The organism is Flavobacterium sp. A45 (assembly GCF_002001005.1).
Taxonomy (GTDB): Bacteria; Bacteroidota; Bacteroidia; order Flavobacteriales; family Flavobacteriaceae; genus Flavobacterium.
In genome coordinates this window covers 1-57,671 of record NZ_MUNX01000144.1, presented here as the reverse complement: position 1 = coordinate 57,671, position 57,671 = coordinate 1, and the positions used below count along the sequence as shown (strand labels likewise).

Below are 57,671 nucleotides of genomic sequence, written 5' to 3'. Positions count from 1 at the left end.
CTATCATCGAAGCATTATCTAATGCGATGTTCCGTGTAGAGTTAGAAAATGGACATATTGTAATTGCTCATATTTCTGGAAAAATGCGTATGCATTACATCAAATTATTACCTGGTGATAAAGTGAAACTAGAAATGAGTCCTTATGATTTGTCAAAAGCAAGAATTACTTATAGATATTAAAGATATTCACAATGAAAGTAAGAGCATCAGTAAAAAAGAGAAGTGCCGAGTGCAAGATTGTACGAAGAAAAGGCAGATTATACGTAATCAACAAAAAGAATCCTAGATTTAAACAAAGACAAGGATAATTATGGCAAGAATAGCAGGGGTAGATATCCCAAAAAACAAGAGAGGTGTTATTGCACTTACCTACATCTTCGGATTAGGAAAAAGTAGAGCTATTGAGATTTTAGAAAAAGCTCAAGTTAGCCAAGATAAAAAAGTTCAAGATTGGAATGATGACGAAATCGGAGCAATTCGTGAAGCCGTATCAGCATTTAAAATTGAAGGTGAATTACGTTCTGAAGTTTCTTTGAACATCAAACGTTTAATGGATATTGGATGTTATAGAGGTATTCGTCACAGATCTGGTCTTCCATTAAGAGGGCAAAGAACTAAAAACAACTCTAGAACAAGAAAAGGTAAAAGAAAAACTGTTGCGAACAAGAAAAAAGCAACTAAATAATAAGTAATATGGCTAAAGCAACTGCAAAAAAACGTAAAGTTATCGTTGAATCAACGGGTGAAGCTCATATTTCTGCTACCTTCAATAACATCATCATTTCTTTGACAAACAAAAAAGGTGAAGTTATTTCTTGGTCTTCAGCTGGTAAAATGGGTTTCAGAGGTTCTAAAAAGAACACTCCATACGCAGCTCAAATGGCAGCAGAAGATTGTAGTAAAGTAGCTCTTGAGGCTGGACTTAAAAAAGTAAAAGTTTATGTTAAAGGACCAGGAAACGGACGTGAGTCTGCAATCCGTTCTTTGCATAATGGTGGAATTGAAGTTACAGAGATTATCGATGTTACTCCAATGCCTCACAATGGATGTCGTCCTCCAAAAAGACGTAGAGTTTAATACTCAAATATTAATTATAGTATAACCTAGATTGAAAATAGATTATCGAAGGATAAGACCTGAATTCATAATCTCAATCTTAAACAATTTAAAATGGCAAGATATACTGGTCCAAGTACAAGAATCGCTCGTAAATTTGGCGAGGCAATTTTCGGAGACGATAAAGCTTTCGAAAAAAGAAATTATCCACCTGGTCAACACGGGATGGCTAAAAAAAGAGGAAAAAAATCTGAATATGCTGTCCAATTGATGGAAAAGCAAAAAGCTAAATATTCTTATGGAATTTTAGAAAAACAATTCAGAAATTTATTCGAAAAAGCATCAGCTACCAAAGGTGTAACTGGTGAAGTATTGTTACAATTATGTGAAGCAAGATTAGACAATGTTGTTTTTAGAATGGGTATTGCTCCTTCTAGAAGAGGTGCACGTCAAATCGTTTCTCATCGTCACATTACTGTTAATGGCGAAGTTGTTAATATTCCTTCTTACCACTTAAAAGCTGGTGATGTAGTTGGAGTTCGTGAAAAATCTAAATCTTTAGAGGCTATCGAACGTTCTTTGTCAAATTCAAGTCATGTTTATGAGTGGATTACTTGGAATAATGAAACGAAACAAGGTACATTTGTAAGCGTTCCTGCAAGACTTCAAATTCCAGAAAACATTAAAGAACAATTAATCGTAGAGTTGTACAACAAATAATAATTGACTTAGTCGAAATTTATGGCAATATTTAATTTTCAGAAGCCCGATAAAGTTATCATGATCGATTCAACCGATTTTGAAGGTAAATTTGAATTTAGACCTTTAGAACCTGGATATGGATTGACCGTTGGTAATGCACTTAGAAGAGTTTTGCTTTCAGCATTAGAAGGTTATGCAATTACATCTGTTCGTATAGAAGGTGTAGATCATGAGTTTTCTACTATTTCAGGAGTTGTTGAAGACGTTACCGAAATTATTCTTAATCTTAAACAAGTACGTTTCAAACGTCAAATTGAAGATATAGATAATGAATCAGTTACTATTTCTGTTTCTGGTAAAGACCAATTAACAGCTGGTGATTTTCAAAAATTTATTTCAGGTTTCCAAGTTTTGAATCCAGAGCTTGTTATCTGTAATTTAGATAGCAAAATCAAACTGAATTTCGATTTAACTATTGAAAAAGGTAGAGGATATGTTCCTGCTGAAGAGAACAAAAAACAGAATGCTGCAATAGGAACTATTTTTACTGACTCAATTTTTACTCCTGTAAAAAATGTTAAGTATGCAATTGAAAACTTCCGTGTAGAGCAAAAAACAGATTATGAAAAATTAGTTTTTGAAATAAAAACTGATGGATCAATCAATCCTAAAGATGCTCTTACTGAAGCTGCAAAAGTTTTAATTCACCATTTCATGTTGTTTTCTGATGAAAGAATTACACTTGAGGCTGACGAAATTGCACAAACAGAATCTTATGATGAAGAGTCATTGCACATGAGACAATTGCTTAAAACTAAGCTTGTTGATATGGATCTTTCTGTTAGAGCATTAAATTGCTTGAAAGCGGCTGAAGTTGATACACTTGGTGATTTAGTATCGTTCAATAAAAATGACCTAATGAAATTCCGTAATTTTGGTAAAAAATCTTTAACTGAACTTGATGAGCTTGTTGCAGTTAAAAATTTGAACTTCGGTATGGATTTAGCAAAATACAAACTAGATAAAGAATAATCTAATCCCGATTCTATCGGGGTTAAATTTCATAAAGCAATGAGACACGGAAAAAAATTCAATCACTTAAGCAGACAGACTGCACATAGAAGTTCTATGTTGGCAAATATGGCTTGTTCTCTTATTGAGCACAAACGTATAAACACTACTGTTGCAAAAGCTAAAGCGCTTAAACAATTCGTTGAGCCGCTTATAACAAAATCAAAATCAGATACTACTCATAATCGTCGTATCGTTTTTGCTTACTTACGTAGTAAATATGCAGTTACTGACTTGTTCAGAGATGTTGCAGCGAAAGTAGGAGACCGTCCAGGTGGATACACTCGTATCATTAAAGTTGGAAATCGTTTAGGAGATAATGCTGATATGGCAATGATCGAACTAGTTGATTTCAATGAACTTTACAACGGAGGTAAAAAAGAAGTTAAGAAAGCTAAAAGCCGTCGTGGTGGAAAAGCTAAAAAAGCAGACGAAGCTACTGAAGCTCCAGCTGCCGAGGCTGAATCAACTGATGCAGCTGAATAATTATGAAAATAATCATTCGATAATAATCAAGGATAAACTATTTATAGTTTATCCTTTTTTTTTGATTTTTTATAATGATCAATCATTGTTGCTTCAGTTATTGATTAGAAATCGAAATGGTGTTTTTGCATGTTAGTTTTTTTGAATATAGTATCCTGTCATTTTTGAACATTTTACTGTCATTTTGTTACTCTCTATCATTGAGTTTCAAATAGTATGAATTATTCAAAAAAAACGTTGCGTCCACTGTTTTAAAAATTTAAATTTGCACAATATTAAATTACACATGAAATATACAACACGAAAAAGCGCTATTCTTTTATTAAGTGACGGAACCATATTCCACGGTAAATCAATTGGAATAAGCGGAAAAACTTTTGGGGAAGTTTGTTTTAATACAGGTATGACTGGGTATCAAGAGATTTTTACAGATCCTTCTTATTTTGGTCAGTTAATGGTTGCTACAAATGCTCATATTGGTAATTATGGGGTAAATGACAAAGAAGTCGAATCTACTAGTATAAAAATTGCTGGTTTGGTATGTAAAAATTTTAGTTTTAATTATTCTAGAGTTGATTCATCAGGGAGCTTGGAAAATTATTTTACTAAGCAGAATTTGATTTGTATCTCAGATGTGGATACTCGCGCATTGGTAAGTTATATACGCGAAAATGGTGCGATGAACGCGGTTATTTGTACCGATGATACACCTATTGAAGAACTGAAAAAGCTATTAGCAGATGTGCCTGACATGAAAGGCTTAGAACTAGCCTCTAAAGTGTCTACTCTTGAGCCTTACTTTTATGGTGATGAAAATGCCACATATAAAATTTCAGCTTTAGATTTAGGTATTAAAGAAAATATTCTACGCAACTTAGCCAAAAGAGATTGTTATATTAAGGTTTTTCCATATAATGCTACTTACGCAGAATTGGCTTCTTTTAATCCAGATGGTTTCTTTTTATCTAACGGTCCCGGAGATCCTGACCCATTGGATAGTGCTATACAAGTGGCAAAAGAAATTATTCAAAACAACAAGCCTTTATTTGGTATTTGTTTAGGTCATCAAGTTATCGCTTTGGCAAATGGTGTTTCTACATACAAAATGTTTAATGGACATAGAGGTATTAATCATCCTGTAAAAAATATAATTACTGGTAAAGGCGAGATTACTTCTCAAAATCATGGTTTTGCAGTAAATAAAGAGGAACTTGATAATCACCCTGATTTGGAGATTACACATTTACATTTGAATGATGGAACTGTTGCTGGTATGCGAATGAAAAATAAAAATTGTTTTTCTGTACAATATCATCCAGAAGCAAGTCCAGGACCGCACGATTCTTCTTATCTTTTTGATCTGTTTGTTGAAAATATGAAATCTGTATAAGACTAAAACGTTATCGTTAATAAATAAAAAGATATTAACGATTTTAGAATAAAGACTTCTGATTTTTTTTATTTAATTTTGAGGAAAATACAAATTAATAACATAAAAAATAGGAATAATGAGTATTATTATTAAAATTCACGCAAGACAAATTTTTGATTCAAGAGGTAATCCTACAGTAGAGGTTGATGTAATTACTGAGAATGGAGTATTAGGAAGAGCCGCAGTTCCATCAGGGGCTTCAACAGGAGCGCATGAAGCACATGAGTTACGTGATGGTGGAAAAGCTTTCTTGGGAAAAGGAGTTTTGAAAGCGGTTGAAAATGTAAATACAAAAATTGCTGAGGAATTAGTTGGGACTTCTGTTTTTGAACAAAATCTTATAGATCAAATGATGATTGATTTGGATGGTACTCCAACTAAATCAAACTTAGGAGCAAATGCTATTTTAGGTGTTTCTTTAGCTGTTGCTAAAGCTGCTGCAGAAGAATTAGGATTGCCATTGTATAGATATGTTGGAGGCGTTTCTGCAAATACTTTGCCTTTGCCAATGATGAATATCATCAATGGAGGATCACACTCTGATGCGCCTATTGCTTTTCAGGAATTTATGATTATGCCGGTTAAGGCGACGTCTTTTGCTCATGCTTTGCAAATGGGTACTGAGATTTTTCATAATCTTAAAAAAGTATTGCACGATAGAAATCTTTCTACAGCAGTTGGTGATGAAGGTGGTTTTGCACCAACATTGGCAGGTGGAACAGAAGATGCTTTAGATACAATCAAAAAAGCTGTTGAGGCTGCAGGTTACACTTTTGGAGATGATATAATGGTGGCTTTAGATTGTGCTGCCTCTGAATTTTACAAAGATGGTAAATATGATTATTCTAAATTTGAAGGTCCTACAGGTAAAATCAGAACATCTGCTGAACAAGTAGATTACTTAACTGAATTAGCTACAAAGTATCCAATTATATCTATTGAAGATGGAATGGATGAAAATGACTGGGATGGATGGAAATTATTGACTGAGAAAATTGGTGATAGAGTTCAATTGGTTGGAGATGATTTATTTGTAACTAATGTTGATCGTTTGTCAACTGGAATTGAGAAAGGAATTGCAAATTCTATTTTGATAAAAGTAAATCAAATTGGTACTTTGACAGAAACAATTGCAGCAGTTAATATGGCTAAAAATGCGGGTTATACTTCTGTTATGTCGCATCGTTCTGGAGAAACTGAGGATTATACTATTGCTGATTTAGCTGTTGCATTAAACTGTGGTCAAATTAAAACCGGATCCGCTTCTCGCTCTGATCGTATGGCAAAATACAATCAATTATTAAGAATTGAAGAGGAATTAGGGAATTCTGCATATTTTCCTGGGAAAAAGGCGTTCAAAATAAAGTAATTGTAATGAATTTATAGTAATTGAGCCATTCATCTATGATGAATGGCTTTTTTATTGAATTTTTAACAAATTCAATGTTCAATTAGTTTTTAATTTAATGTGGAATTCCTTAGATTTGGTAAATTATAAATTAAATTTTATTTCATAAAAAAATATGTCAAAAATAGCAATATTAGAAATTGACGGTGAAAAATTTGAACTTCCCGTAATTGTTGGGAGTGAGAATGAAGCTGCCGTAGATATAAGTAAATTACGAGATATGTCTGGCGTGATTACTCTTGATCCAGGTTATAAAAATTCTGGTTCTTGTAAAAGTGAAATTACCTTTTTGGATGGAGAACTTGGGATTTTACGTTATAGAGGGTATTCAATTGAAGAATTAGCTGAGAAATCTCATTTTTTAGAAGTTTCTTATTTAATAATTTTTGGAGAATTGCCTTCTGTTGAAAGATTAGAGCAATTTGAAAATGACATCCGAAAATTCACTTTAGTAAGTGAAGAAATGAAGATTATTTTGGATGGTTTTCCAAGAACGGCTCACCCAATGGGAGTGTTGTCTTCTTTGACAAGTGCTTTGACTGCTTTTAATCCTAAGTCGGTAGATGCGGATAATGAAAAGGAAATGTATGATGCTGTTTGTAAAACTATTGCTAAATTTTTAGTTATTGCTACTTGGACTTATAGAAAAAGTATGGGGTATCCTTTGAATTATTATGATAATACAATAGGTTATGTTGAGAACTTTATGAATTTGATGTTTAAGTTGCCTACTGGGCCTTACAGTGCAAATCCTATTGTTATTGATGCGTTGGATAAATTATTTATTCTTCATGCTGATCATGAGCAAAACTGTTCTACTTCAACAGTGAGAATGGTAGGTTCATCACATGCTGGACTTTTTGCTTCTATTTCTGCTGGAGTTTCTGCTTTATGGGGACCATTACACGGTGGTGCAAACCAGGCTGTTCTAGAAATGTTAGAAGAAATTCATGCTACAGGTGGAGATGCTGATAAGTATTTAGCGAAAGCGAAAGATAAAAATGATCCTTTCAGATTAATGGGATTTGGTCATAGAGTTTATAAAAACTTTGATCCAAGAGCAAAAATAATCAAGAAAGCAGCGGATGAAGTACTTGCAACTTTGGGAGTTAATGATCCTATTCTTGAAATTGCAAAAAAATTGGAAATGTCTGCTTTAGAAGATGAATATTTCAAATCAAGAAATCTATACCCTAATGTTGATTTTTATTCAGGAATCATTTATAGAGCTTTAGGAATTCCAACTGATATGTTTACCGTATTATTTGCAATAGGTAGATTACCAGGTTGGATTGCTCAATGGAAAGAAATGAGAGAAAATAAAGAGCCAATAGGAAGACCAAGACAGATTTATACAGGTTATCCTTTGAGAGAATATGTTAAATCATAAATCTTAAATAGTTTATTAAAGCTTCACTTTACGGTGGAGCTTTTTTTTTTATCTTTGGCAAAAGTTATAAAAATGCTGGAATTAAACATAAAAAATGAAACCTCAAAATTGAGGGTAGTGGTGTTAGGTTCTGCTGTTAATAATGGTCCGACTCCAAAAGCGGAAGAAGCTTATGATCCTAAATCCTTAGAACATATTTTAGCCAATACCTACCCAATAGAGGCTGATATGGTGATTGAAATGGAAGCCTTTAATTCGGTTTTTCAAAAATATGGAGTAACTGTTTTACGCCCGGAAATGATAGAAAATTACAATCAGATATTTGCAAGAGATATAGGTTTTGTGATTGATGATACTTTTGTTAAATCAAATATTTTGCCGGATCGTGAACGAGAATTGGACGCTATTCAATACATAATTGACCAAATTAATCCGTCAAAAGTAGTTCGCCCTCCAGAAGAAGTTCATATAGAAGGAGGAGATGTTATGCTTTGGAATGATTATATTTTTGTTGGGACTTACAAAGGGAGTGACTATGCTAGTTATATAACTGCAAGAACCAATAAGCATGGTGTGAAATTTTTAAAAGATTTATTTCCGAATAAAATTGTAAAAGATTTTGATTTGGTTAAATCAAGAATTGAAGCTCGTGATAATGCTTTGCATCTTGATTGTTGTTTTCAGCCAGTAGGAAAAGACAAAGGGATTATATACAAAAGAGGATTTAGAGAAGAAGCAGATTATATGTTTCTTGTAAATCTTTTTGGAAAAGAAAACTTGTTTCATATTACTCGGGATGAAATGTATAATATGAATTCCAATGTGTTTTCGATAGATACAAATGTTGTTGTTTCTGAAAAGAATTTCACGAGATTAAATAATTGGCTTCGGGCTAATGGATTTATAGTTGAAGAAATTCCTTATGCCGAAATTGCAAAGCAAGAAGGATTGTTACGATGTTCGACTTTGCCATTAATTAGAGATTAATAATTCGTTTTGGGTTTTATTGTTTAACTTTAAGCAATAGATTCTTTTAATGATAATACCATAAAAAATATGAAACAAACAACAAACTCCATTTTGATGATTCGGCCAGTTGCATTCCGTATGAATGAACAAACGGCAGTGAATAATTACTATCAAAAAGTTTTAGACGGTCTTTTGCCAGCCACAGTTAATGCAAAAGCACAACAGGAATTTGATGTTTTTGTTGAAAAGCTTCGTGCGGTTGGGGTAGATGTGACTGTAGTAGATGACAAAGAGAATGCTGATACGCCAGACAGTATTTTTCCTAACAATTGGATATCATTTCATGAGAACGGGGATGTAGCATTATATCCTATGTTTGCAGAGAATCGTCGACTGGAACGTCGCGAAGATATTCTAGATACTTTGGAAGAGAAAGGATTTATAATCGATAATATTATGGATTATACATCTGCTGAAGAAGATGGTTTTTTCTTAGAGGGAACAGGAAGTTTGCTGTTGGATAGAGCTAATGGAAAGGCTTATTGTGCTCTTTCTCCAAGAGCAGATGAAGAGTTGTTTATTGAGTTTTGTGAAGACTTTGAATTTACGCCAGTAATTTTTGAAGCTTTTCAAACCGTTAACGGAGAGCGTAAACTGATTTACCACACTAATGTAATGATGTGTCTTGGTGAAACTTTTGCTGTTATTTGTGCCGATTGTATCGATGACAAAAAAGAACGAAAAATGGTACTTGACAGTCTGAAAGGGGATGAAAAAGAAATCATTTTGATTACTGAAGAGCAGGTAAATAATTTTGCGGGAAATATGCTCGAAGTAAAAGGAACTGACGACAGAAGATATTTGATAATGAGTGCTTCAGCTCATCAAAGTTTGACTAAAAAACAAATTGCTCAATTAGAAGAACATGTAACAATTTTGAGTTCAAGTTTAGATACTATCGAAGCTTGTGGCGGTGGAAGTGCTCGTTGTATGATGGCAGAGATTTTCTTGCCAAGAGAATAAAATTATAATTTTTAAAATAAAAAAATCCAAATTCGAACAGCTAGTGCTAATTAGAATTTGGATTTTTTTATTGATAATTTTTTGAATTACATCAAATTGCCCTTGATAATGTTGATAAGGGCGCTTACAATGTATTGAATACCAATTGCAATTACTATGAATCCAACAATTCTTGAAATTGCTACTATACCAGAGGCGCCAAGTAATTGTGCTAAATAATGTGCGCTTCTCAAAATAATGAAAATAGCAATAGCGATAGCTAATATTGCAAGTGAGGCTATTATAAGTTCGTTGGTAGAATTATGTTCTTGGTAAAATGCAATTAATAGGGAAATAGACCCTGGGCCAGCAAGCATCGGTATGGCCAATGGAGTCAAAGCAATGTCATTTCGTTTTTGAGCATCGGTTTCAATCTTTTTGTTAATACCTCTTTTTTTATTGAATTTGCCTGAAAGCAAGGAAAAACCTGAACTTACAATGATTAGACCCCCAGCAATTCTAAGGGAATCGATGCTAATGCCAAAAAAGATCAAAACATATTTTCCAGCAAAAAATGAAATGATAAGGATTAAAAATACATTTATCGATGTCCATAGTGAAATTCTGGAACATTCTTGTTTGGAATCTCCTTGTGTAAGACCGACAAATATTGGAACAGTTCCTATGGGGTTTAAAACAGAAAATAAAGCAACAAATAAGTAAATAAATAAATCCATTCAGTTTTGATTTTTGATTGTAAAATTACGAATTTATGTATAAATAAGTTTAAACAAGAGTTATGTAATTGTTTATTTCATTAAATGGTGGAAACAATTGCAGAATCAATTAGGAGGATTGATGGTTAATGGCTTTTTATAGGTTTGTATCAACTATTTGGTTAGTGCTTAATCCTTTTTGATTACTTTTGTAGCTTATATTGATTTAAAATGACAAAAAATAAAAAAACCTTAGTTCTTGGAGCAACTGTAAAATCAGAAAAAGCAGCTTATAAAGCGATTGAAATGCTTGTAGCCAAAGGACATTCAGTTCTTGCTTTGGGGCAAAATACGGGGGAAGTGGCAGGAGTTAAAATAAACACAAAAGCGATACCCGTTAAAAATATTGACACCATTTCGCTATACCTAAATCCAACACGTCAAAGGGATTATTATAATTATATCGTTGATGCTAAGCCAAAAAGGGTTTTATTTAACCCAGGAACCGAAAATCCAGAGTTTTATCAATTATTGGATTTGAATAATATAAAGTATGAGGCTGCTTGTACATTGGTATTGTTAACTTTGAATAAATATTAGTTTTTTCAGGACCTATTCCAGCTGTCCGCTATATCTTTTTTTGTCTCTTAGAAAAAAGAGACAAAAAAAGGATGCCGCTTCCATCTGGGGTAAGTCAAAACAATCAACAGGTTTGATTGAAATATTTTTTTTGGGAAACATTAGGCATTGATTTTGTACAGAAAAGTTATTTCTTCATTTGTTTCAAGATTAAGTATTGTCTTTTAAAATAGATTTAATTTTCTAAATGGCAGTTTGTCAAATTGCTTACTTTTGTATCCATGGAATTTTCTTCAAAACTAATAGAAAAAGCAGTTAATGAAATGGCTCAATTGCCTGGTATTGGCAAAAGAACCGCTTTGCGTTTGGTTCTGCATATTTTAAAACAACCCAAAGAGCAAGCTACCTTTTTGGCTCAAGCATTGGTCACAATGCGAGAGGAAATCAAATATTGCAATAGCTGTCATAACATTTCAGATAGTGAAGTTTGTGAAATCTGTGCCAATTCAAGTAGAAACCATCAAATTATTTGTGTTGTCGAGGATATTCGAGATGTCATGGCAATTGAAAATACAGGTCAATTTCGAGGAATTTATCATGTTTTAGGAGGTAAAATTTCGCCTATTGACGGAGTAGGCCCTAGTCAGCTTACTATTTCTAAGTTGATAGAGAAAGCCAAGTTAGGGCAAGTCAAAGAAATTATATTTGCATTGAGTTCTACAATGGAAGGAGATACAACGAATTTTTATATCTATAAACAAATAGCCGATTTGCCTATAGTAGTTTCAACAATTGCCAGAGGAATTGCTGTTGGAGATGAATTAGAATATGCTGATGAAGTTACGCTTGGTCGAAGTATATTGCAAAGAGTTCCTTTTGAAAAATCATTAAAAACCAATTAAGTGGTTTAATAAGCGTGATGCTTTTTTTATACTAATTGAAAAACTATATTTGTTACTAAATTAAAACGAATGAACAAACGTTTAGTCCTTATTTTTTTATTTATCAGTGTGTTATTTACATCCTGTATTCCAGTAAAGGATTTGGTTTACCTTCAAAAAAAGGATAATGCTTCCAATGAAGGGCCAGTCGTAATGGTGGAATCAAAGCCGTATCGTTTGCAAACCCATGATGTATTAAGTATCACCATCAAAGCTTCTGATCCAAAATTAGTGACTATTTTTAATCCAACTGCTAATAATGCTGAAGCAGATCAATCGGAATCTGGTTTGTATTTTGACGGTTTTACTGTAGATGACCATGGCAATATCCGAATTCCGGTTTTGGGGGAGATGAATGTTATGGGGTTTACTTTGGAGGAAGTGCGCGTTAAAATTGAAAAGCAACTGTTGGCTGATTATTTTAAAGATAATGCCAGTATTTTTGTGGTGGTAAAATTAGCAGGTTTTCGATATACCATAAATGGAGAAGTAGGGAGTACGGGTACCAAAACTTTGTTTCAGGAAAAAGTAAATATAATGGAAGCTATCGCCAATGCTGGGGATATAACCACAACCGGTGACAGAAAGGCAGTGACTATTATTAGACAAACTCCAAACGGCACCGAGATGAAGGATTTGGATTTGACTAACATCAATGTGATGAATTCTCCCTATTATTTTTTGCAGCCCAATGATTATATTTATGTAAAACCACTCAAGCAAAAAACGTGGGGAACAGGCAGTACCGGAATTCAATCTTTGACAACCCTTATTACATTGTTGTCTTTGGTTAGTACCACTTATTTGTTGCTTAAAAATTAAAATCAATTGATCAAATGTTAGATATAAAAGATTTTACGGTTTTTGAAAATCAGTCCAGTTTTGATTTTAAGGGTTTTTTGATAAAGATATTAAGTTATTGGAAGTGGTTTTTGATATCTGTAGTTATCGCCTTAATGATAGCTTATCAGGTTAATATACGGAAAGAGAAAATTTACGGTATCGAAACCTTAATTTCGGTTAAGGAAGAAACAAATCCACTTTTTACATCCAGTACCAACTTAGTATTTAATTGGGGAGGCGCTTCAGATCAAATGCAGACTATTTCAACCACTTTACAATCCCGTTCACACAATGAGTTGGTGGTAGATAAATTGCAGTTTTATATTGATTATTTGGTACAGGGAAAATACAATCTAATAGATGCTTATGGAGCCATTCCGTTTCATCTGGATATTGATAAAAAACAAGGACAATTAGCAGGGAATCTTATCGGGATTAAATTTATTACCGAAAATGAATACGAATTAAGAATCCCTTTTGAAGGAACGTCAGTTTCACTAATTCACTATTCTGATAATAGTCATAGCAATACATCGGTTGTAGAAGGTGAATTTGTAAAAAAATACAAAGTTGGTCAAAAAGTCTCTTTACCTTTTTTGAATTGGAATTTGCAAATAAACGACAATCCAGGTTTATATAAAGGCAATGAATACTTTGTTAGATTCAATGACTTTGATGGTACTGTTTCTAATTACAGAAACATAAATGTCAAAACTGATGATAAAGGAAGTTCCATAATCACGTTGGGGATGCAAGGTACTAATAAAGCCCGCATGGTTGATTATCTGAATTCAACTGTTAATATGTTGATTAAAAGGCAGCTTGATAGTAAAAATCAATTTGCGACAAACACTATTAATTTTATTGATAGTACACTTGTTGCTATGGAATCTCAACTAAAGCAAACGGGCGATGAGTTAAAATCTTTTAGAAAAGATAAAAATATCTATGATGTAGAAGAAGGAGGGGCAGCTAAATTTTCTGATAAAATCCTCGATTTTGATGTAGAGAAAGATGCTGTAAAACGAAAAGTAGCCTATTATAATTCTTTAAAATCTTATTTGCGTAACAGTGTTGACTATTCGAAATTGCCAGCGCCTTCTGTGGCTGGAATTGATGATCCTAACATTGCTGTCAATGTGTCTAAATTAATAGCGCTTTCTACCCAACGATCGGAGATGGCTTATGCCGTAAAAAGCGAAAAAATATTTAGGGATTTTGACAATCAAATGGAAGCGATTAAAAATGTTTTGTTGGAAAACATTGCCACTGCAAAAACTTCTTTGGATTATGATTTGGCAATGGTGGAGAGTAAAATCAATGAAGCGGAAAGTAAGATTAAGCGTCTTCCGGATGATCAGCAGGAATTAATAAAAATCAAAAGAAAGTACGACTTAAACGATAACATATATAGTACTTTTCTTCAAAAAAGAAGCGAGGCTGATATTGTAAAAGCAGCAAATCTATCGGATATTCATTTTATAGATTCGGCTAAAGATATTGGAGGAGGTCTTATAGGGCCTAAGACAGGAGTGAATTATGTACTGGCTTTATTTTTAGGGTTGTTAATTCCTTTATTAGTAATCGTAGTCATTTTCTTTATTAATAATGCCATTCAGAACCCAGATGATATCAGTAAACTAACAAGTATTCCGATAATAGGAATAGTAGGTATAAATACTGAGAATAATGATTTAGCTGTTTTTGAGAAGCCAAAATCCGCTTTGTCGGAATCCTTTAGAGCGATTCGTTCTTCGCTCCAATTTTTGTACAAGAAGAGCAATGTTGCCGGGGCAAAAACATTGATGATAACATCTTCTGTAAGTGGTGAAGGAAAAACATTTTGTTCCATAAACATTGCTACGGTTTTTGCTTTAAGCGAAAAAAAGACCGTAATTGTTGGATTAGATTTAAGAAAACCCAAGTTGTCTGATGAATTTAATTTGGACAACAAAGTAGGGGTTGTAAATTATTTAATCAAAGACAAAAAATTGGACGAGGTTGTAAATCATACCTCGATACCTTTTCTAGATGTAATACTTTCGGGGCCAATACCTCCTAATCCTTCTGAATTGATTCTTAGTGATGGAATGAAAGAATTGATAGAAGAATTGAAAACGAAATACGATTACATTATTTTGGATACACCACCCGTAGGTTTGGTCGCTGACTCACTTGAGTTGGCACAATATTGTGATGTCACGTTGTATATTGTTAGACAAAATTTCACCAAAAGAGAAATGATTACTTTGTTAAATAATAGGGTGAATCGAGGCGAACTCCATAATGCCAGTATTGTTTTGAACGGTTTTGAAAATAAAGCTAAGTATGGTGGAGGTTATGGTTATGGTTATGGATATGGAAACGGAAATTATTCAAATGGTTACCATGAGGCTGAAAAGAAAAAAAGTTTGATCGAGAAAATAGTTGGAAAGAAAAAATAGCAAGAGTTTTTTAAAATTAAAAAGATAATGACAGAAAATAGCAAAAAGAAGATACTAATTACGGGTGGAGCAGGATTTATTGGATCTAATCTATGTGAGTATTTTTTGTCCAAAGAATATAAAGTAGTTTGTTTGGATAATTTCGCTACGGGTCATCGTCATAATTTAAAAGATTTTATCGAAAACAATAATTTTAGTTTGATAGAGGGAGACATACGTAATGTTGAGACCTGTCAATTGGCTGTGCGAGGAGTTGATTATGTATTGCATCAAGCTGCATTGGGTTCTGTGCCAAGGTCAATTAATGACCCTATTACCACAAATGATGTCAATGTTTCTGGATTTTTAAATATGCTGGTTGCAGCAAGAGATGCCAACGTAAAGCGTTTTGTTTACGCGGCCAGCTCTTCGACTTATGGTGACTCGGAGGGATTACCAAAAATAGAAGAGGTTATAGGGAAGCCACTTTCTCCTTATGCCATTACGAAATATGTAAATGAATTGTATGCTGAAATTTTCAGCAGGACTTATGGATTGGAGACTATTGGATTGCGTTATTTTAATGTGTTTGGAAGGAAGCAGGATCCAAATGGAGCTTACGCCGCAGTTATTCCAAAGTTTGTTATGCAATTAATGCAACATGAGAGTCCCAAAATAAATGGAGATGGAAATTATTCACGTGATTTCACCTATATTGACAATGTTATACAGATGAATGAGTTGGCGATGACTACAGAAAAGCCAGAAGCAGTGAATACGGTTTACAATACCGCTTATGGTGATCGGAATACCTTAAATGATTTGATAGGATACTTAAAAAAATATTTGGCAGCATACGATCCAAAAATTGCAGATGTTGCTATTGAATATGGTCCTAATAGAGCGGGAGATATTCCTCATTCTTTAGCCAGTATTGATAAGGCCAAAACAATTTTAGGGTACAATCCTAAATATTCCTTACAGGAAGGACTGAAGGAAGCTGTAGGCTGGTATTGGGGGAATCTTGGCAGGTAGTAGAAAGCAGATTTCAGTACGCAGATAATAGACAGATTTTTAGAATAGAGAATACAGTGAACAGAATAGAGAAAAACAACAATATGAAAATTACAAAAATTTGTTGCATAGGCGCAGGATATGTTGGAGGACCTACGATGGCCGTTATAGCACAAAAATGTCCCCACATTCAAGTTACGGTTGTTGATTTGAATGCAGAAAGAATTTTAGCATGGAATGATGAAAATACCGACAATATTCCCATTTATGAACCGGGGTTAGATAGTATTGTAGCAGAAGCAAGAGGAAGAAACTTGTTTTTTTCTACAGCGGTAGATAAAGCAATAGAGGAAGCCCAAATCATCTTTATATCGGTAAATACGCCTACGAAAACCTATGGAAAAGGAAAAGGGATGGCAGCCGATTTGAAATACATTGAATTGTGTGCCAGACAAATTGCAAAAGTCGCCAAAAGTGATAAGATTGTTGTTGAGAAATCAACTTTGCCGGTACGTACTGCCGAAGCCATCAAGAGTATTCTTGATTCTACCGGAAATGGGGTGCAGTTTCAGATTTTATCCAATCCAGAATTTTTGGCAGAGGGTACAGCAGTACAGGATTTGTTGAACCCTGATCGAATATTAATCGGAGGAGATACTTCTGCTGAAGGGCAGAAAGCGATTCAAGCTTTGGTAGATGTTTATTCCAATTGGGTGAGTCCAGAGAAAATATTGACCACTAATGTTTGGTCGTCAGAGTTGTCAAAGCTAACTGCGAATGCCTTTTTGGCTCAAAGAATTTCGTCCATCAATGCGATGTCTGAGCTATGTGAAAAAACAGGTGCTGATGTTAATGAGGTAGCCAAAGCTATAGGAATGGACAGCCGAATTGGTTCTAAATTCCTGAAATCTTCAGTAGGATTTGGCGGTTCTTGTTTCCAAAAAGATATTTTGAATTTGGTTTATATAGCAAAATCATACGGATTGAACGAAGTAGCGGATTACTGGGAGCAGGTAATTATCATGAACGACCATCAAAAACGCCGTTTTTCCAATAATATAGTACAAACGCTTTACAATACCGTTGCCGATAAAAAGATTGCTTTTTTGGGTTGGGCTTTCAAGAAGGATACCAATGATACAAGAGAATCAGCAGCGATATATGTGGCAAATGATTTGATTAACGAACAAGCCAAAATCGCGGTATTTGACCCGAAAGTGTCTCGTAAAAAAATTCTTTCTGACTTAGATTATTTAGAAACCAGATCAGCTGAGGAGAACGCAAATTGTATACTTACTTTTGACAATCCTTATTTATCCTGTGAAAAAGCACATGCCATTGCAGTACTTACGGAGTGGGATGAATTTGTAACTTATGATTGGCAAAAGATATATGACGGTATGCAAAAACCTGCTTTTGTTTTTGATGGAAGAAATATTTTGAATAAATCAGAATTGGAAGCTATTGGATTTGTATATCAGGCTATTGGCTCTTAAGAGTTTAGAATTACTGTTTTAAACCGCTTAAGATAGGCCTTTTTAGGCTCTTTAGGCATCACCAAAAACAGTGATTTTTTACTTATAAATAAAATTTTAGAAAGAAGATTTTTATTGACTATGAGTTGTTTACAATTGTAGTTTGTAGAAATCTTTTTTTGTTTAGTTGGGGACTTTTTTTTGACTCCGTTGGATTCTTATTTTTTGTATCTTTGTGGGCTTAATTTGGAGGAAGTCTGTGCTTCATTTTTGGAAGTACATTTCTAATTTCTCTATTTTTTATAATAAGACTTTTAAAACCAACAATAGTTTAAGAAATTGAATAAAGACATAAAGATTGCAGTAATAGGTTTGGGTTATGTTGGTTTGCCTTTGGCTCGATTGTTTGCTACCCAATTTTCGGTTGTAGGTTTTGATATTAATGTATCAAGAGTCGTTGCATTGCAATCAGGTACAGACAGCACCCTTGAAGTTGATGATGAAACACTGCAAAAAGTGTTGGTTCAAGAATCAAGCACTCAAAAAGGTTTATATTGTACTTCACAAATTGAAGATATAGCCGATTGCAATTATTATATTGTAACTGTTCCCACTCCAGTGGATAAAAATAATCGTCCAGATTTAACTCCATTGTATAAATCCAGTGAAACTGTTGGTTCTGTTCTAAAAAAAGGGGATATCGTAATTTACGAATCTACCGTTTATCCAGGTGTTACTGAAGAGGAATGTGTGCCTGTTTTGGAAAAAATTTCGGGATTGCAATTCAATGTCGATTTTTTCGCAGGTTATTCTCCGGAGCGAATTAATCCCGGAGATAAAGAACATACTGTAGAGAAAATTTTAAAAATAACATCAGGATCCACGCCTGAGATTGGACAAAAAGTAAATGAATTGTACCAATCGGTTATTATAGCAGGAACACATCTTGCTCCATCTATAAAAGTGGCAGAAGCTGCCAAAGTAATTGAAAATTCCCAAAGGGATATTAATATTGCTTTTGTAAATGAATTAGCAAAAATCTTTAACCTTTTAGATATTGATACAACTGCCGTGCTTAAAGCAGCTGGCACTAAATGGAATTTTTTACCCTTTAAACCAGGGTTAGTTGGTGGGCATTGTATAGGTGTTGACCCATATTATTTGGCGCAAAAAGCCCAAGAAAAAGGATATCATCCCGAAATTATATTGGCTGGTCGTCGTTTGAATGACAGTATGGGAGAATATGTGGCTTCTCAGGTAGTGAAACTGATGATCAAAAAAGGAGTGACTATCAATGGTGCTCGTTTGTTGATGTTGGGCATTACTTTCAAAGAAAATTGTCCTGATGTTCGGAATACCAAAATTGTGGATGTTATAAAGGCATTGGAAGATTATGGAATTCAAGTGACTATTTTTGATCCTTGGGCGAATCCTATAGAGGTGGAACACGAATATGGTTTGACAATGTTAAATCAGATGCCAAAAACTATTTTTGATGCTGTAGTTTTGGGTGTGGCTCATGCCGAGTTTATGGAGATGGATATTGATTCCTTGAGAAAAGAATGTAGTATTCTTTATGATGTTAAAGGTGTTTTGGTGGATGGAGTTGATGGGAAGTTGTAAGTTGAGGATTATGAAGTTTAAATTTGTTTATGAGTTTAAATTGTTTAAAAGTTTAGAATAAAGAGAATAGAATAAAGAGAATAGAATAAAGAGGATAGAATAAAGAGGATAGAATAAAGAGGATAGAATAAAGAGAATTTAGACAAATAAAGATAAAAATGAAAAAGATACTTATTACTGGAGGAGCAGGGTTTATTGGTTCACATGTCGTAAGACGATTTGTGCAAAACTATCCAAATTACCAAATTTTTAATTTGGATGCTTTGACGTATGCAGGGAATTTGGAAAATATCAAGGATATTGAAAAAGAACCGAATTATACTTTTGTAAAAGGAGACATTACGGATGAAAGTTTTATAAATGAATTGTTTGGGAAACAACAATTTGACGGGGTTATTCATCTAGCAGCCGAATCCCATGTCGATCGCTCTATCGAAGATCCTTTGGCTTTTGTGAAAACCAATGTGATTGGAACGATGAATTTATTGAATGCGGCCAAAAAACAATGGTTGGGTAACTTTGAAGGAAAACGTTTTTATCATGTGAGTACTGATGAGGTTTATGGCTCACTAGGGGCTGAAGGGTTATTTACAGAAACAACAGCTTATGATCCTAATTCACCATACTCAGCATCCAAAGCGAGTTCGGATCACTTTGTGAGAGCTTATGGTGAAACTTACGGATTGCCATATGTGATTACGAATTGTTCTAATAATTATGGGCCTTTTCATTTTCCGGAAAAGTTAATTCCGTTGTTTATCAATAATATCATCAATAACAAACCACTGCCAGTTTACGGAGACGGTAATTATACCAGAGATTGGTTATTTGTAAAAGATCATGCTGTGGCTATTGATTTGGTTTTCCATGATGGAAAAAATCATGAAACTTACAATATCGGAGGATTCAATGAATGGAAAAACATTGATTTGGTTAAAGTATTGTGCCAGATTATGGATCAAAAACTGGGAAGAACTGCAGGTGAATCAGCTCAATTGATTACTTATGTGAAGGACAGGCCAGGTCATGATTTGCGTTATGCAATCGATGCTTCTAAAATAAACACTCAATTGGGATGGAAGCCCTCTGTAACTTTTGAAGAAGGTTTGGAAATTACTATTGATTGGTATTTGAAGAACCAGGATTGGCTGAATAATGTGACTTCTGGAGCGTATGCTTCGTATTATGAAAAGCAGTATTCGTAGTTGGTTTTCGGTTGTCAGTTGTTAGTTATCGGTTATCCGTTATTAGTTGTCTGTATCTGTTGTTGGTTATGGTTATTTGATTTGAATATATGAAAAATTATAAAGATTTAGAAATTTACAAAAAAGGACTGAATTTATTTTTTGAAACACACAGAATGTCTTTGCAATTGCCTAAATACGAGTTGTATGAATTAGGGAGTAAGTTAAGAAGGTCTTCGGATTCTGTTATTACAAACATTGTGGAAGGATATGGCAGAAAAAGATATCAGGCTGATTTTGTAAGATTTATAGTTTATTCTCATAGCAGTAATTTGGAAACAATATGAACTGGTACGTAGTTTACACGAAACCCAAGTGGGAAAAGAAAGTTACTGAACGGTTGAATGAAATCGGAGTTACGGCCTATTGTCCTTTGATAACTAAAGTCCGTCAATGGTCGGATCGCAAAAAGAAAGTCGAGGTTCCGTTGTTTAATTCCTATATTTTTGTTCAAGTCAATGAAAAGGAGCGGAATCTTATTTTTGAAATTCCGGGAGCCATACGGTATTTGTTTTGGCTAGGAAAACCAGCTATTGTAAAAGAAAAAGAGATTCAGGCCATTCAAGATTGGTTGAACATACCTGATACTTTTGAGGTGATGGTTGATAAATGGCAAAAAGGGGATAAAATTGTATTGGAATCGGGTCCGTTTGTAGCACAATCTGCCGTAGTGCAGGAGGTAAAACACAATCATTATGTGCTCGTTTTGGAGTCTTTAGGGTGTGTTCTTAAAGTTGAGAAGAAAATAAAATGATTTTTTTGTCCATGAAGGAGGTATGAGTTTTATTTAAAAAAAAAGTAAAATATTGATTTTAAAGGCTTTATTGCTTTGAGTTTTTGTTTTTATTTTTAGGATAAAAAATATTGAATTGGTGTTGAAAAAAGAAAGTAAAATCCTTTTTTTTAGCATAAATTTGCAAATTCTTAACATAAGGTGAACCATGATGGGACTCACTGAGGCGAAGCCGTGGAGTGATGTTGTCAGTTTTCGGTTTTCGGTTGTGAGTTATGGGTTGTGAGTTTTAGGTTTTGGGTTTTGCGACTCGGCAGTATTTCAAACTTGGCTCCGCATAAACTGCCTACTTGAAAAACCTTCTTTAGAAACAATATTAGATAATAATAACCCATTGGGTTTCATAGTTTTTTACTGAATATATGCATAGTTTTATATTATTATGTGGTAAAAAATGTTATAATAGTCAAAAAAAAATATAATATGAGAAAAATAATTACTGCAATTGTCATTTTTATAGCCCTTTTTCAGTCTTCTTCGTTGATGGCTCAAGATATTTTAAAAGGAAATGACCTTAGTACGGTAAGAGTTGATTATTTATCGGATGGGGATATCGCCAAGATAAAATCGCAATTGCAAAGTAATAATGTATCTATTGATCAAGCGGAATCTTTGGCACTGTCTAAAGGGATGAGCGCAACTGAATTTGCCAAATTAAAAAAGCGTTTGGGGCTGACTGAAACGTCTAAAGCAACTGAAGATAAAAAAGCGACCAAGAAGAAATCAAAGGATGCTGATTCGGAAGACGAAGCCGATGACAGTGAAGATACGGAGCGAAAACAGGAAAAAATAGAGAACAAGAAAGTAAAAGACAGTTTGAATTCACTTGTTTTTGGATCCGAGTTATTTGATAATCCTACTTTGAATTTTCAACCCAATTTGAAATTGGCCACACCGGTCAATTATGTTTTAGGACCTGGTGACGAATTGCAAGTGAGCGTTAACGGTGTGCAAGAATTTAATGACAATGTATCCGTAACCGTAGAAGGGAAAGTCAATATTCAATACGTTGGGCAAATTTCAGTTTCGGGAATGACTATAGAAGCGGCTACCCAGAAGATAAAAGGAGCTATTGCTCGTATCTATAGCACGGTTCGTACCGGACAATCCCAAGTTAGTGTAAGTTTGAGCCGTATTCGAACTATTAAAGTGACAATTATAGGAAGCAGACAACCCGGGAATTATTCTATTTCTTCCTTGGCCACAGTTTATAACGCCTTGTTCTTGGGTGGAGGTCCTGGAAAAAACGGCAGTTATAGAAACATAGAGTTGATTCGAAATAATAAGGTTTTTAAGAATATTGATATTTATCGTTTTTTGGTTAGTGGAAATCAATCAGACAATGTGGGATTGAAAGATAATGATGTCATTCGTATTCCAGCCTATACTAATAGAGTTACCGTAGAAGGAGAAGTAAAACGTCCCGGTATTTTTGAAATGAAAAAAGGAGAACGTTTTTCTGATTTATTGAATTTTGCATCAGGATTCAATGAATTTGCCTACACCGCATCGGTAAATGTTTTGCAAAAAACAGGAAAAGAATTTAAAGTTGCCGATATACAGGCAGCACAATACGGCAGTTATCTGCCTTTGAACGGGGATGTGTACCGTGTTTCCAAAATTTTGAACCGTTTTGAGAACCGAATCATCATCAAAGGGGCAGTATTCAGACCGGATACTTATTCATTCTATCAAGGGATGCGCATTTCCAATTTGATTGCACAAGCTGAAGGATTAAAAGAAGATGCCTATTTAAAAAGAGCGCGAATCGTTCGTTTGAAAGCAGATTTGACATACGAGAATGTTAATGTTGATTTGTCCAAAGCAATGTCCGGTGATTTCAATGCCGATGTAGCATTAAAAAAAGAAGATGTAGTAACGGTGTATTCTATTTTGGATTTCACTGAAGAGTATAAAGTAACCATAGATGGAGAAGTAAAAAAACCTGAAGTATACGATTATCAAGAAGGTTTAACGCTTAACGATTTGATTATTGCTGCAGGAGGATTGACGGGTTCTGCCTCCAAGCGTGTGGAAATTGCAAGAATGATCCGTGCAGAAGAAATTGATGATAATAATCCCAACAAAGTCGAATTGTTTAATATTGAGATTACTCCCGATTCGAATGAACAAGCGACTAATTTTGAGTTGAAACCTTTTGACGTGGTGAACATCAGAAAGATGGCTGTTACTGATAAACCTGAGATGGTGACGGTATCCGGGTCGGTTGCCTATCCCGGAAAATATGTTTTGGCAGGAAAAAAAGAGAAGATCTATGATGTTATCAAAAGAGCAGGTGGACTTACATCCTTGGCGAGTTTGAACGGTGTAAAAATAAAGAGACCTATCAAAAAAGACCAAATTGAAGATTTAGAAAACGTCAGTTTGAATTTGGGTAAAAAGGATAGTATTCAAAACAAATTGGAAAAGAAATTAAAGGAAGAGTTGAAATTTGCGACTATTCCCGTAGATTGGAATAAAGTAACTAAAAATGAGGACAGCAATGCCAATGTGACATTATTACCGGGAGATGAAATTGATGTTTCTGCTTTTAATGAAACTGTTAAAGTGGCAGGGAATGTACTCTTAACTTCGGAAATTCCATATAATAGAGGAAAAGGATTTAACTATTATTTGAATGCTGTAGGCGGTTTGGATGCCAAGGGTTGGAGGAAAAACGCTTATATCATCTATCCCAACGGGCAAGCCGCTGTATCCCATAGCGTTTTGTTGTTTTTTAGATCCAATCCTAAAGTTTTACCGGGTTCTCAAATAATTGTTCCCGAAAAACCGGAAAACAAAAAAATGAGTACTGGAGAATGGGTGAGTATTGGGGCGATAATTACTAGTTTAGGAACACTTTTGGTTACTGCATTTAAGTAAGGTGGTGGGTTATCGGTTTTGGGTCTGAGTTTTAGGTTTAAATCTGTTTATGTGTTTAAATTGTTCAAAAGTTTAGATTGTTTAAAGATTTCAGAAAATTGAAAATAGATATATGGAGAATCAAATCCCTAATGACGAGATTTCGTTAAAAGAACTTATTGAAAAAGGGAAGGAGTGGTATGCTTTTTTGCTATCGCAATGGAAAATCATTGTATTGGCAGGTGTAATTGGAGCCGCTTTGGGAGTTACCTATTCGATTATTAAAAAACCAGTTTATACTGCAACCTTGTCTTTTGCTCTGGAAGATGAAAAAGGTGGCGGTGGTGGATTAGGTAGTGCACTTGGATTAGCTAGTTCGCTTGGTTTGGATCTTGGTGGAGGCGGCGGTAGTATATTTACAGGATCTAACCTTACTGAGTTGTTTAAATCTAGAACTATGGTTGAGCAAACATTACTGTCTCCTGTTATTGTAAATGGAAAAGTAATTTCTTTGGCTGAAATGTACATAGAAAATAATGAATGGAGGGATAAATGGAAAGATGAACCTAAATTCAAGAATATACAGTTTTTACCCGAAACCAAACGCAAGTATTTTACAAGGGTTCATGACAGTATTTTGGGTGAAATTTATAAGGATTTATCTAAATTTTCTTTGTCTGTGGCGCAAAAAGATAAAAAGATTTCCATTATATATATGGATGTGGCTTCTACCAACGAATTATTTTCTCTTTATTTTTGTGAAGCTCTTGCGAGACAGGTCGGTAAATTTTATGTGACTACCAAAAGCAAGAAAGCCCGTATGAATATGGAAATTTTGGAACGACAAACTGATTCTATTCGTGCCGAACTCAATGGTGCTATTACTGGAGTAGCAGTAGCTAATGACAATACGTTTATGCTGAATCCCGCGCTCAATGTGCGTCGTGCCCCAACTGCCCGCAGACAGGTGGATGTGCAGGCCAATACGGCAATCTTAACCGAATTAGTGAAACAAACCGAACTGGCAAAAGTAACTTTACGTAAAGAGACACCTTTGATTCAGGTAATTGATCGTCCTATTTTGCCTTTGAAGAAAGAGAGGTTTGGTAAAGCAAAAGGTATTTTGTTAGGTGGATTTCTGGCGGTTTTTTTAACTGTGTTTGGGCAGATTGTAAGGAGGTTGTTGAAGGGACTTCAGGTTTGAAAGGTTATTTTTAATGTTTAATTTGAGATTTTCAGTTTGGGACACCTCAGAGAAGCGGACAATTTAAGGTCAGGTATAATCACCTTTATTATTTGGAAAATGATTGCAGGTTGATGTTTTTACCTTTGACATGTAAAGTTGTTTGAAGAAGCCAAGTTTCATTGTGATAGTTATGGGATAGGTTTGTAAACTGATTTAACAAAAAGATTTAAAGAATAATGAACACGACTGTGTTTTAGAAATATAAAGTAAAATTAATGAAAATACTTATTACAGGAGGTGCTGGATTTATAGGCTCCAATTTGTCGGAATATTTTTTGAATAAAGGATATGAGGTTGTTTGTTTAGATAATTTTGCCACTGGACATAGACATAATATTTCTGATTTTCTAGAAAATTCCAGCTACACTTTGATAGAAGGAGATATACGTAATTTATCGGATTGTCAAAGAGCATTAGAAGGAGTTGATTACGTCTTGCATCAAGCTGCTTTAGGGTCGGTGCCACGTTCCATTAATGATCCTATTACTACTAATGACGTTAATGTTTCTGGTTTTTTGAACATGCTAACAGCTTCTCGGGATGCAAAAGTAAAACGATTTGTTTATGCAGCTAGTTCTTCTACATATGGAGACTCGCAAGGATTACCTAAAGTAGAAGAAGTTATAGGGAAACCGCTTTCTCCTTATGCTATAACTAAGTATGTTAATGAATTGTATGCGGATATTTTTAGTAAAGCATATGGATTGGAAACAATAGGATTAAGATATTTTAATGTATTCGGAAGAAAACAAGATCCTAAAGGGGCATATGCTGCTGTAATTCCAAAGTTCGTCATGCAATTTATGAATTATGAAAGCCCTGTGATTAATGGCGATGGTAATTATTCCAGAGACTTTACTTATATTGATAATGTGATACAAATGAATGAGTTGGCTATGACAACTCAAAATCGTGAGGCAATTAATACTGTTTACAATACCGCTTTCGGCGATAGAACCACTCTAACTCAATTGGTAGGTATATTGAAAGAGAACTTGTCGACTTTTGATGCTAAAATTGAAGATGTTGAAGTTATACACGGTCCCAAAAGAGCTGGCGATATTCCTCATTCTTTGGCAAGTATCGCTAAGGCTCAAAAATTATTGGGATATAACCCTAAGTTTTGTATTCAAGAAGGGCTAAAGGAAGCTGTAGCTTGGTATTATAATAATTTAAAATAATAAAAATAAGAATCAATTAATTTTGTGATTGGTTTTAATGTAGAAATTTGATTTAGTATGAAAAGAATTGCCATTATTGGATTAGGTTACGTAGGGCTTCCATTAGCCCGATTATTTGCGACTAAATACCCTACTGTAGGATTTGATATAAATAGGGCTAGAATTTCTGAACTAAACACAGGTCACGATAGTACTCTTGAAGTGGAAGATCAAATTTTGAAAGCAGTTTTGGTAGACACTTTTTCAAATAAAAATGGCCTTTATTGCACTGATGATTTAACAGTTTTAAAAGAATGTAATGTTTATATCGTTACAGTTCCAACTCCAATTGATAAAAATAATCGTCCTGATTTAACTCCTCTTTATAAAGCAAGTGAAACCGTTGGTGCTGTTTTGAAAAAAGGTGACATTGTCATTTATGAATCTACTGTATATCCAGGAGTTACCGAAGAAGAGTGTGTTCCAGTATTGGAGAAAATATCTGGATTAAAGTTTAATGTTGATTTTTTTGCAGGTTATTCTCCTGAAAGAATTAATCCTGGGGACAAAGAGCATACAGTAGAGAAAATTTTAAAAGTTGCAGCGGGTTCTACTCCGGAGATAGGTATTGTTGTTAATGAGTTGTATAAGAGTGTTATCACGGCAGGGACTCATTTAGCGCCAAGTATAAAAGTGGCTGAAGCCGCCAAGGTAATTGAAAATTCTCAGCGAGATATTAATATTGCTTTTATAAATGAACTGAGCAAGATTTTCAATTTGATGGGAATAGACACGCATGAGGTTTTGGAAGCAGCAGGTACCAAATGGAACTTTCTTAAATTTAAACCCGGTTTAGTAGGAGGGCACTGTATTGGTGTAGATCCATACTATTTAGCACAAAAAGCCCAAGAACTGGGTTATCATCCCGAAATTATCCTAGCCGGAAGGAGATTAAATGACAAGATGGGTGCTTATGTTTCAACAGAGGTGATAAAATTAATGATCAATAAAGACATTAAAGTAAAAGGTGCCAATATTTTGGTACTAGGCTTCACTTTCAAGGAAAACTGCCCGGATGTTCGTAACACTAAAGTTATTGATATTGTAAGGGAATTAGAAGCCTACCATACCAATGTGTGCGTGTACGATCCTTGGGCAAAACCTGAAGAAGTTCTTCATGAGTATAACTTAAAAACTTCCAATCAACTGGGTGATATAAAGGGAAAGTTGTTTGATGCAATTATTTTGACAGTAAGTCATGATAAGTTTCTTCAATTGGACATCCCATCATTTAAAAAGGAAAATGCTGTATTATACGACGTAAAAGGCTTTTTAAAGAAAGAAGATGTTGATGCAAGATTGTAAAATAAATTAATGAGTATGGCAAAAATTTTAATTACGGGTGGAGGTGGCAAAAATTTCTTCGCTACCAAGGTGGCCGTAAAACACTATGATTGTGCGTGATCAAATAGTTTTTAATCTAGGGAAATATAAAGAGATGCTAATGTGTTTCAGCATTATAAATAGAAGGTTTAGATGTTTTGTAATTTAATAAGCACCACCAAAATCGTTGATTTTATTTGGGTATCTCACACGATAAGCCCGAGGTTATTGTATAATAGAAGTAGTTATAGTTATGGCTTTGAAATTTAGAAATGACATTCAGGGCATTAGGGCCCTAGCAGTTTTATTAGTATTCATTTTTCATATATCGGGTACTGCATTATCTGGAGGGTTTATTGGCGTTGATATTTTTTTTGTTATTTCTGGTTATTTAATTACTAACATACTAATAAATAAAATAGATACGCAAACCTTAAATTTGTTTGATTTCTATATTGGACGAATTAAGAGAATAGCTCCACTATATTACTTTCAGCTTATAGTTGTACTATTAGTAGCAACTTTTATTTATATACCAAGTGATATCTTATTATTAAGAAGCGATGCCGTTTGGGCATCGATCTTCCTTTCAAATAAACATTTGTCCGAAACTGTAACGTACTTTGGCCCTTCAAGTACAGAAAATCCTTTATTACACACCTGGACTTTGGCTATAGAAATGCAATTCTATTTTCTTCTTCCAATCTTTTTGATAGTGATAAAGAAAAAACACATTTCGTTCTTCTTTATTGTGTTATCTTTGTTGCTAGTTGCATTTTCATACTACAATAGTACTTTCTTGCTAAATAAACATTCAATGTACTTTTCATTATTTGCTAGAGTACCAGAATTTTTAGTTGGTTCGTTATTTGCAATTAATCATACTAAAATCCAAAAAATTGGTATTAGGTCCCTAAATGTGATTTCGGTTGTAAGTTTAATCGTTATTATTCTTTGCTCGGTTTTGTTTTCAGAGACTACTAATTATCCTGGTATTTGGGTATTACTGCCTTGTCTTGCTACTGCATTTTTGCTTGTTAATGAATCTAATGTTATAAATAAAAGCATATTTTCTAATAAAATTGCAGTACACTTAGGGCAGTTATCATATTCAATTTATTTATGGCATTGGCCGATTATGGCTTTATTGAGGTATTATAATAATGAATATGAGTTTTCCTTCATCCAAATAACTTCCATTACAGTTTTAACATACTTAGTTTCATATTGCACTTGGCACTTCATTGAAAATTATTTCAGAACCATGAAGATTGGCAAATTCGTTTTTCAGGGTGGAATCGTTTTAATTTCACTTCTTTGTTTGACTTTCTTTTTAAAACAAATCAATTCTTACTTTTATCCTATTCCAGCAATGTATTCACAGCCAACATTTGGCCTTAATTCACATTCAAATTCATTCAAACAAGTCGAATTCTTTGGTAGTGCCAAATCTACTGATGATTCGTTATTATTAATAGGAGATAGTCATGCCCTTATTTATAAAGGAATTTTAAATACTATCGGGAAGAGAAACGACTTTAATTTCAGAACAATTACAAATGATAGGTATCCTAATATACCAGGTTTGAACAGAAAAGATTTTCCTAACGATATGCTTTATAAGCAGTATTCTGATCTAATTAAAGATACCAATAAAGAAATAACAAGGGCAAAAATTATCATGGTCTCATCAATTTGGTTAAGTGATATTAAGTCATTACCTATTGCTTTAGAGAAGTTTCTGAATAATTTGGATAAATCGAAAGTGGTAATCATTCTTCCTGATTACCCAGTTCTAGACAAAAACCCAATTCGAATCAATAAAAGCTATTTAAAAAAATCAAATACTCAACAATATAATCCGACTACCATACAAACATCTAAAGATATATCTACGATTTTGAGCAAGTATCCAAATGTAAGCTTTCTAAAAATTAATTATGAAAGTTCATTTAATGACTTGCCCTATAATAATGATACCTTAATGTATTATGATAAAGGCCATTTGAATTATTACGGGTCTCAAGTTTTTGCCCGAAAATTTGAACTTGAGTTTATGAGAGGATTTCAAAAAGTAGTTCAAAAATCAAATAAAAATTATTAATCAGTATGAAGTTATTTGTTTTGCGAGTTATGGGTATGGAGCCGATTGAGTTTATTTATCCCAATAAAGCATCTGGCTCTTTAATAAAAGTAGTTTGTTCTAAACTGTTTGGGGATGTTTAAATTACTTAATTTATTGAAGCAAAAATCTAAGGAAAAGAACGTCCATCAGACTGTTTTGCTTTTAGCTTCTACCATATTGGGGCTTTTATTTGGTTTTACGACTAACTCGCTCCTGACGCGTATTTTAGGAAAAGTCGAATACGGTAATTATGCCTTTCTATTCAATATATTTACTTTTTGTCAAGTCATATTTAACTTTGGGATATTTTTCGCCATCGCTAGGCTGGTTGCTATTTCAAATGATGAAAAAAAGACCAGAGGTTATTATGCTGTTGCCTTGTGTCTAATATTTGCTTTGTATATAATGATGTCAATATCATTAATTATATTTTCAAATGTTTCAACTGCAATTGAAAAAAACAATTTGTATCGAATACTTATGATATCTATTCCATTGAGTTGGATATATATCGTAATTAATTTTAATGAATCTTTTTTGCAAGGGGTTAGTAAGATTAAGTTACTATCACTTACAAGATGGCTACCTAAATTCATTTTTACTTTAATTTTAGTTGTTGTTTTTTTTCTTTTTAAGAATAATACCTCGATAAGCACCGTAATTTTTCTTAACTATTTTACTTTACTCATTTCTTGTGTACTAGTCTATTACAGTGTAAAGCCTACTTTGGCAAATTTTAAAACGAGACTTTATGAGATATTTATTGCTGTTAAGCAATTTGGTTTCGATATTTACCTTGGATCATTGGTTGCCACAGGCAGTGGTAGTTTATCGGGAATATTAATTAGTTATTTCAGTGTTAATAATGTTGAGGTAGGGTATTTTACGCTTGCTACTTTATTGTCTTCTCCCTTAGCTCTCATTCCGAATATCATAGCAACGGTTCAATTTAAAAAATTTGCAAATAGTAATAAAATACAACCTTCATTAACCCTAGCTACATTAGCGCTAAGTTTTGGCCTATTAATCTTAACAATGATTTTGGCTAGGTTTGTCATTGCTGCATTTTTTGGGGATGAATATGTTGATGCGGTCATTCTATTGAGGGTACTGTCTTTTGGATATATACTTTACGGTTTTGGAGATTTTTTTAATAGATTTTTACTTGCCAAGGGTAGAGGGAAAGAACTAAGAAATGCGTCTATCTATATAGGTATTACATTATTAGTTGCAAACTTCATCATGATTTCCCTATACGGTGCTATGGGAGCGGCTATAGCTAGGATCATATCTGGTCTTGTGTATGTTCTTGTAATACTTTATTACTATAGAAAGGAGTTGAAAAGATGTTGATATTTCTGTTCTTGATCCCTACTTTTATTTTATGTTTATTGTTTCCAAAGTCGAAGTCGGTAGCCTTACTTATGTTTCTATTCATGTGGTTACTTTGGGGTTGGAATACTGATAATGGCGATTATGCCAATTATAAGGAGGCTTTTGAAAGTATTCAAACCGGAAGTCTACATGAAACGGGTTATGAATTTGGCTATGGTGTAGTCAATTACCTGTTCAGTTCATTAGGTTTCTCATTTCGGGGCTTTTTAATTGTGTATTCGTTTATTGTACTGGGTTTAATATATACGTATTTTATAAATAGCCCCTACCCCGCTTTCATGGCCGCCTTTTATTTGCCGATTTTTGTGATGGAGTATGTGTTCGTCAGGAACTTTATGATAGATGCATTATTCTTTATGTTTTTATTGGTAAATTTTAGCGAAACCAATTTCAAATTTTTAAAGTCCTTAGCCATTTTTGTGATGGCAGCATTTTTTCATACTACTGCTGTTATTTATTTGCTTTTTTTGTTAACGTATATAAAGCGATTGGACACTAGAAAAATATTATTTATCGTGGGGGGTGGCATCATCTTTCTGGTATCAAGCTATACGATATTACTTTCTTTCATTGATAATGAATTGATCCTAGGAAAAATTGATTACTACTCGTCTGAAGATAAACCCATAGGTCCAGCGATTGCACATGTTTTCATTATATTTATCACATACCTCTTTTTACATTATAATAAAGATAGGCTTGATGTGCTTAGTAGCACAGTAAAAAGAAATATTGAAGTTATGCAAAAGGTAAATATCATTACTTTAATTTACATTCCACTCTATTTCTTCATGCCAGATTTTAGTAGGTTTTTTAAAATTTTATTTACCGTAAATTTATTTTATGTTTCTTATTTGTTTTTCTATTTTCCTACCCTAAAGCCTAGACTAGCATTAATAGGTATTTTTTTGATCATAAATTTATTCGTGTTATACCAATTTGCTACCAGTACTTTAAAGTTAACCTATGATCCTTTAATCAACTCTAATATCATATTTGATTTCTAATGAGATTTATAATGATTGCTTCACAGTACTTCCCAATAGAAGATGTTTCTTCCTTGAGAATCCATAGTTATTGTAAATCATTGGTAAATGCAGGAGCTGATCTTACTGTACTTATTATCTATCCATCGCCAAAAGGGGTAAATCTCAATGGAATTCACGAGGGGGTTCGTTACGAATTTGTTTCCAAGGATTATCGCCCCGGCATCAATTTTTTAGCTAAAATGTATTTGAGGTTTAAAGGACTGTATTTTATCTGTCGGTTCATAAGCGAACAAAATATTGAGGGCGTGCTGTCTTATCACGACAATTTTTTGACAAACTTTATTGTTCGCTTTTTTACACGGATCAAATCTATACCTTACATCATTGATAAGACTGAGTATCCATACGGCTATTTTAAACAAACCAGTTTTGAAAAGTTGTTCACTCACCTGAATTTAAAATTATTCAGTGGATTTATAGTGATTTCAAATGAGCTAAAAAACTTTTATTCAAAGTTCTCGAATAATGTATTTTTGTTGCCTATGACTATCGATCCCGATCGATTTAAAGATGTTGATCCGAGATTAAATCCAAGCAAGTACATCGCATTAACCTTTGGTGTTCATAATAGAGATGGTTTATATGAAAGCGTGTTAGCTTATCATAAATATTTGCAAATTAACAGTGAGCAACCTTACCATTTGTTTGTAATAGGAGATTACACAACGTTGTGTAAAAATTTTCCAGAATGCTTAAGAATTGCTGAATATGTTCAGCATCATCAACTGACTGATTTAATCAATTTTTTGGGTAAGGTGCCTATTAGTGAGGTGCCTAAAATTTTAGCGGGAGCCAGTTGCTTGTTAACTACGCCTAGCAAGTTTGTATCTGGAGGTTTTCCGACTAAATTAGGCGAGTATCTTTTAGCTGGTGTACCCGTGGTTGCAACGAACGCTGGGGAAATTTCAGACTATGTAAAAGACAGATTTGATATCTTACTATCAGAAGTGAATGATCTAGATGGTGTTGCCGAGCATATATCATTCGTGCAAGACAATCCGGTTTTGGTTAAAACAATAGCAGAAAACGGAGTGAAAACAGCAAAGACATTGTTTAACGCTACTACCTATGTTAAAGATTTAGTTAAGTTTATTTGGTATGTTAAAGATACTTAAATATGATATATGATAGTTGGACTTAAAAACTGCATTTTTTATATAGTCTATCCACCCATCAATATTTGGGTTTAAGGTTTGCGCTTCATCATTTGTTTAATCATATCGTTTTGAAAGATTATAATGACCGCCTAGAAGGATAACAGGTATTAAATTATTGGGCTCAGTGTTATATTGTTGGAAATGCAAGCCAAGCGTTGATTTAGACTAATTTATAGTAGGAACAATAATTTAATGTACCTATTCAGATATTAACATTAGGTTAGCATAATTTTTGATAACTTGTTACATGTAATATTAATAGCATATATCATTGGAACACCAGAGTTTTTAGAAAAAACGTAAAAGTTTAGTTGTGAATGCTTCGCCAGTTAAAATTTAATCATTATCCTTTGAAAAACTCTCTACATAGACCAGTAATGATCTTTTTTAGAATTTAGAAATAACCAGATCTCAAAATTAAAATACAATTTAAATGAAAATTCTGTTGTTTGATAACTCTGCCTTATTAGAGATGAATAATGATTACTGTATCGAAATGAGAACGGGAGAATTTGCAAAGGAGCTTCAAAGCCTAGGGAATGAGGTTACGTTTTTTGGTCAAATTCTTCCTGGTACAAAGAATACTACAGATGTTTTTAAATTGAAAGCAAATGGCTTAAAGGTTACAGGATTAAAAAGAAAGAAAAGTAAAATCTGGTCTTATTTAACACTTTATATCTCAGCTATACCATCCATTTACAGATCTGATTTTGTGTATTTTTTCTATCCCACAGCGTTCAAGTATCTGATGCTGATTTGCTGGCTTTTTAGAAAGAAATATGGGCTATATATAAGAGGTATGGACAACTTGAAAGATTTTGATTCAAAGTTATTTTACAAAAATGCCTATGCAATTTTTACTGTAGCCGATACATTTACTGATTATGTAAATGGGGTTTCAAATAAGGGCAACGCACAAACCATTAGGCCTATGATTACCTATAGTAGCTTGGATATTATCCAACAGAAGGATAGACTTATAAACAAGGGTAGGTTTGATATTCTTTACTTAGGGAGAATGGCAAATGACAAGGGTATTATTGAATTGATATATGCAGCACAAATATTGAAAAAAGAAAAAATTACTTTTCATATTAACCTTGTAGGTAGTGGCGAATATATTGACGAATTAAAAAAATTAGTTACTCAACTAAGTGTTGGAGAGCTAGTTTCTTTTATTGGCCCCATTTTTGACAAGGATGAGATTATGAAATGTTATTTAACACACCATATTTATATTCTACCGACATATCATGAAGGGTTTCCTAGAACCTTATATGAGGCAATGATTTTTGGAACACCAATAATCACAACCTTTGTGGGTGGTATAGCAGGTCTAATGAAAAACGATTGTAATTGTTTAGAAATTAAACCAAAATCTGTGCAGTCCATTGTAGAATCTATAAAGTTCGCAATTGAAAACCCTAACAGAATGACTACTTTATCAGAAAACGCTAAAACTACTATTGAAAAGGTTTTTGAAGAAAGAAGGTTTAGTCATGCAGAAGATTTGCATCATAAGCTTGATAGAGGATGAGATTGATAATGATTTTCATAGTTTGCATGATTGGGATTTCTTGTAATGCTCAAAAGAAGTTTTCCTATAAAAATATTGGTGAATATAATCTAAAGACATTTAGGAAAAATCAGTATGAAATTGATAGTATAAAGTCAAGGCATTTTAAGGGTGCAATTGATCTCACTTCTTATTTGCCCGCAAATTACAGTCGTAAAGGTAATGTAGACTATACTAGATACTTACAAAATGGTATTGATAAAAATTCTATTGTTTTGATGCCTAATTTTCCCATACTGGTTAACTATCTGGGCTTAACCCTTAGATCTAATTCTAAAATTATGTTTCAGGGCAGCAGTAAATTGATCGTTAAGGCAAACAACGAAGAACTTTATCACTGTATTAATATAGAGGGAGTAAAGAATTTAGAAGTTTATTTTGCTAATATTGAAGGAGATAGGTACACCCATAGAGGGGAAACCGGTGAATGGGGGATGGGGTTTTTTATAAGACATTCAGAAAATATCAAGATATACAAGCCAATGATTAAAGCATTTTGGGGAGATGGAATTTATATTGGAAGAGACAAGGGAATAGTATCTAATCGTATCACCATTGAAAAGGCTATGATAGATGATAATAGGCGAAATGGTATATCGGTGATTGCTTGTAAGAATTTATTAATTAGTAACTCCTTAATTTCAAATACTAATGGAACCAGCCCTGAGTTTGGGATAGATTTAGAGCCTAACACTAATACCGATATCTTAGACAATATCGTTTTAGCTAATAATACAACTTATAATAATAATAAGGGGGGTATTTTGCTGGCTTTCGATTATCTGAAGGGTAAAGAAGCAACACCTATTTATATTAAAGTTGTTGGACATACCGATAATTATTCGGAAAGAGGAATTGAATTTGCGATAGATAGGAGCTATAATTCTTCTTTATTGACTTTAAAGGGTGAAATATCTATAACTGATAGTAGATTCAATGGAAACACCTTGTCTATTTTAACTAATGAAAGTTTAAAAAGTAAAATAGATTTGAAACTGGATAATATTTATATAAATAATAGTAAGTTGAACAACATTAAAATTAAATCATTTATTGATAATTTTGTAAACGGAAAAGTGAGTACCTTAAATTATGACTAAAAAAAAAGTAAGTGTAATTATACCATTCTATAATGGGGTTGGTTGGCTCTATGAAGCGGTAGATAGTATTTTAAGTCAAACTTATGATAATTTCGAAATTATTGTAATCAATGATGGTTCTCCAGAAGATGTTTCAGGATTTCTTGAAAAGTATAAAGAAAAGATAGTTTATCATTTTAAGGAAAATGCAGGGCCAGCGGCTGCTAGAAACCTAGCCTTAAAATTGGCAACAGGCGATTATATTGCATTTTTAGATGCAGATGATACATGGCTTCCAACTAAGACAGAAAAACAAATTGCATTTATGGAAGAAACTGGTTTGAAATGGTCACATACTGGTTATTTTAATTGGTTTCCTGAGGATGATAAACTTGTTGATAAGGATAATAGCAGAGATCATGGCAATGTTTATGTACAAAGCTTCATCTCTTTAAGAGCGAGTACCCCGGCAATTATCATCAGAAGAGAATGTTTTCTTAATCACTCTGAATTTTTCTTTTTTGAAGATATGAGATTCTCAGAGGACTCTTCTTTATGGTCAAAAATCTCTTATCACTACCCTTTAGGGTTGTTAAAAGAGCCTTTAATAAAAGTTAGGCAAAGAGGTACTAATGCAGATTTGTTTTCATTAATTAGATTTCAATCTAAAACAAGTATTTATTCAAAGATTAAAGAAGGAGTTTATAAAGATGTACCTAAATTTGTCATTCTAATTTATCAAATTTATATACTACAAAGCCATGTTCTAAACTTTTTGAGCACTAAGCTTAAAATTGGAAAGGATGTGTTAGAGTTTATCGGGAAGGTTTTTTGGGCTTTCCCCTTTATCCTTGAAAGGATATATTTAAAAATAATAACATTTAACAAAGACAATACATTCGTCAAATAATAACTATGAGGCCATATCAGATTTGTTCTAAAACTATAATGGATACTTCAGATCCAACTATCATTTTTAATGAAAGAGGGGAAAGTGACTATTATACCAATTATATAGAAAGCATTCTTCCTAACTGGCATACCGATGAGCGTGGTCATGCTGAACTGATGAAGGAAGCTGAGAAAATTAAAGCTGACGGGAAAGGGAAAGATTTTGATTGTATCATTGGTCTGAGCGGAGGACTGGATAGTTCCTATGTGGCATACATCGCAAAAGAAATAATGGGGCTACGACCTTTGTTGTTTCATGTAGATGCTGGTTGGAATACTGACAAAGCCGTTGGGAATATTGAGAAATTGTGTAATGGGCTTGGATTAGATTTATACACGGACGTTATCAATTGGGAAGAAATGAAAGATTTGCAGGTAGCTTTCCTTAAATCTCAAATTGCCGATCAGGATTTGCCGCAGGATTACGCTTTTTTTTCAGGTTTATATAAATTTGCTAAGAAAAATAAAATTAAGTACGTTTTGACCGGAGGAAACTTCTCTACAGAATGTTGCAGAGAACCCGAAGAATGGGGTGGTTTTCCAGGTATTGACACGATGCTGGTGAAAGACATACACTCCAAGTTTGGAAAACGTCCGCTTAAGACTTTTCCATTGGTGGATATTTTAAGTTATAAACTGTATTACCGCTACGTTTTAGGGATGCAGATTTTTAAACCGTTAAATTTAGTTCCCTACATAAAAACGGATGCAGAAAAATTATTGATGGAGAAATTTGGTTGGGAACCTTTTCAGCACAAACATCACGAATCCAGATTTACCCGTTTTTATGAAGATTATTGGTTGCCGAAAAAATTTGGTTTCCAAAAACGACGTGCCCATTTCTCCAGTTTGATTCTAACAGGACAAATGACAAGAGAAGAAGCTTTGGAAAGGGTTTCAAAACCTGAATTGAGTGAAGACTTTTTAGAAAAAGAATTTGAATATGTTGCAGATAAATTAGATTTGACGGTGAGTGAATTGCAAGAAATATTTGAAGGTGAAAATAAAACCTTTCACGATTATAAAAATAAAATAAAATTAATAGGTTTTGGTGCAAAGATGATGCAGAAACTAGGCCTAGAAAAGCGATTATTCAGATGATAACAATTATTGATTACGGTGTGGGTAATATTAATGCTTTTGTGAATGTCTATAAAAGAGTCAACGTTCCAACCAAAATTGCCAAAACTGCGGCTGATTTAGAGGATGCCCAAAAAATAATTTTGCCAGGAGTAGGTCATTTTGATCATGCCATGTCAGAATTGATAAAATCGGGTATGCGCGAAAAATTAGACGAATTGGTCATGGTGAAGAAAGTGCCTGTTATTGGTATTTGCGTAGGCATGCAAATGATGGGAAATTCAAGTGATGAAGGAAAGCTGGAGGGTTTGAAATGGATAGATGCTTCTATAAAGAAATTTGATGAGGCCAAAATACAACAAGTTACAAGACTCCCACACATGGGGTGGAATGATGTACATCCTGTAATCTCCAATCCGTTATTTGAGGGATTGGAAAAAGAGGCTTTGTTTTATTTTCTACATTCTTATTATTTTGAATGCAATAATCCGGCTGATATCTTGGCGACTTCTGAGTATGGAGGTGAATTTACATGTGCAGCCCATCACGAGAATGTGTATGGGATTCAATTTCACCCAGAGAAAAGCCATCACTATGGCGAAACGTTATTACATAATTTTGCAAAATTGTAAGTATGCTTAGACCAAGAATTATACCAAGTCTTTTAATTCATGACAATGGTTTGGTGAAAACCGTAAATTTTAAGAATGCTAAATACGTGGGAGATCCTATTAATGCGGTTAAAATTTTTAATGAGAAAGCCGTTGATGAATTGGCTGTTTTTGATATTGATGCAACGGTCTTAGGAAAAGAACCTAATTATAGTCTTATCGAACGTTTGGCGAGTCAATCGATGATGCCCTTGTGTTATGGAGGAGGTGTAAAAACAGTAGAACAGGCACAACGTATTTTTAGCCTTGGGATTGAAAAGATTGCCTTGAGTTCGGCAGTTTTGCAAAATCCCAAATTAATTACTGAAATTTCAGATCGAGTAGGGGCACAAAGTGTTATTGTGGTTCTCGATGTTAAGAAAAAATTATTGGGAGGATACGAAGTATACACCCATAATGGTAAAAAATCGACAGGAATCAATCCTTTTAAATTTGTAGAAGAAGCCCAAAAATTAGGAGCAGGAGAAATAGTAATTAATTCCATAGATAAAGACGGTGTCATGAAAGGATACGATTTGGATTTAATTGCTAAAGTCCGTGAAAAAATTTCGCTTCCTATGACTGTGTTAGGGGGTGCTGGTTCTTTAGAAGATATTGAAAAAGTAATAGATGCTCACGGAGTTATTGGAGTAGCTGCGGGTAGTTTATTTGTGTTTAAAGGACCTTATAAAGCAGTATTAATTAACTATCCGACACAGTTAGAAAAAAATAAGATCTTTAAAATAAATCAATAATGAAAATACAAGATAAAATCCTCCTTATAACTGGTGGTACTGGTTCTTTTGGTAATGCAGTATTAAATCGTTTTCTTCATACCGACCACTTTAAAGAAATCCGTATTTTTTCTCGCGATGAGAAGAAACAGGATGATATGCGTAATCAGTTGAAGAATGATAAATTAAAGTTCTATATAGGTGATGTGAGAGATTATAATAGTGTAGAGCGTGCGATGCGCGGTGTAGATTACGTGTTCCATGCTGCGGCTCTAAAACAAGTGCCTTCTTGTGAGTTTTTCCCATTGGAAGCTACTAAAACAAATGTTTTCGGAACCCAGAATGTGATTGATGCGGCCGGAGCCAATAAAGTAAAAAAAGTAATTTGTTTAAGTACGGACAAAGCTGCATATCCAATTAACGCGATGGGAATTTCTAAAGCACTGATGGAAAAAGTGGCTGTAGCAGCGTCAAGAAATTTATCTGACACTACAGTTTGTTTAACTCGTTATGGGAATGTGATGGCATCGAGAGGTTCTGTGATACCTTTGTTTTTAAAACAAATTAAAGAAGGGAATCCAATTACGATTACGGATCCGAATATGACCCGTTTTTTGATGTCACTGGATGAAGCTGTAGAACTAGTATTGTTCGCTTTTGAGCATGGTAATCCAGGCGATTTATTTGTAAATAAAGCTCCTGCGGGAACTATTGGAGATTTAGCACAAGCCTTAAAAGAATTGTGTAAATCGGATACTGAAATCAAGATTATCGGTACTCGTCATGGTGAAAAATTGTATGAAACCTTGTGTACCCGTGAGGAAATGGTAAAAGCGGAGGATATGGGAGATTTCTATCGAATCCCAGCGGATAACCGTGATTTGAATTATGCACAATATTTTTCGGAAGGTGAACAAGATGTTTCTGTTATTGAAGATTATCATTCCCATAATACCGAACAGCAGGGGGTTGAAGGAATGAAAAAGCTGTTGGCGACATTGCCTTTAATTCGCAAAGAAGTTTTTGGGGAAGATGTGGCTCAAATGCCAGGGTAGGGATTTTTGATTGTAGATTAAAGATTAACGATTGAAGAATTAAAAAAATGTTGCCAAAAATAATAAAAGGAGGAAGTCATTCCGATGATAGAGGTTTCCTTCAATTTAATAATTCTTTTGATGCAACAGCCGTCAAAAGAATTTATTTAATAGAAAATAAGGAAACCACATTTGTTCGTGGGTGGCAGGGACACCGTATTGAGCAACGGTGGTTTTCGGTTTTGCAAGGCAGTTTCAAAATTGAATTGATTGCCATTGATAATTGGGAGAATCCTTCCAAACATTTGAAACCAGACTCTTTTATCATAAATGCTGAAACGCTTGATGTTCTTCATGTTCCACCAGGCTATGTGAGTAGTATTCAAGCATTAGAAGGAGGAGCAAAATTATTGGTCATGGCGGATTATTTGTTAGGAGAAATTCAAGATGAATACCGATTTGGTATTGATTACTTTAAATAGAAACGTTTCACGCAGATTATAAAAGACAGATGAATATAGATTTTTTTAAATCTTAAAAATCAGCGTGGAGCTAGATCAGCGATTATCTGCGTGAAAAAATAATTAGCGTGAAATAATTTAGAAAATATTATTATGATTAAAATTGGAATTACAGGTCAGGCGGGTTTTGTTGGGACACATTTGTACAATACTTTAGGTTTATTTCCAGATGAATTTGAAAGAATTGATTTTAAAAAAGAATATTTTGACGACTCAACTAAACTGAATAAGTTTGTTAAGCAATGTGATGTTATTATCCATTTGGCAGCGATGAACCGTCATAATGACCCTCAACTTATTTATAATACGAATATCGGTTTAGTTCAAAAATTGATAAAATCTCTTGAACTTACAGGCTCTAAAGCACATGTTTTATTTTCGTCTTCAACCCAAGAAGAAAGAGATAATCTTTATGGGAAATCAAAAAAAGAAGGACGGGAGTTAATGGTGGATTGGGCGAATAGAGCTGGAGGTAAATTCACGGGGATGATTATTCCTAATGTTTTTGGACCTTTCGGACATCCCAATTACAATTCGGTGGTAGCTACTTTTTGTCATAAATTGTCCCATAATGACACTCCTGTTATCGAAGTGGACGGCGATATGAAACTGATTTATGTGGGTGAATTGGTTAATGCGATTCTTTTAGAAATTAGAAGTGGGAAAAGTAAAGCAGAAATTATTATTCCCCATACGTCAGAATCCAAAGTTTCCCAGCTATTATTATTACTTGAATCCTATAAAGGGCAATATCAAGACAACGGAATTATTCCAACCATAAACAATGCATTCGAACTGAATTTATTCAATACGTTTCGTTGTTATATGGATATAAAAAATCATTTTCCTGTAAAATTTGTCGAGCATACGGATCCAAGAGGTTCTTTTGTAGAAATCATTCGATTAGGTATAGGGGGACAGGTTTCTTTTTCTACGACCGTTCCAGGAATTACCAGAGGAAATCATTATCACACTAGAAAAATTGAACGTTTTGCAGTTATTAAAGGGAAGGCGTTAATTCAATTGCGCCGCATTGGTACTGATGAAGTGCTAGATTTTTATTTGGACGGAAATGAACCCGCTTATGTTGATATGCCGATTTGGTACACTCATAATATAAAAAATATAGGGGATGAGATTCTTTATACCAATTTTTGGATTAATGAGTTTTATGACCCTAATGATCCGGATACCTATTTCGAAAACGTATAATATTGATTTAAATTTAGGCCTTTTAGGTAAAAGAAAATAAAAAATGAAAGCACAATTAAAAGTAATGACTGTGGTTGGTACACGGCCAGAAATTATACGATTATCAAGAGTAATGGCAGCGTTAGACGCTTCGGCAGCTATTGAGCATATAATAGTACACACTGGACAGAATTATGATTATGAATTAAACCAAATATTTTTTGATGATTTAGGGATCCGTAAACCCGATTTTTTTCTCAATGCAGCAGGGGTAACAGCTACTGAGACAGTTGGTCAGATTTTAATTAAAATTGATCCTTTATTGGAAAGTGAGAAACCTGATGCTTTTTTGGTATTAGGGGATACCAACAGTTGTTTGTGTGCTATTCCTGCAAAGAAACGTCATATTCCTATTTTTCATATGGAAGCTGGGAATCGTTGTTTTGACCAAAGAGTTCCAGAAGAAACCAATCGTAAAATTGTGGATCATGTCTCTGATGTGAATTTAACTTATAGCGATATAGCGCGCGAATATTTGCTTCGTGAAGGTTTGCCTGCAGATAGAATTATCAAAACAGGCTCGCCAATGTTTGAGGTACTTAACCATTATTTACCCGTAATTAATGCTTCCAGTATTTTAGATAAATTGAATTTGGAAGAAAATAAATACTTTGTAGTTTCTGCCCATAGGGAAGAAAATATCAATAGTGACAAAAACTTTAAGGGCTTGATGGAGAGCCTTAATTTGATTGCCGAAAAATATGGTTATCCGATTATTGTAAGTACACATCCAAGAACTCAAAAGATGATTGATTCTAAACAAATTGCAATGCGTTCTGAAGTGCAATTCTTAAAACCAATGGGTTTTAATGATTATAATGCATTACAAATGAAATCGTATGCCGTTTTATCAGATAGTGGTACTATATCAGAAGAATCTTCTACTTTAAACTTCCCAGCTTTGAATATTAGAGATGCTCACGAGCGCCCAGAAGCTATGGAAGAAGCATCAGTGATGATGGTAGGGTTGAATCCAGAAAGAATTATGCAAGGATTGACACAGTTGCAAACTCAAAAAAGAGGATTTGAGCGTAATTTTAGACCTGTGGCCGATTATTCAATGCCTAATGTGTCAGAAAAGATGGTTCGAATCATATTGAGTTATACGGATTATGTGAAGAGAGTAGTTTGGAGCGAAATAAATTAGTAAAATGAGAGTACTTCTTGTAACTCAATATTTTTACCCAGAGAATTTTAAAAGTAATGATATTGCGCTTGAATTGACCAAAAGAGGACACGAAGTTACTGTTCTTACTGGTTTGCCAAATTACCCCGATGGGAAAATTCATAAAAATTATGGATTTTTTAAAAGAACCAAAGAAAATTATCAAGGAGTTGATGTAATTAGGACTTGGTTAGTTCCCAGAGGAAAAGGTGGAGGAATTAGACTTTTTTTAAATTATTTCAGTTGGGCCTTTTTTGCTTCTTTCAAAGCTTTGTCTTTATCTTTTCAGAAGAAATTTGATGTAGTTTTAGTTCATGAGCCTTCTCCGATTACGCAAGGATTTCCAGCTATTGTGGTAAAAAAAATTCAAAAAATTCCTCTTCATTTTTGGGTATTGGATTTGTGGCCTGAAAGTCTGACATCGGCAGGAGGAATAAAAAATAAATATGTTTTGTCAATTTTTACAAGTATGGTAAAGTATATTTACAATAATTCGGATAAAATTTTAATTAGTTCCAAAGGATTTAAAGAGTCTATTTTAGCTAAAGGGAATTACAATAAAAAATTAATTTATTTTCCTAATTGGGCGGAGGATTCTATTTTAAAAGGGAGTTCGGATTATAGTGTCCCTGATTTACCTAAAGGTTTTAAGATTGTTTTTGCTGGAAATATAGGAGTGGCCCAAGACGTAGAGTCCATAATAAAAGCTGCTTTAATTCTTAAAGAAAAGGTTGATATTCATTTTGTTTTTATTGGAGATGGTAGAAGCAAAGTTCAGCTTGAGGATTTCGTTCAAGAAAATAATTTAGGTAAAACCGTACATTTTATGGGAAGATTTCCGATAGATGCAATGAAAACTTTTTTTAATCAAGCTGATGTTTTATTAGTTTCGTTAAAAGATGAATTAATTTTTAATGTAACTGTACCCGCAAAATTGCAAGCTTATTTATGTACTCAAAAACCGATTTTAGGAATGTTGAGCGGAGAGGGAGCAGCGATTATTAATGATGCCAATTGTGGATTGTCTGTGAATGCTGGAGATTATAATGGTTTGGCTGAAAAAGTACTGGAATTATATGGAATGAGTAATGAAGAGCGAAATATTCTTGGAAGAAATGGATTTAATTATTTTGAAGAAAATTTCACTTTGAGTAAGTGTATTGACAATCTAGAATTCATTTTAAAAAATTAAACTTTGGAGATAGCAATAACGGGAGCTACAGGTTTTGTGGGGACAAATCTTAAAGATTATTTGAAGACTTCTCATGAAATAAATTCGATGAGTGTACGCTATATACCTAATCAGCAGTTTGAATTAAAATGTGATACTATTATTCATTTAGCCGGAAAAGCTCACGATTTAAAAAAAGTATCCAATCCACAGGATTATTACGAAGCCAATTTTGAGTTAACTAAGCAACTTTTTGATGCTTTTTTAAGTTCTTATGCTAGTGTTTTTATTTTCATGAGTACAGTGAAAGCGGTGGCTGATGAAGTGAAAGGAATATTGACCGAAGACGAAGAACCCAATCCTAAAACACATTATGGTATTGCTAAGCATCAGGCTGAGGGATACATATTGAGTAAGGAATTGCCCGAAGGAAAACGAGTCTATATTCTTAGACCGTGTATGATACATGGGCCAGGAAATAAGGGTAATTTGAATTTGTTGTATCAATTGGTTGCCAAAGGATTGCCATGGCCTTTGGGGGCTTTTGAGAATCAACGTTCTTTTTTAAGTATTGAGAATCTTTGTTTTGTTATCAAAGAAATATTGGAAAACATGTTGATTCCTTCGGGAGTGTATCAAGTGTCAGACGATGAGGTTATGTCTACTAATGAATTGATAGAATTGTTAGGGACAAGTTTTGGTAAGAAAAGTGATATTTGGCACATTCCTGTTTCTTGGATTAGGAGACTAACTAAATTAGGAGATATTTTGAATATGCCTTTGAATTCAGAACGTTTGCAAAAACTGACAGAGAATTATGTAGTGAGTAATCAAAAGATAGTTAAAGCCTTAGGGAAGTCGTTGCCTGTTTCAGCAAGCGAGGGATTGATGAAGACTTTTGAGTCATTTGGGAGGTAGGTTTCGGTTGTGAGATGTGAGATGTGAGATGTGAGATGTGAGATGTGAGTTCTCGGTTGTCTATTTAAACGTTTGAAATTGTTTAATGATTTCTAGCTTTTTTTCTAAACCTAGCCCTCGCAAAGATGCAGAGACGCAAAGAAAATGGTTTTAAATTTTGTGCTTTAGTTGTTCTGCGATAAAAATCAAAGTTTAATATAATGCGATTACGCTCTAGGAGACAGGCGAGTTTTAAGTTTTCGGTTTGTTACAAGTACTGATAAGCTATTAGTGTAGCTGTGTTGTGTTTTCGATGTAAAGCGATGTTTCTGCTGCCTCTTTGTTTAGAAAACCCAATGAATAAAAAAGTGAGTTGTAGGTTTTGTTCTAAAGGGGGTAGAACTTGAAGAACTATATTTAGTTTTTCGTCTGTTTTTGATAGGATAATGGGTTGCGCATAGTTAGTAGAAAAGGTATCGTTTTCTATGTTCCAATTGGCAATGGCTAGATTGAATGTGATATGAGTGGCTTCTTCGGGCCAATTGATGTCATTTGTCGGATTGAAGTAGGGAAGGGAAAAGCGATTGTTTTTTATTTCCCATTTTTTATTTTCATTTAAGACTTTTGATAGCGGTCTGAGTTTGTTGCTTTCGAAATTCAAAAGTAATTTTTGACCAAAACAGGTTTTCATTCCTTCGGAGAATAAACGGGATCCTAATTCGTTTATGGTGTCTTCTTGGAGAATTTCGAGAAGGAGTTTGTTGACTCTGCCCGCAAAGCTTCCATCTTTGGCTTGTTTGTTGAACTCAGCTACCAATAATCGAAATGTTTTGGCTATTGTTGCACATTGTCCAAATTCTTGATTTTGCATTCTCATTTTATGAAAAGAGGGTGAGTTTTTATACCTGTCTGAGGTCATGTGTGACTCCGGTTTCAGTCTAGCTCTATTAATTCCTTCTTGATCGATATAGAAGTTGATGTCGTCGATTGTGCCTTCGATTATAAAAGGCGCTGTTACTTTTGCCATAGTTTTTTAGTTGCAATATAAGAAAATTAGGTTATTTGTTGTGAGTTATGAGTTGTCGGTTTTCTGTTATGTGTTCTCGGTACAATTTTTAAAGCAAAAGTATTTTTTTGTGAACAAGAATTTTGGAATGCTTTAAAAATCACTCGTACTTACAGGATTTGTTTTTTGGATTTGAGATTTTCGTTTTGCCCCGAGGCTAAAATTCCGTTTACCCACAAGTTTAAAAATGGCACACGGATGACACGGATTGAACAGATTTACACGGATTTTTATTATAGTATTAAATTAGGGAGCCTAAAATTGACGAATGAAGTGTAAGATTTTCGTTTTGCCCCGGCCCTAAAGGGAGCCTAAAATTGACGGATGAAGTGTGATATTTTCGTCTTGCCCCACTCCTAAAGGGGGCTGAAAATGGACGGATGAAGTGAAAGATTTTCGTTTTGCCCCGACCCTAAAGGGAGCCGAAAATGGACGGATGAAGTGAAAGATTTTCGTTTTGCCCCAGCCCTAAAGGGAGCCGAAAATGGACAGATGAAGTGAAAGATTTTCGTTTTGTCCCGACCCTAAAGGGAGCTGAAAATTGAGGTGTGGGGTGAATAAAAAACTTTTTTTGCTATAAAAAATGAAAAAAAGTCCATTTAGCGCTGAAGATATGTGGAAAGGTGCTTCGCCAAGAATTTTTGCGAATGCACAAAAATTGCGAGAGGATGCAACTGAAGCAGAAGAATTTCTTTGGTTAGCGTTAAGAGAAAATCAATTGGAAGGGTATAAATTTAGGAGGCAACATCCATTAGGTATTTACATTGCGGATTTTTATTGTCATAAACTCAAATTGGTTATAGAGATTGATGGAGGATATCATAAAGCCAAAGAGCAGATAATTTTTGACGAAGAACGAACTACAGCCATTGAATTTCAAGGTCTAAGGCTCATTAGATTTACCAATGAAGAGTTGTTGTTGAATTTAGATGAGGTCTTAAAGAAGATCAAGGTGTTTGTAAATATGGAATTGTGAATTTTCGTTTTGACCCGACCCTGAAGGGAACCGAAAATTGAGGTATGGGGTGTGAGATTTTGGTTTTGCCCCGACCCTAAAGGGAGTCGAAAATAGACGTGTGAATTTTGAGTTTTGGGAAATTAGTTTAATAGAAAAAGTATATGTTAGAGAATAATAAATATCCTCAATTAATCAAGGGAGGAATCCATACTGATCACAGAGGGCAGATTTCTTTTGTGAACGATATGAAGTTTGACAGCATTGAGCGATTTTATATTATCAGTAATTCAGCCGAAAAACCTTTGAGGGCTTGGCAGGGACATAAAATTGACAACAAATATTTTTATTGCATTCAAGGAATTATAAAAGTGCATTATGTAAAAATAGACCATTGGGAATCGCCATCGAAAGATTTAAAAGTAGAAAGTGTACTTCTTAGTGCAACAGAAAGTAACATACTTCACATTCCAGAAGGTTATGCTAATGCGATTGAATCGCTGGAAGTGGGGTCTAAATTGATTTCTTTTTCTACTTTACCGCTTGATAGAACAGGGCAAGATGATGTTAGGTTTGATAGTGGGATGTGGCCCCTCGACTGCGCTCGGGATGACAAAGTGTTTTGAGTTGTTGGTCTAGAAGTTTAAGAGTTTAAAGGTTTAAGGTTGTTTAAAAGTTTAAGTATTTTTACTTTTCAATTTTTCAAAATATAAAAATACAATATGAATATAGAAGAAACATTTATTAAAGATTTAGTAGTTGTAGAGCCAACTGTTTTTGGAGATGAAAGAGGTTTCTTTTTTGAATCTTATAGCAAAACTAAATTTGAAGATTTAGGTATAGATATCGAATTCGTTCAAGATAATCAATCTTTTTCTAAGAAAGGAACTTTAAGAGGGTTACATTATCAGAATCCTCCTTTTGCACAGACTAAATTGGTTCGTGTTTTAGAAGGTGAAATAATTGATGTCGCTGTAGATTTAAGAAAAGATTCGGCTACTTATGGGAAAGCATTTAGTGTTTTGTTATCTGCTGAAAATAAAAAGCAATTATTGGTTCCGAAAGGATTTGCCCATGGATTTTCGGTTATTAGCGAAACTGCATCGGTAATGTACAAATGTGATCAATTTTATAATAAAGCTTCTGAAGGTGGAATTAAATATGATGATCCTTCATTGAATATCGATTGGGGAATGGATTTAAATGAGGCAATAGTTTCAGAAAAAGATCAAGTTCTTCCATTTATTGACGAATGTAATAGTGAGTTTTAATTTCGGTTGTCAGTTATCAGTTATCAGTTATCAGTTATCAGTTATCAGTTATCTGTTATCTGTTATCGGTTATCGGTTATCTGTTATCGGTTGTGTTATTTTCAGAAACCGCTTAATTCTATCAATAACAGCATTTTTAAAATACATTGTTAAAACATATAAGTCAAATAGGCTTTTAATTTGAATAAAATCAAGTAAAAACTACAGTTCATTTGAGCAAAGTCACGTAACCTTACAAAGAACGGTTTTAACTTATATTTCCTTTTAAGTACTAATTTGGCAATCTAACTTGTTTTAACTTATAACATATATGGTTACAAATTAAATGCTTTTTATTGGTCTCAGATATAGTTTAAAACTATTTGCTTTAGTGCATTTTGCTTTAGCTTCTGCAACTATTTTTGCCACAAATTTGCTTCGCCTTTTCAAGTCACAAATTTCCGCAAATTAATTAGTGCTAATTAGTGTAATTAGTGGCAAATAAATAGGTGTTACACCCTTGCAGACTTTCAGTCTGCCAACCAAAATCTATGGACTTTCAGTAAAATAAATTAATTAATTAGGGGTTTTCAAATTGGCACGAAAGACTAATTGCTAGCCTACTCAGCACTAAATAAAGAATGAAAAAAATACTAGTTACCGGTGCCAATGGACAATTGGGTTCGGAGTTGAATGTTTTGTCAAAAAGCTATAGCCAATTTGAATGGGTTTTTACCGATAGAGAAGAGTTGGATTTGTGCAATTTAGATAATTTAGTTTCTGAAATATCCAGAATTAATCCACAAATTATTATTAATTGTGCTGCTCATACTGCTGTGGATCGAGCAGAATCTGAATTTGAATTATCAGATATCCTGAACCATCGAGCTGTTGCTGTGATGGCGAAATGGAGTTCCAATACTGATTGTAAATTGATTCATGTTTCTACGGATTATGTTTTTGATGGCACAGCGGCAACTGCTTTAACCGAATCGGCTCTAACAGCTCCGATTAATGTATATGGACAAACGAAGTTGGCTGGTGAAAAGGCATGCTTCGAAGAAAATCCAGATAGTATCGTTATTAGAACTTCATGGGTTTATTCAAGTTTTGGAGCCAATTTTGTAAAAACGATGTCCCGATTGATGCAAGAAAGAGACAGTTTGAATGTGGTTAATGATCAAATAGGAAGCCCTACCTATGCAGCCGATTTGGCTCAAGCCATAATGACGATTATTGCTCACCCCAATTGGCAAGCTGGAATTTATCATTTCTCGAATGAAGGAGAAATCAGTTGGTATGAATTTGCTTTGGCGATTCAAGAGATTGGAGGATTTGATTGCACAATCAGTGGTATTCCCTCTTCGGCTTATCCTACACCAGCAAAACGTCCTCAATATTCTTTATTGGACAAGACTAAGATAAAAGAAATTTTTGGTGTTGTAGTTCCGGATTATCGAACTAGTTTAGAAAAATGCATGAGCTTATTGAAAGAGTAGTTGTTTTTTTAATTCTCATGTTTAACTACAAAAAATTAACCGCAAAGTTCACAAAGAATACCGCAAAGTTCGCTAAGCTTTGCGAGTATTGTCTTTAATTTTGCTTTACGGTTTTAGAGACTAGCAATATTTAAAATTCAAAATAGCTTAATACTTAAAAGAAAATGAAAGGAATTATACTAGCCGGAGGATCTGGTACCCGATTACACCCGTTAACGCTTGCGATGAGTAAGCAAATGATGCCGGTTTATGACAAACCGATGATTTATTATCCTTTATCGACATTGATGATGGCGGGAATTCATGAAATATTGATTATTTCGACTCCACATGATTTACCTAATTTCAAGAAATTATTTGGAGACGGATCGGCAATTGGCTGTAAATTCAGTTATGCGGAGCAAGCTATTCCGAATGGTTTGGCACAGGCTTTTGTGATTGGAGAGGAATTTATTGGTTCGGATTCTGTGGCGCTGGTTTTAGGGGATAATATTTTCTTTGGAGCTAATATGCATGAGTTATTGCAGTCGAATAGCAATCCTGAAGGAGGAGTCGTTTTTGCTTATCATGTTTCGGATCCGGAACGTTATGGAGTAGTTGAATTTGATAAAGACTTGAAAGCGCTTTCTATCGAAGAAAAACCTTTGGAACCTAAATCAAATTATGCGGTTCCTGGATTGTATTTTTATGATAATTCGGTGGTGGAAATTGCCAAGAATATCCAACCGAGTGCAAGAGGGGAATATGAAATTACCGATGTCAATAAAGTGTATTTGGAGCAGGGTAAATTAAAAGTTGGGATTTTAAGCAGAGGCACTGCCTGGTTGGATACCGGAACTTTTAACAGTTTGATGCAAGCTGGACAATTTGTTCAGGTTTTGGAAGAACGTCAAGGACTTAAAGTAGGCTGTATCGAAGAAATTGCCTGGAGACAAGGCTTTATAACTGAACAACAGTTGAGAGATTTGGCCGAGCCTTTGAAGAAATCTGGTTATGGAGAGTATTTATTGGGGCTTTTGAAACACAAATTATAATTGTCAGTTATCGGTTGTCAGTAGTGACTCTCGAACGCACTCAATGTGATTAAGTTAAGCTTTGTTTATTCTCGCTAAGGCGCAAAAGCGCAAAGTTTAGAGCGTATTTCTTTGCGTCTACGTATCTTTTTTGAGAGTTGAATTTAGAAAAGAACTAATAAAAAAAACCTAATTTAGTGACATTACGACCGCGTTCTAGATAACAAAATAGATGCCTAATAAATAACCCATTATCCATTACTCTAAACCCACAACACATAACTTTCTCTATGATTTACGTAGCATTACTTTTTTTATTCATTGGTATTGAATTGATTTATTTCAAGATTGCAGACCATTACAATATTATTGATAAACCCAATAGTCGTTCTTCGCATACTTCCATTACTTTGCGAGGGGGCGGTATAATTTTTCCGACAGCTATTTTAATTGCTTGTTTGTTGGGTTATGTTTCTTGGCCTGTTGCCATAGCAGTAATTCTGGTAGCGCTTATTAGTTTTATAGACGATATAAAACCCCTGTCGCAGTTGCCTCGATTTGTTTCACATGCGATAGCAATTGCTTTGGTTTTTTATGATTTAAATTTGTTTGCCCAAGCCATTTGGATTTTACCAATTATTTTTATTTTGCTGATAGGCTGGGTTAATGCTTTTAATTTTATGGATGGCATTAACGGAATAACTGTATTGTATGCATTTGTTACTATCCTGAGTTTTTCTTTTTTAGGCATCAATAAAGAGAGCCTTCCTTTGTTGCTAACTATGGGATTGTCTTGTTGTGCCTTTGGTATATTTAATGTCAGAAAGAAAGCAAAAACTTTTGCGGGAGATGTTGGAAGTATCAGCATGGCTTTGTTTTTGGGTTATTTTATGATAAAGACAATTATGTTAACGGGACAGATAGGCTATCTGCTTTTTTTATCCGTGTATGGAATTGATGCTGTGATTACTATTTTTACACGCATCAAAAAGAAAGAAAATATTCTTGAACCACACCGCTCTCATTTGTACCAATATTTGGCCAATGAATTAGGTTATTCCCATATTGTTGTGTCTTTATTGTATTCCGGGATTCAATTGTCTATAAATGGACTGTTGATTTATTTGGAAAACAGAGGTGAATTATCCCTTCCTGTCGTTGTTTCATTTTTACTATTTGAAATCATTTTTTATCTTTTAATTAGGAATAAGGTCGTTCAGAAAATTAATATGAGAAAAATAGATATCTGCAATAAATAAAAGCATGTTTTATTTTCCTAAATTAAGATCTAATTGAGTACTTATCCAAAGCGAATTTTTGACATTTCATTTTCGCTGATTGCGTTTTTTCTGTTTTTTTGGTTATTGTTGTTGGCTTGGTTTATGGCCATTATTGATACCCGATCCAATGGACTTTTCACGCAAGAACGTATAGGTCAATTTGGGAAAGGATTTAAAATATACAAGTTCCGGACCATTCAAATTACTTCCAATAGGATGGAGCTTCGAATCTCAAAAACAGGCAGATTTCTACGAAATTATAAGCTTGACGAATTGCCTCAGCTGATTAATGTTTTGAAAGGGGAAATGAGTATAGTGGGGCCAAGACCTGATATTGCGGGTTATTATGATTTATTGGAAGGCGAAAACAGAAAAATTCTCGAATTAAAACCGGGTTTAACAAGTTTGGCATCTTTGAAATATTACAATGAAGATGCGTTATTGGATAATCAAGATTTTCCTTTAGAGTATAATGATAAAATCCTTTTCCCAGATAAATTGCGAATGAATTTGGAATATTATCATCATCAAAGTTTTCATGTTGACTTAAAGATTATCTTGGCTACTTTTAAATTAATATGCAATAGGTCAAAATGAACAGTTATAAATATTCATACTGCTAATAACATATAATAAGAGAACTGAAATTTGGGCAGAAATACAATATATTTACTGACAATACGTTACTGTTTTGTTTTGTGTTTCATCGGTAAAATATTTTTTAAGTGCTGTTAATTTATCACCATGCAGATAAAAAAGTGTATTTTTGTCACTAATCTTCGTTTTTTTTAGAAAATTAATTACCATATAAAATGATTGAAAACTCCCCTTATACCGGATTTTTTTCAAGAGACAATTTAAAATTAAGCATTCGTAATTTAAGTTATCTTCCAAGATGGATTATAATTATGATTGATTTTTCAGTTTTAATTGTAGCCTTCTTCTTTACCTTGCTTATTTTTAGAGGTACCGGTTTGAAGTACATTAACACTACGCATGACGTATTGTTTACTTTTTCTTTCTTTGGAATCAATATTTTCTTTTTTTGGCTGTTTAGAACCTATTCGGGGATTATTAGACATTCATCTTATATAGATGCCGTCAAGCTTTTGTTTTCACAAATGTCTGTTTTGGTGGTATTTTTAATATTCAACTTTGCCTATGAGTTATTGTATAATGAAAGGGTATTTTTGACCACAGCTCTTTTTATTAATGTGGTACTTTCTTTTTGCGGGTTGTTTTTATATCGGGTTGTTGTTAAGCAAACTTTTGAATTGTATCTCTCCGAAAAAAGTCCAACTAAATTAATACGTACTATCATATACGGAACTGATGCCAATGCCATTTCGGTTGCGAATGCCTTAAAGTTCGAAACTCCTACGCGTTTTAAAATCGTTGGATTTGTTGACCGAAACAATCAAAACGCTTCCAAAAGGATGTTGGATTTACCAATATTGGTCCAAAAGAAAAAATTACCGTCATTAATGCGCTCTGTAGGGGCTGAGGCAGTAATTATGGCAGATAAAAGCTTGGAAAAAGAAGAACAATTGATTATTGTGGATCAATGTTTGGAATTTAATTATAGAGTGTATACTGTACCTTTAATCACTGACTGGGAAAATCAAAAAGAGATTTCTCAAAAGGTAAAAAATATCCAGATTGAAGATTTATTGGAAAGAAAGCCAATTGTTTTGGATAATAAGTCCATTTCAAAACAGTTGAAAGACAAAACCGTTTTAATCTCTGGAGCTGCAGGTTCTATAGGCAGTGAAATTGTAAGACAGGTTTTGACGTTTAATCCAAGAAGAGTGATTATTTTGGATCAAGCAGAAACTCCTTTACACCATTTAAGTCTGGAATTAGAAAAAATACATTCGAAATCAAAAATTCACAATGTCATTGCAGATGTTAGGAATAAGGAAGCGATGAATAGGGTCTTTAAAATGTATAAACCTCAAGTCGTCTATCATGCAGCAGCTTATAAGCATGTGCCCTTAATGGAAGAAAATCCATCACAAGCGATTTTAACCAATATAGAGGGTACCAAGCATTTGGCTGATTTAGCATGTGAACACGAAGTAATAAAATTTGTGATGGTCTCTACCGACAAAGCGGTTAATCCTAGTAATGTTATGGGAGCCAGCAAAAGAATTGCGGAAAAATACGTGCAATCTTTGCAAATAAAAAACCAAAGAGAGAATAGGCCTAACGCCACTAAATTTATTACCACTCGTTTTGGAAATGTTTTGGGGTCAAATGGTTCTGTAGTTCCATTGTTTACCAAGCAAATTGCCAACGGTGGTCCTGTAACAATTACACATCCGGATATTATTCGTTATTTTATGACAATACCAGAAGCCTGTCAGTTGGTTCTAGAAGCTGGTGCTATGGGGAATGGGGGTGAGATTTATATTTTTGATATGGGTAAACCTGTCAGGATTTTAGATTTAGCCAAAAAGATGATTAAATTGGCTGGATTTATACCTGATAGAGATATTAAGATAGAGGTAGTAGGTTTGCGACCTGGTGAAAAACTGTATGAGGAGTTGTTAAATGATACGGCGAAGACCATACCCACTTACCATGAAAAAATCATGATTGCAGAAGAAATTCAAGATGAATTTGAAAATCTGCATGTTGATATTAATGAATTGATAGGAATTGCTAATTTCTTTGACAATGATGATATTGTTGCCAAGATGAAAGTCATTGTTCCTGAGTTTAAGAGTATGAATTCGACTTTTGAAATTTTGGATAAATAAGTATTATAAAAATAGATATAGAAAAGGTTTACAAGAGATGTTCTTGTAAACCTTTTTTGATTACGATTGTTTTCCTCACCCCAACCTTCTCCAAAGGAGAGGGAGCTAAGATGGATTTTTATATTTTAAATGGTATTGTTACATTTGAATTTTATTTAAATCTGTGACAAGCATATTTACCTATTATCGCTTTTAGATCTAAAACAATGAACATTAGAAATACCACAGATAACGATTGGCTGTTTGAGATAACTCCAAAGAATAAATTCTTCTCTTTGAATCTCAAAGAGGTTTGGCAATACCGTGATTTACTATTGCTATTCGTTAAAAGAGATATCGTTACCGTTTATAAACAAACCGTATTAGGACCACTTTGGTACTTGATTCAGCCGTTGTTTACTTCCATTACATTTACTATTATTTTTAACACTGTCGCAGGAATTGATACCGGAAAGGTGCCACCTTTTTTGTTTAATTTGGCAGGTATTACCGTTTGGAATTATTTTACGGCTTGTCTCACGGGGACATCTGATACATTTAAAGTTAATGCTGCGATTTTTGGTAAAGTTTATTTTCCTAGAATAATTACGCCACTATCCGTGGTGATTTCCAATTTAATCAAGTTTGGTATTCAGTTTTTTATTTTTGTTGTTTTTTATCTGTTCTATTATATAAAAGGAGCTTCTTTGAGTTTAAATAGTTCTATTTTATTTTTTCCTGTCTTAGTTATGTTGATGGGAATTTTGGGATTAGGATTGGGGATGTTGATTTCGTCTATGGTGACCAAGTATCGTGATTTTAGTTATTTGCTAGGATTCGGAATCCAGCTGTTGATGTATCTATCGGCTGTGATGTATCCTATGGCTTTGCTGCAGGAAAAAATGCCTAAATACAGTTGGTTAGTACAATATAATCCTTTGGCGTATATTATAGAAACGGCTCGTTATATGTTACTTAATGTGGGACAAATTTCGATTTTGGGATTGGGATATACTTTTTTGGTAACGGTAGGCGTTTTTTTTGTGGGACTATTGATTTTTAATAAAACCGAGAAGAGGTTTATAGATACAGTTTAGTGAGCAGTGTTCAGTTTTTAGTAACCAGTTGTACTAGAGTTTAATAATTAAATGAGTAAAGATATAATATTAAAAGCCGAAAACATCTCCAAGCAATACCGCCTGGGAACTGTAGGTACGGGAACTTTGAGTCACGACCTGAACCGTTGGTGGCATCAAGTTCGGGGAAAGGAAGATCCTTATTTAAAAATAGGCGATACCAATGACCGTAGTACCAAAGGAACAAGTGATTATGTTTGGGCATTGCAAGACATTAATTTTGAGGTAGAGCGTGGCGAAGTTTTGGGAATCATTGGTAAGAACGGAGCAGGGAAATCTACGTTGTTGAAAATACTTTCGAAGGTTACGGCTCCTACTACTGGGAGTATTAAATCTCGTGGGCGTATTGCATCTTTACTTGAAGTGGGGACTGGTTTTAATCCTGAGTTAACGGGTAAAGAAAATATTTTTCTGAATGGTGCCATTCTAGGAATGACAAAGAAAGAAATTGCCTCCAAGCTTGATGAGATTGTCGAGTTTTCCGGTTGTGAGCGCTATATAGATACCCCTGTAAAACGTTACAGCAGCGGGATGACAGTGCGTTTGGCTTTTGCCGTGGCTGCTTTTCTAGAACCTGAGATTTTGGTGATTGATGAGGTGTTAGCGGTAGGTGATGCTGAGTTCCAAAAGAAAGCTATTGGGAAGATGCAGGATATTTCTAGAGAAGGTGGTAGAACTGTTTTGTTTGTGAGTCATAATATGGCGGCTGTTAGAAGTTTGTGCACTAGGGGGATTGTGATGGAGTATGGGAAGGTGATTTTTGATGGAGAAATAGAAAAGTCAGTTGAGTATTATATAGACGTAAATAAAGAGCAGTGTGTTTCTTTTGAAAGCACGAAAAATAGTGACGGTCCTTATATTAAAAAAGTAGAAATTTTAACAAGTTCAAAAGGATATTATCATGATTTTGGTAAAAAGATTGAGGTGAGAATTAATTTAATTTCACCATACAAACTTATCGATCCAGCTGTTTCTTATCAAATACTTTCTGTAGATGAAGTTCCTTTAGTTCATGAGTTGAATTTATTTAAAGAGATTAAATTTTGTGAAGAAAAAGGAGAATATGAATTAAAATC

At 34.0% G+C, this 57,671-nt stretch carries 54 protein-coding genes (1 of these 54 running past the window's edge); 52 read left to right on the top strand and 2 right to left on the bottom strand.

Annotation, left to right across the window (positions count from 1 at the left end):
• From infA to ctlX, 12 genes are all read left to right on the top strand, one after another.
• A protein-coding gene (gene infA, locus B0E44_RS16420) for a translation initiation factor IF-1 (RefSeq protein ID WP_007136545.1) crosses the window boundary here: on the top strand, positions 1-182 show its 3' portion. It extends 34 nt beyond the left edge of the window; the window shows 182 of its 216 coding nt (coding positions 35-216); the start codon falls outside the window, past its left edge; its stop codon occupies positions 180-182.
• A gap of 11 nt (positions 183-193) precedes the next feature.
• Positions 194-310, top strand: a complete 117-nt coding sequence (gene ykgO / locus B0E44_RS16415; RefSeq protein WP_073370549.1) for a type B 50S ribosomal protein L36 — start codon at positions 194-196, stop codon at positions 308-310.
• Positions 311-312: 2 nt separating this feature from the next.
• Positions 313-687: a 30S ribosomal protein S13 gene (gene rpsM / locus B0E44_RS16410; protein WP_064716171.1), complete on the top strand. Its 375-nt coding sequence runs from the start codon at positions 313-315 to the stop codon at positions 685-687.
• 8 nt (positions 688-695) lie between these two features.
• On the top strand, positions 696-1,079 hold the full coding sequence (rpsK, locus tag B0E44_RS16405; protein WP_024981527.1) for a 30S ribosomal protein S11: 384 nt from the start codon (positions 696-698) through the stop codon (positions 1,077-1,079).
• Positions 1,080-1,172: 93 nt separating this feature from the next.
• Positions 1,173-1,778 (top strand): 30S ribosomal protein S4, encoded by a 606-nt coding sequence (gene rpsD, locus B0E44_RS16400; RefSeq protein WP_077377737.1) that lies wholly within the window; start codon positions 1,173-1,175, stop codon positions 1,776-1,778.
• Between the two features lie 21 nt (positions 1,779-1,799).
• The gene (locus B0E44_RS16395) at positions 1,800-2,792 is read left to right on the top strand and encodes a DNA-directed RNA polymerase subunit alpha (protein ID WP_039110214.1); all 993 of its coding nucleotides are present in this window, start codon (positions 1,800-1,802) and stop codon (positions 2,790-2,792) included.
• A 39-nt stretch (positions 2,793-2,831) separates the two neighbouring features.
• A complete protein-coding gene (gene rplQ, locus B0E44_RS16390; protein ID WP_077377735.1) occupies positions 2,832-3,317 on the top strand; it encodes a 50S ribosomal protein L17 in 486 nt (161 codons plus the stop codon).
• Positions 3,318-3,603: 286 nt separating this feature from the next.
• Positions 3,604-4,707: a glutamine-hydrolyzing carbamoyl-phosphate synthase small subunit gene (gene carA, locus B0E44_RS16385; RefSeq protein WP_077377732.1), complete on the top strand. Its 1,104-nt coding sequence runs from the start codon at positions 3,604-3,606 to the stop codon at positions 4,705-4,707.
• A gap of 118 nt (positions 4,708-4,825) precedes the next feature.
• Positions 4,826-6,118 carry a phosphopyruvate hydratase gene (gene eno / locus B0E44_RS16380; protein WP_077377729.1) on the top strand — a complete coding sequence of 431 codons (1,293 nt, stop codon included), beginning with the start codon at positions 4,826-4,828 and terminating at the stop codon, positions 6,116-6,118.
• Positions 6,119-6,272: 154 nt separating this feature from the next.
• Positions 6,273-7,547, top strand: coding sequence for a citrate synthase (locus B0E44_RS16375; RefSeq protein ID WP_077377726.1), 1,275 nt, complete (start codon positions 6,273-6,275; stop codon positions 7,545-7,547).
• A 72-nt stretch (positions 7,548-7,619) separates the two neighbouring features.
• On the top strand, positions 7,620-8,534 hold the full coding sequence (locus tag B0E44_RS16370) for a dimethylarginine dimethylaminohydrolase family protein (RefSeq protein WP_077377723.1): 915 nt from the start codon (positions 7,620-7,622) through the stop codon (positions 8,532-8,534).
• A 69-nt stretch (positions 8,535-8,603) separates the two neighbouring features.
• Positions 8,604-9,539 (top strand): citrulline utilization hydrolase CtlX, encoded by a 936-nt coding sequence (gene ctlX, locus B0E44_RS16365; RefSeq protein ID WP_077377720.1) that lies wholly within the window; start codon positions 8,604-8,606, stop codon positions 9,537-9,539.
• Positions 9,540-9,625: 86 nt separating this feature from the next.
• Here the strand turns inward: ctlX and B0E44_RS16360 are convergent, their stop codons facing one another.
• On the bottom strand, positions 9,626-10,255 hold the full coding sequence (locus B0E44_RS16360; protein WP_077377717.1) for a MarC family protein: 630 nt from the start codon (positions 10,253-10,255) through the stop codon (positions 9,626-9,628).
• A gap of 210 nt (positions 10,256-10,465) precedes the next feature.
• On the opposite strand from B0E44_RS16360, the gene B0E44_RS16355 reads away from it, so the two are divergent.
• The 30 genes from B0E44_RS16355 to B0E44_RS16210 all read left to right on the top strand — a co-directional run bounded on the left by B0E44_RS16355 (position 10,466) and on the right by B0E44_RS16210 (position 45,676).
• Positions 10,466-10,834 (top strand): CoA-binding protein, encoded by a 369-nt coding sequence (locus B0E44_RS16355; protein WP_077377714.1) that lies wholly within the window; start codon positions 10,466-10,468, stop codon positions 10,832-10,834.
• Positions 10,835-11,094: 260 nt separating this feature from the next.
• Positions 11,095-11,715, top strand: a complete 621-nt coding sequence (recR, locus tag B0E44_RS16350; RefSeq protein WP_077377710.1) for a recombination mediator RecR — start codon at positions 11,095-11,097, stop codon at positions 11,713-11,715.
• Between the two features lie 69 nt (positions 11,716-11,784).
• The gene (locus B0E44_RS16345) at positions 11,785-12,576 is read left to right on the top strand and encodes a polysaccharide biosynthesis/export family protein (protein WP_077377707.1); all 792 of its coding nucleotides are present in this window, start codon (positions 11,785-11,787) and stop codon (positions 12,574-12,576) included.
• A 14-nt stretch (positions 12,577-12,590) separates the two neighbouring features.
• The gene (locus B0E44_RS16340; RefSeq protein ID WP_077377704.1) at positions 12,591-15,041 is read left to right on the top strand and encodes a polysaccharide biosynthesis tyrosine autokinase; all 2,451 of its coding nucleotides are present in this window, start codon (positions 12,591-12,593) and stop codon (positions 15,039-15,041) included.
• Between the two features lie 27 nt (positions 15,042-15,068).
• Entirely contained in the window at positions 15,069-16,055 is a 987-nt protein-coding gene (locus B0E44_RS16335) for an SDR family oxidoreductase (RefSeq protein WP_077377701.1), read from the top strand.
• Positions 16,056-16,138: 83 nt separating this feature from the next.
• A complete protein-coding gene (locus B0E44_RS16330; protein ID WP_077377795.1) occupies positions 16,139-17,530 on the top strand; it encodes a UDP-glucose 6-dehydrogenase in 1,392 nt (463 codons plus the stop codon).
• A 318-nt stretch (positions 17,531-17,848) separates the two neighbouring features.
• Positions 17,849-19,132 (top strand): nucleotide sugar dehydrogenase, encoded by a 1,284-nt coding sequence (locus B0E44_RS16325; RefSeq protein ID WP_077377698.1) that lies wholly within the window; start codon positions 17,849-17,851, stop codon positions 19,130-19,132.
• A 158-nt stretch (positions 19,133-19,290) separates the two neighbouring features.
• Entirely contained in the window at positions 19,291-20,337 is a 1,047-nt protein-coding gene (rfbB, locus tag B0E44_RS16320) for a dTDP-glucose 4,6-dehydratase (RefSeq protein WP_077377695.1), read from the top strand.
• An 89-nt stretch (positions 20,338-20,426) separates the two neighbouring features.
• The gene (locus B0E44_RS16315) at positions 20,427-20,663 is read left to right on the top strand and encodes a four helix bundle protein (protein WP_077377692.1); all 237 of its coding nucleotides are present in this window, start codon (positions 20,427-20,429) and stop codon (positions 20,661-20,663) included.
• Positions 20,660-21,130, top strand: a complete 471-nt coding sequence (locus B0E44_RS16310) for a UpxY family transcription antiterminator (RefSeq protein ID WP_077377689.1) — start codon at positions 20,660-20,662, stop codon at positions 21,128-21,130. Before B0E44_RS16315 ends, B0E44_RS16310 begins: the two co-directional genes overlap by 4 nt.
• Positions 21,131-21,592: 462 nt before the next feature.
• Entirely contained in the window at positions 21,593-24,052 is a 2,460-nt protein-coding gene (locus B0E44_RS16305) for an SLBB domain-containing protein (protein ID WP_077377792.1), read from the top strand.
• Positions 24,053-24,164: 112 nt separating this feature from the next.
• The gene (locus tag B0E44_RS16300; protein WP_077377686.1) at positions 24,165-25,235 is read left to right on the top strand and encodes a Wzz/FepE/Etk N-terminal domain-containing protein; all 1,071 of its coding nucleotides are present in this window, start codon (positions 24,165-24,167) and stop codon (positions 25,233-25,235) included.
• A gap of 257 nt (positions 25,236-25,492) precedes the next feature.
• On the top strand, positions 25,493-26,458 hold the full coding sequence (locus tag B0E44_RS16295; protein WP_077377682.1) for an SDR family oxidoreductase: 966 nt from the start codon (positions 25,493-25,495) through the stop codon (positions 26,456-26,458).
• Between the two features lie 57 nt (positions 26,459-26,515).
• Positions 26,516-27,802 (top strand): nucleotide sugar dehydrogenase, encoded by a 1,287-nt coding sequence (locus B0E44_RS16290; protein WP_077377679.1) that lies wholly within the window; start codon positions 26,516-26,518, stop codon positions 27,800-27,802.
• 271 nt (positions 27,803-28,073) lie between these two features.
• Positions 28,074-29,924 carry an acyltransferase family protein gene (locus B0E44_RS16285; protein ID WP_077377676.1) on the top strand — a complete coding sequence of 617 codons (1,851 nt, stop codon included), beginning with the start codon at positions 28,074-28,076 and terminating at the stop codon, positions 29,922-29,924.
• A 114-nt stretch (positions 29,925-30,038) separates the two neighbouring features.
• Positions 30,039-31,298, top strand: coding sequence for an oligosaccharide flippase family protein (locus B0E44_RS16280; protein ID WP_077377673.1), 1,260 nt, complete (start codon positions 30,039-30,041; stop codon positions 31,296-31,298).
• 71 nt (positions 31,299-31,369) lie between these two features.
• Positions 31,370-32,347 (top strand): EpsG family protein, encoded by a 978-nt coding sequence (locus B0E44_RS16275; protein ID WP_165688822.1) that lies wholly within the window; start codon positions 31,370-31,372, stop codon positions 32,345-32,347.
• Positions 32,348-32,358: 11 nt separating this feature from the next.
• The gene (locus tag B0E44_RS16270) at positions 32,359-33,504 is read left to right on the top strand and encodes a glycosyltransferase (protein ID WP_165688821.1); all 1,146 of its coding nucleotides are present in this window, start codon (positions 32,359-32,361) and stop codon (positions 33,502-33,504) included.
• Positions 33,505-33,979: 475 nt separating this feature from the next.
• Positions 33,980-35,083, top strand: a complete 1,104-nt coding sequence (locus B0E44_RS16265; RefSeq protein WP_077377664.1) for a glycosyltransferase family 4 protein — start codon at positions 33,980-33,982, stop codon at positions 35,081-35,083.
• A gap of 26 nt (positions 35,084-35,109) precedes the next feature.
• Positions 35,110-36,222, top strand: coding sequence for a right-handed parallel beta-helix repeat-containing protein (locus tag B0E44_RS16260; RefSeq protein ID WP_165688820.1), 1,113 nt, complete (start codon positions 35,110-35,112; stop codon positions 36,220-36,222).
• Positions 36,215-37,111, top strand: coding sequence for a glycosyltransferase family 2 protein (locus tag B0E44_RS16255; protein ID WP_077377658.1), 897 nt, complete (start codon positions 36,215-36,217; stop codon positions 37,109-37,111). The genes B0E44_RS16260 and B0E44_RS16255 overlap by 8 nt, the downstream gene beginning before the upstream one ends.
• A gap of 5 nt (positions 37,112-37,116) precedes the next feature.
• Entirely contained in the window at positions 37,117-38,253 is a 1,137-nt protein-coding gene (locus tag B0E44_RS16250) for an N-acetyl sugar amidotransferase (RefSeq protein ID WP_077377655.1), read from the top strand.
• The gene (hisH, locus tag B0E44_RS16245) at positions 38,250-38,864 is read left to right on the top strand and encodes an imidazole glycerol phosphate synthase subunit HisH (RefSeq protein WP_077377652.1); all 615 of its coding nucleotides are present in this window, start codon (positions 38,250-38,252) and stop codon (positions 38,862-38,864) included. Before B0E44_RS16250 ends, hisH begins: the two co-directional genes overlap by 4 nt.
• A gap of 2 nt (positions 38,865-38,866) precedes the next feature.
• The gene (locus tag B0E44_RS16240) at positions 38,867-39,637 is read left to right on the top strand and encodes an AglZ/HisF2 family acetamidino modification protein (RefSeq protein WP_077377649.1); all 771 of its coding nucleotides are present in this window, start codon (positions 38,867-38,869) and stop codon (positions 39,635-39,637) included.
• Positions 39,637-40,671, top strand: a complete 1,035-nt coding sequence (locus tag B0E44_RS16235) for a polysaccharide biosynthesis protein (RefSeq protein WP_077377646.1) — start codon at positions 39,637-39,639, stop codon at positions 40,669-40,671. The genes B0E44_RS16240 and B0E44_RS16235 overlap by 1 nt, the downstream gene beginning before the upstream one ends.
• A gap of 47 nt (positions 40,672-40,718) precedes the next feature.
• Positions 40,719-41,132 (top strand): WxcM-like domain-containing protein, encoded by a 414-nt coding sequence (locus B0E44_RS16230; protein WP_077377644.1) that lies wholly within the window; start codon positions 40,719-40,721, stop codon positions 41,130-41,132.
• A gap of 132 nt (positions 41,133-41,264) precedes the next feature.
• Positions 41,265-42,383, top strand: coding sequence for an NAD-dependent epimerase/dehydratase family protein (locus tag B0E44_RS16225; protein ID WP_077377641.1), 1,119 nt, complete (start codon positions 41,265-41,267; stop codon positions 42,381-42,383).
• Positions 42,384-42,426: 43 nt separating this feature from the next.
• Positions 42,427-43,569, top strand: a complete 1,143-nt coding sequence (gene wecB, locus B0E44_RS16220; protein WP_077377638.1) for a non-hydrolyzing UDP-N-acetylglucosamine 2-epimerase — start codon at positions 42,427-42,429, stop codon at positions 43,567-43,569.
• 4 nt (positions 43,570-43,573) lie between these two features.
• Entirely contained in the window at positions 43,574-44,779 is a 1,206-nt protein-coding gene (locus B0E44_RS16215) for a glycosyltransferase family 4 protein (RefSeq protein ID WP_077377635.1), read from the top strand.
• Between the two features lie 3 nt (positions 44,780-44,782).
• Entirely contained in the window at positions 44,783-45,676 is an 894-nt protein-coding gene (locus B0E44_RS16210; protein ID WP_077377632.1) for an NAD-dependent epimerase/dehydratase family protein, read from the top strand.
• A gap of 247 nt (positions 45,677-45,923) precedes the next feature.
• Here the strand turns inward: B0E44_RS16210 and B0E44_RS16205 are convergent, their stop codons facing one another.
• Positions 45,924-46,682, bottom strand: coding sequence for a hypothetical protein (locus tag B0E44_RS16205; RefSeq protein ID WP_077377629.1), 759 nt, complete (start codon positions 46,680-46,682; stop codon positions 45,924-45,926).
• Between the two features lie 622 nt (positions 46,683-47,304).
• On the opposite strand from B0E44_RS16205, the gene B0E44_RS16200 reads away from it, so the two are divergent.
• The 10 genes from B0E44_RS16200 to B0E44_RS16155 form a co-directional block, all read left to right on the top strand.
• On the top strand, positions 47,305-47,697 hold the full coding sequence (locus B0E44_RS16200) for an endonuclease domain-containing protein (protein ID WP_165688819.1): 393 nt from the start codon (positions 47,305-47,307) through the stop codon (positions 47,695-47,697).
• Positions 47,698-47,840: 143 nt separating this feature from the next.
• The gene (locus B0E44_RS16195; protein WP_077377626.1) at positions 47,841-48,302 is read left to right on the top strand and encodes a dTDP-4-dehydrorhamnose 3,5-epimerase family protein; all 462 of its coding nucleotides are present in this window, start codon (positions 47,841-47,843) and stop codon (positions 48,300-48,302) included.
• 96 nt (positions 48,303-48,398) lie between these two features.
• The gene (rfbC, locus tag B0E44_RS16190; protein ID WP_077377623.1) at positions 48,399-48,947 is read left to right on the top strand and encodes a dTDP-4-dehydrorhamnose 3,5-epimerase; all 549 of its coding nucleotides are present in this window, start codon (positions 48,399-48,401) and stop codon (positions 48,945-48,947) included.
• A 620-nt stretch (positions 48,948-49,567) separates the two neighbouring features.
• Positions 49,568-50,425, top strand: coding sequence for a dTDP-4-dehydrorhamnose reductase (gene rfbD / locus B0E44_RS16185; RefSeq protein WP_077377621.1), 858 nt, complete (start codon positions 49,568-49,570; stop codon positions 50,423-50,425).
• Between the two features lie 164 nt (positions 50,426-50,589).
• Entirely contained in the window at positions 50,590-51,459 is an 870-nt protein-coding gene (rfbA, locus tag B0E44_RS16180; RefSeq protein ID WP_077377618.1) for a glucose-1-phosphate thymidylyltransferase RfbA, read from the top strand.
• 269 nt (positions 51,460-51,728) lie between these two features.
• The gene (locus tag B0E44_RS16175; protein ID WP_077377615.1) at positions 51,729-52,697 is read left to right on the top strand and encodes a glycosyltransferase family 4 protein; all 969 of its coding nucleotides are present in this window, start codon (positions 51,729-51,731) and stop codon (positions 52,695-52,697) included.
• Between the two features lie 33 nt (positions 52,698-52,730).
• Positions 52,731-53,315 (top strand): sugar transferase, encoded by a 585-nt coding sequence (locus tag B0E44_RS16170; RefSeq protein WP_077377612.1) that lies wholly within the window; start codon positions 52,731-52,733, stop codon positions 53,313-53,315.
• A 215-nt stretch (positions 53,316-53,530) separates the two neighbouring features.
• Complete coding sequence (locus B0E44_RS16165) at positions 53,531-55,480, top strand: nucleoside-diphosphate sugar epimerase/dehydratase (RefSeq protein ID WP_077377609.1); 1,950 nt, start codon at positions 53,531-53,533, stop codon at positions 55,478-55,480.
• Positions 55,481-55,686: 206 nt separating this feature from the next.
• Positions 55,687-56,556 carry an ABC transporter permease gene (locus tag B0E44_RS16160; RefSeq protein WP_174565136.1) on the top strand — a complete coding sequence of 290 codons (870 nt, stop codon included), beginning with the start codon at positions 55,687-55,689 and terminating at the stop codon, positions 56,554-56,556.
• A gap of 51 nt (positions 56,557-56,607) precedes the next feature.
• Positions 56,608-57,671, top strand: a 1,064-nt coding sequence (locus tag B0E44_RS16155; RefSeq protein WP_254423312.1) for an ABC transporter ATP-binding protein, incomplete at its 3' end; no start/stop codon positions are given.

Bases quoted from the DNA above. Each gene is read 5' to 3' on its own strand.
- ykgO (WP_073370549.1), top strand. From the start codon at position 194: ATGAAAGTAAGAGCATCAGTAAAAAAGAGAAGTGCCGAGTGCAAGATT.
- rpsM (WP_064716171.1), top strand. From the start codon at position 313: ATGGCAAGAATAGCAGGGGTAGATATCCCAAAAAACAAGAGAGGTGTT.
- rpsK (WP_024981527.1), top strand. From the start codon at position 696: ATGGCTAAAGCAACTGCAAAAAAACGTAAAGTTATCGTTGAATCAACG.
- rpsD (WP_077377737.1), top strand. From the start codon at position 1,173: ATGGCAAGATATACTGGTCCAAGTACAAGAATCGCTCGTAAATTTGGC.
- B0E44_RS16395 (WP_039110214.1), top strand. From the start codon at position 1,800: ATGGCAATATTTAATTTTCAGAAGCCCGATAAAGTTATCATGATCGAT.
- rplQ (WP_077377735.1), top strand. From the start codon at position 2,832: ATGAGACACGGAAAAAAATTCAATCACTTAAGCAGACAGACTGCACAT.
- carA (WP_077377732.1), top strand. From the start codon at position 3,604: ATGAAATATACAACACGAAAAAGCGCTATTCTTTTATTAAGTGACGGA.
- eno (WP_077377729.1), top strand. From the start codon at position 4,826: ATGAGTATTATTATTAAAATTCACGCAAGACAAATTTTTGATTCAAGA.
- B0E44_RS16375 (WP_077377726.1), top strand. From the start codon at position 6,273: ATGTCAAAAATAGCAATATTAGAAATTGACGGTGAAAAATTTGAACTT.
- B0E44_RS16370 (WP_077377723.1), top strand. From the start codon at position 7,620: ATGCTGGAATTAAACATAAAAAATGAAACCTCAAAATTGAGGGTAGTG.
- ctlX (WP_077377720.1), top strand. From the start codon at position 8,604: ATGAAACAAACAACAAACTCCATTTTGATGATTCGGCCAGTTGCATTC.
- B0E44_RS16360 (WP_077377717.1), bottom strand. From the start codon at position 10,255: ATGGATTTATTTATTTACTTATTTGTTGCTTTATTTTCTGTTTTAAAC.
- B0E44_RS16355 (WP_077377714.1), top strand. From the start codon at position 10,466: ATGACAAAAAATAAAAAAACCTTAGTTCTTGGAGCAACTGTAAAATCA.
- recR (WP_077377710.1), top strand. From the start codon at position 11,095: ATGGAATTTTCTTCAAAACTAATAGAAAAAGCAGTTAATGAAATGGCT.
- B0E44_RS16345 (WP_077377707.1), top strand. From the start codon at position 11,785: ATGAACAAACGTTTAGTCCTTATTTTTTTATTTATCAGTGTGTTATTT.
- B0E44_RS16340 (WP_077377704.1), top strand. From the start codon at position 12,591: ATGTTAGATATAAAAGATTTTACGGTTTTTGAAAATCAGTCCAGTTTT.
- B0E44_RS16335 (WP_077377701.1), top strand. From the start codon at position 15,069: ATGACAGAAAATAGCAAAAAGAAGATACTAATTACGGGTGGAGCAGGA.
- B0E44_RS16330 (WP_077377795.1), top strand. From the start codon at position 16,139: ATGAAAATTACAAAAATTTGTTGCATAGGCGCAGGATATGTTGGAGGA.
- rfbB (WP_077377695.1), top strand. From the start codon at position 19,291: ATGAAAAAGATACTTATTACTGGAGGAGCAGGGTTTATTGGTTCACAT.
- B0E44_RS16315 (WP_077377692.1), top strand. From the start codon at position 20,427: ATGAAAAATTATAAAGATTTAGAAATTTACAAAAAAGGACTGAATTTA.
- B0E44_RS16310 (WP_077377689.1), top strand. From the start codon at position 20,660: ATGAACTGGTACGTAGTTTACACGAAACCCAAGTGGGAAAAGAAAGTT.
- B0E44_RS16305 (WP_077377792.1), top strand. From the start codon at position 21,593: ATGAGAAAAATAATTACTGCAATTGTCATTTTTATAGCCCTTTTTCAG.
- B0E44_RS16300 (WP_077377686.1), top strand. From the start codon at position 24,165: ATGGAGAATCAAATCCCTAATGACGAGATTTCGTTAAAAGAACTTATT.
- B0E44_RS16295 (WP_077377682.1), top strand. From the start codon at position 25,493: ATGAAAATACTTATTACAGGAGGTGCTGGATTTATAGGCTCCAATTTG.
- B0E44_RS16290 (WP_077377679.1), top strand. From the start codon at position 26,516: ATGAAAAGAATTGCCATTATTGGATTAGGTTACGTAGGGCTTCCATTA.
- B0E44_RS16285 (WP_077377676.1), top strand. From the start codon at position 28,074: ATGGCTTTGAAATTTAGAAATGACATTCAGGGCATTAGGGCCCTAGCA.
- B0E44_RS16280 (WP_077377673.1), top strand. From the start codon at position 30,039: ATGTTTAAATTACTTAATTTATTGAAGCAAAAATCTAAGGAAAAGAAC.
- B0E44_RS16275 (WP_165688822.1), top strand. From the start codon at position 31,370: ATGTTTCTATTCATGTGGTTACTTTGGGGTTGGAATACTGATAATGGC.
- B0E44_RS16270 (WP_165688821.1), top strand. From the start codon at position 32,359: ATGATTGCTTCACAGTACTTCCCAATAGAAGATGTTTCTTCCTTGAGA.
- B0E44_RS16265 (WP_077377664.1), top strand. From the start codon at position 33,980: ATGAAAATTCTGTTGTTTGATAACTCTGCCTTATTAGAGATGAATAAT.
- B0E44_RS16260 (WP_165688820.1), top strand. From the start codon at position 35,110: ATGATTGGGATTTCTTGTAATGCTCAAAAGAAGTTTTCCTATAAAAAT.
- B0E44_RS16255 (WP_077377658.1), top strand. From the start codon at position 36,215: ATGACTAAAAAAAAAGTAAGTGTAATTATACCATTCTATAATGGGGTT.
- B0E44_RS16250 (WP_077377655.1), top strand. From the start codon at position 37,117: ATGAGGCCATATCAGATTTGTTCTAAAACTATAATGGATACTTCAGAT.
- hisH (WP_077377652.1), top strand. From the start codon at position 38,250: ATGATAACAATTATTGATTACGGTGTGGGTAATATTAATGCTTTTGTG.
- B0E44_RS16240 (WP_077377649.1), top strand. From the start codon at position 38,867: ATGCTTAGACCAAGAATTATACCAAGTCTTTTAATTCATGACAATGGT.
- B0E44_RS16235 (WP_077377646.1), top strand. From the start codon at position 39,637: ATGAAAATACAAGATAAAATCCTCCTTATAACTGGTGGTACTGGTTCT.
- B0E44_RS16230 (WP_077377644.1), top strand. From the start codon at position 40,719: ATGTTGCCAAAAATAATAAAAGGAGGAAGTCATTCCGATGATAGAGGT.
- B0E44_RS16225 (WP_077377641.1), top strand. From the start codon at position 41,265: ATGATTAAAATTGGAATTACAGGTCAGGCGGGTTTTGTTGGGACACAT.
- wecB (WP_077377638.1), top strand. From the start codon at position 42,427: ATGAAAGCACAATTAAAAGTAATGACTGTGGTTGGTACACGGCCAGAA.
- B0E44_RS16215 (WP_077377635.1), top strand. From the start codon at position 43,574: ATGAGAGTACTTCTTGTAACTCAATATTTTTACCCAGAGAATTTTAAA.
- B0E44_RS16205 (WP_077377629.1), bottom strand. From the start codon at position 46,682: ATGGCAAAAGTAACAGCGCCTTTTATAATCGAAGGCACAATCGACGAC.
- B0E44_RS16200 (WP_165688819.1), top strand. From the start codon at position 47,305: ATGAAAAAAAGTCCATTTAGCGCTGAAGATATGTGGAAAGGTGCTTCG.
- B0E44_RS16195 (WP_077377626.1), top strand. From the start codon at position 47,841: ATGTTAGAGAATAATAAATATCCTCAATTAATCAAGGGAGGAATCCAT.
- rfbC (WP_077377623.1), top strand. From the start codon at position 48,399: ATGAATATAGAAGAAACATTTATTAAAGATTTAGTAGTTGTAGAGCCA.
- rfbD (WP_077377621.1), top strand. From the start codon at position 49,568: ATGAAAAAAATACTAGTTACCGGTGCCAATGGACAATTGGGTTCGGAG.
- rfbA (WP_077377618.1), top strand. From the start codon at position 50,590: ATGAAAGGAATTATACTAGCCGGAGGATCTGGTACCCGATTACACCCG.
- B0E44_RS16175 (WP_077377615.1), top strand. From the start codon at position 51,729: ATGATTTACGTAGCATTACTTTTTTTATTCATTGGTATTGAATTGATT.
- B0E44_RS16165 (WP_077377609.1), top strand. From the start codon at position 53,531: ATGATTGAAAACTCCCCTTATACCGGATTTTTTTCAAGAGACAATTTA.
- B0E44_RS16160 (WP_174565136.1), top strand. From the start codon at position 55,687: ATGAACATTAGAAATACCACAGATAACGATTGGCTGTTTGAGATAACT.